This is a genomic window from Mycoplasma cottewii (assembly GCF_024918975.1).
In the GTDB taxonomy this organism is placed as follows: Bacteria; Bacillota_I; Bacilli_A; order Mycoplasmatales; family Mycoplasmataceae; genus Mycoplasma; species Mycoplasma cottewii.
In genome coordinates this window covers 461,372-519,042 of record NZ_CP103424.1, presented here as the reverse complement: position 1 = coordinate 519,042, position 57,671 = coordinate 461,372, and the positions used below count along the sequence as shown (strand labels likewise).

Genomic DNA, 57,671 nt, shown 5'->3' with positions numbered 1-57,671 from the left:
ATCAACCTTTTTATTTCAAAGTTTTGATTTTACAATCACAGATACAAGATTAGATCTAACAGGAAGAACAGAGAGAAGTTATGATGAAATTAAACCTTCTGCATGAAAAAGTCCTAACAAAAATTCACTTAGTCAAAGGCATTTTTCATTCAATTTAAATGATTTAAATTCAACTCAAACATTACCGGAATTGATGATAACAAACCCTGATTGAAAAGATAATGAGGCACCTGATTTTCCAAAATTTAAACTTCATTCAACTTTATCATGAAAATTAGAAAATGAAATAATCAACTTTTATTTAGAACAATCTATTGATTGAAAATCAGATATACCTTTTATTAGTTCTTTTAAAAGTGAAACACCAACTCACAATGGTCACTATTATTTTGAAAATTTCAAGATTTTCAACTACCTAACCTCAACACTAATTGAACCCATCAGTATAACTTCAGAATTTGCTGATAAAGATGAAGTTAATCAAATCAACAAGAATTTAAACTCATTAAGAAACTTTAAAATTGATATGACTAACCAAGATACTCATACTGACATATCAAACAATAACATTAAAAACACAAACCCCAGAACACCATCTAAATATAAAGATAAAACAAATAAAGAATATCTTGAATCAGAAGCTGAAAATATAATTAAAAAAGCATTCACAGTTAATAATGTTGATTTGTGAGAATCTAAATACAAACACAAAATGAAGTATGATATTGAATTCCAACCAACTGCTCAAAGAATTAAAATCTTTTTCAAAGATTTAAATCCTGAAGTTGAACCAATCATATCTCGTTTTTATAACAATCTTTTGATTTCAATTAACTTGTCATTTCATCCTGAATTCTTTCAAAAAGATATTCAAAATAGAATTACAATCACTCCATCTAGAATTCTTGACCCAAAGACAAACCAATTAGTTTTAGATCAACCTGAAGTAGAAGTGATTAAACAAAATGGTCAAGTCAAAGGTCAAATCTTTTGATACCACAACACTGTTAAAGTTGAATTCCGTGCTGTTGATGGAACTGAACAACTACTTGTTGAAAACAAACCAACTGAAGTTTACAACAATGTTTATTATAAAACTTTGGTTGATAAACGTTTTTTAAAATCAGAATCAAACACAACTCAAGCAAAATCACTTGATGAAATTAAAAAAGGTTTAATCTGAAACATCTCAGTAAATCAAGAAGATAAACTTAATCCAATTGATATCAAAATTGGTGTTAGATCAATTTCTCCAAACCTTTCATTTAAATGAAAAGGTTGAAATCCTGAAAATGATCCATCTAAACCTGAAAACTATCAACAATACAAACTTATTACTCCTAATATTGACAACAAACAAAACCCTGAATATGACCCAACAATCAATCCTACAACTGGAACTAGAAAAGAAATCATATGAGTAAATACCGAGTCAAAAGTCAATAACTTTTATCAAGACCCATATGATAAAAATGATAATTTAAATCAATTAGGTGATTTAGCTAATTTTGGTTATATTGCTGAAGCTAGTGTTGTTAACTCAGGAGCAAATTATATATTTAATAACAGTGAACCATCAAGTTTTAACTCTATTAAATCTGCTGTTAATGATTTAAATAAATCAATTGGTCAAATCCAAATAAAAAAATATAATGATAATTTCACTAACTCTGAAAATTTATTAAACAATGATAAAAATAATGCTTTACATAGTTTTGCTGTATCATTACCTGGAATTTATCACTATAATGTACCAATTAAAGATTATGTTTCAATCAAAGATACATTTGATCCTAAAAAAATCCAACCAGAAGACATCAATTCTGAAGTTGGCTCAAGTTTACATAAATATTTAATTGTAAATAACAATAAAGATAAATATCAAAGCTTTTTAAAAATCTATAGTGATATAAATGCTAAAAAACCTGTTGGTCAAAAAATTCCTACAATTCAAAGTTTTTGATCTTCACCTGCAGGTCAACATTTAAAATTCTTTTTAATACATAATCAACTTATTAAATCAACAAATGAAGTTAATAAATACTCTTATGAAGAAATTGTTTCATTATGAAACTATTATGTATCAACTGTTAAACAAGGAACTGTTGTTTTACCACATGGTGTTGCTAGAATTAAACCACTTTATAATGTTAATTTTCATTCAATTAAAATAACAGCAACAACAAAAGTTCAAGCAGTTAATTTAATCAAACAATCAGCTTTAAAACAAATTCAACAACAATTGAAAAGCGATCAAATTAGTTTAGATGATTTTGAAATAGTTGATGAAAATACAAAAAACTGAAATGATTTTTTAGATATCAACAACGATAATAAAGAAATGATTGTTAAATTCAAAGCAAATCCTACTAGCTTACACTTAAGTGACACATCATTAAATGTTTCAATTTTAAATTCTAAGAATTTTTTATTTAAAACAAATGATTTATCTCAAATGAATTTTCAAAATATAACTGCAAATTTTAGTGATTATTTAAAAAGAGACAATACTAGTGAAGAAACTGGTCAAGAAATGTTTGTAAATAACTATGTTACTCAACACATATACAACACAATTAGAACACACAGACAAAATGAAAGTGACCTAACTTTACAAAATATTGACTATGAAATATATATAAATAATCAAAAACTAACTCAATTCCAATTTAAATTTAATTTAAAAAATCAGCAAACAATTGACAAAGTAATTAAAGAATTCTTTGAAAATGTTAAAACTAAACACTTTGCTCAATTATTAATAGAAATTAAATCAACTGAAACAACTTTTAAATTAAAAGGTTCTAAAGCTTATTTAATAACTCATAGTTCAAATGCTAACACAGCTCCTGAATTACCTACTCCTTTCAATTGACCTGAAGAACAAAACACACCAAGTGATAACTCAAATCCAGAAATACTAAAATACTTTGATTTATTGTTACTAAAAACAGGAGATTGAATTGGTGATTTTTCTAAATGAACTATAAAAGATTTTGAAGAAAAAGTTATAAACAACATTATTAAACAATTAACTGAACAATCTAAAAAACCTGTTGAATTAAATAAAGACTTTATAATTCGTATAAATGACAACATTTACAATCAAAAAGTTATTGAAGACTTCTTTAAATCTAAAGGTAAATTAAAAATAACAATTCAAGCAATTATTGAACCAATTAATAGAGAAAAAGTTCTTATCAACTCTAGAGATATTTTCTTACATAACACTTTAGATGGAAAAACACCTGAACAATTAACTCCAACAACTCCTGATTCACCTGATAACAATAATAACAATGAAAATAACTCAGACAACCCATCAAATCAAGACAAACCAAACCAAGGTAGAAAAAATAAATGAACAATCCTTGCTTATGTTGGTGGAGCAATTCTTGCTATTACTGGTGGTTATTTTGGAATTGTTAGATGAAGATCAAGAAAACTATTATAGCTTGTTAAAAAGTTATATAACTTATATACCTTATATACCCCAGAAAGGACTAAATAACTATAAACAACCTAAAACCTTACAAAAAAGCAATCTACAACTCAGATAAAACAGAATGTTTAGAAATTGGTTACTTCACAAATTCTATAATTGAAGTTGTTTTTTTGTATTTCTATAACAATTTGCAAATTTACACTTGACCGTTTTTTTTTTTTTTATAATTTGTATTTGAAAGGACAGTGAAAAAAATATGAATACATTATTAGTTACTGCTGAAATACTTGGAAAAGATATAAAACCTGTAGCTATTATTGCTTTACTTTTATCTTTACTAGTTTTTGGTATTTTTTCATTTTTAGTTTATAAAAACAAAGCAAAAATTGGAGAACAAAAAAGCATAGTTACTGTAGCAATAAATTACATCATCGTTTTAATAGCATTAATTTTAGCTTCTGTTGCTATATCAAAATACAATAGTCCTGGATTTGGAGATTTATTATCAAACAATCTTCCAGCAACACTTAGAGGTTTAGCTTATTCGGGTCTAGTTTTCTCACTAATTGGATCAGGAATGACAATTTATTTAAACTCAAAATGAAAATAGTAAAAATGTTCTAATAGGAAACCGGGACAAAATTATTAGACTAAATAGTTATGTTTATTATACACACCTCATAGTTCTTGAGGTGTTTTTCATTTGAATTTTTTAATATTCTTTCATTGTTATATCACTCAATGAAATTTTTAATACATTCTTTTAGTTCACTAAAAGTCATTTCTTTTACTTTCTTTTCAAAGTTATAAAACATTTCTGATTTTAAAATTGAAAAGAAATATTCAGCTTCTCTATTGTCTAGAGAGTTACCTATTCTTGACATTGACACCACTCCACCTCGTTGCTTTATATACTCAAGATATTCATTCGATGAATATGTTACACCATGGTCTGTGTGAATAATAAAGTTTTTAGGAAATTTTGTTTTTCTAATGTGAGTCATAATTAAATTAGTGTCATTATATATGGATAAATTATAACTAACAATTTTCTTTGTTTTGTGATGAATTACGATAGATAAATAAACATGTCTTCCATCTACATCTATTGGAGCAGGAATGTAACTAACATCACTTGCATAAATATCGTTTTGTAGTCCATTATAATCTCTATTAGCAATATTTGGATAATACACGTTAGTATTTTTTGATTCACGCTTTTTCTTGCGCGTTGTTCTTACGTGACAGAAAAGACCTAATTTATTCATTGCTCTTCCTAGTGTTCTAGGGTTAATAATAATGCCATATGTCTTGAAAATATATGCTGATAGCCTTTCTCTACCATATCTTCCGTTTTGTTTTGCAAAAGCTTCTCTAATTATTTCTGCGTGTTCTATAACAGCTTCTTTCTTATCTTTTGATTGTTTCTTGATTTTGTAGTAAAAAGTTGATTTAGGTATTCCAAGAATTTTCATTATTTCCTTGTTAGAAATATTTTCTCCAAATTTTTTCTTAATTTTTTCTATCAGTTCATCTAGATTGTCAACCTTATTTTTCTTTAAAATATCTTCTTTAAAAAGGTCTGTTATTAACCATTCTAAAACTTCGCGATCAATCTCTTTAATCACTTCGTTTCTTTGTTTATCATATTCTTCTTTGTTCTTTCTAGGTCTACCTGATCCTTTACCTTTTTAGGTGCTTTTCCTGTTTGTGATTCTTTTAGTTCCATACCTAAATTATAATCTTTATATTTTCTAGATAAATATCAGAAGGCTTCTTCTGAAAGTAAATAATTTTCAGAATTTCTAATTTTGCTATAAATATAACAAAATTCTTTTTAGTAATATTTTGAGATAAATATTCTTTGTAGTGCTTAAATACTTCTAACCACTCACTTACACTTAGTTGCTTTCCTCTTTTCATAAATACTCCTTTTTTGAAAAAAATAGACCCCCTAGGGGGTCTATCCCTTAGGGAGTCTAATAACTTTGTCCTACTCTCTAGAACATTTTTTCTTTTTATAATCTATAGTTTTATAAAAGGACAGATATTTAATTTGATTAAGCAAAGTTGAGTTAATGTTATATAATTAATATTGAATAAGGGTGCTGTAAAAGGCTGAGATTATACCTATTAGCAGATCATGGTAATTCATGCGTGGCTAGATACTTTCAAAAAGGTTGATCTTTTGTTTTTTGCATTGGATCAACTTTTTATTTAACCCTTATAACAAGGAGGAAATATGAAAACAAACAAATTAAAAATGATGTTAGCTATGACAGGAGCAATAACTGCTGGATCAATTGTTCCTTTCGCTGTTTCATGTACTAAAAAATCAACATGACAAGAAATAATTACAATTAAAAATGCGTGAGTTAACGAAGGATTTTTAAATACAAATTTAGAAAAAACTTTTCTTCAAACTTTAGAAGATAAATTCGAAAGTTTTAAAAATAAAGATGATTCACTTAAAAATTTTAAAAAAGTAAAATTTAAAATAGGTGTAGATGGTGATAAAAAAGGTTATCTAAGTAAATTAGAAAAAGATACTGAAGGCGATGATGTATTTATTACTAACTATTCATATTATTTAAATGGATTATTTATTCAAGATACAAATGAAGTTAAATCTGATTTACCTTTCCAATTAGTTTCTCAAGCAAGTACATTAAGATTTACTTGACAAGATAATGTAAATGAAATGTATAACAAAGCTAATGGAAATAAAAATGACAAAATACTAGCAGATGCTGTTAAAAATAATCAAAAATGAATTGATGAAACAGGAAAAGAATATCCTGAATGAAATACAATTGAAAAAACAAAAACTAATCCAAATGGTACTTTAGATTTTGATGGTTCTAAATATACTAATTTCTATGAAAAAGATAAACTTTCATATGTATATCGTGGAGCAATTCTAATTTCAGGAAAAAAAGCAGAACGTGATCAAATCACTAAACAATGAAATGATAAAGATTTTGATAATTTTATAGCAAACGGTATTGTTTATGAAAAAGATTCAAGCGCAGGAAGCTTTAAATATCAAGCTGCTTTAATAGCACGTCATTTTGATAAAGATTTAAAAGAAGTTACCAAAATTTTAAAAGGTGAAGTTGAAAAATACAAAAAACACATTTTTAAAGGAGTAGGTGCTGCAAAACAATTAGGTAAAGAAGTAACAGTTGGTTCTGACAAAATAATTCCAAGAATTGGTTTTGATGATGAAGGAGCTTACAACTGAACTCAATCAAATCCTAAAAAATCAAAATATCAACCAAAAGGATTTGAGTTTGGAAAAGACAAAGACTATGATAATGATGTTATAAGAACATTAACATTTACAAATCCGGCTGGATATGATGTTGTTTTAGCTAGAAAAGGATTAATGACTAAACAAGTTGAACTTCTATCTAAAGCATTAACTTCATTATCATTAGATGAAAACACATACGGAATTTACACAGGTTACAACAAATTCCAAAACTTAACAAAAGAAATGTTTAATAATTTTATTAAATTACAGGCTCAAGCAGAAACAACAAAAGATTTAGTAACTAAAATTGATGAAGCTAAACTTTAAAAGTGAATAAGATAATTGATTTAAAAAATATAACTGTATGTTATAACAATAACAAAGAACCGGTTTTAGATAACATAAATTTAGAAATTAATAAAAAAGAGTTTATTGCAATAATTGGTCCTAGTGGAGTCGGAAAAAGTACTTTATTTAAAGTTATTATTAACTCGTTAAAACCATTTAAAGGAAATGCTAAAGTTTTAAACCAAGACTTATTAAAATTAAATAAAAACAAAAAACCAAATGTTATCAAAAATTGGTTTTTAACGCAAAAGCCTAATTTGATAAATACTGAAAATGTTTACAACAACATAACAAGATCAATATCTCAATATAAAAACATTTTTATAGAATTTTTAATATCCTTACTAAAGAACAAAAATAAATATTTTTACTAAACTAGATGAGTTGAAAATACTTGATAAAGCTTTTATAAAGTAAGTGAATTAAGTGGTGGACAACAACAACGTGTTGAAATAGCTAAATTATTAGTTAAAAATGTAGAACTTATTTTAGCTGATGAACCTACTTCTAATTTAGATCATCAGACAAGTTTAGAAGTAATAACATTATTAAAACAAATAGCTAAAGAAAAAACGGTTTTAGTAAATATTCATGATTTAAGTTTAATTAAAAATAACTTTGATAGAGTTATTGCAATCATTAATAAAACTATAGTTTTAGATAAAAAAACAGAAGAGATACAAGAATGAGAACTAAAAGAGATAATAAAAAACAAACAGTAGTAAAGCAATCAAATTTCTTTAAATATAGGTATATAAATTTTGATACTAATACAACTACTTCATGAAAATTTCATAGTATTTATTATCATATTTTCGCTTTCATTTTAATAGCTATTGTAGCATGAGCTTTTTATACTCATTCAAGTGGTATTAGATTTTATAATTTTAATAAAACTTTTAAACAAATATTAAATATACTTTCTTTTGGTAACAAAAACTTTGAAAGTGCTGGCCGAGCTAGTGGTGAGTATACAAATTTATTTGTTGACTCATTAAAATATTTATGAATAACAATTAAGTTTGCTTTAGTTGGAACTTTTATAGGATTTCTATTCGCTTTAGTTACTGCATATTTTTCATTTGCAAAAACAACTAATAAAATAACATCAACGTTATTAAGTTTTATAATTTTATTTTTAAGATCTATTCCTGAACTAGTATTTATTAAACTAATTACAGGTTCAGTTAGAAATGAATTTAGTTTATTGTTTGTTTATATTTGATTTACTTGGTTGTGGCTTCACAAGTATTATTTTGAAATGCTAAATTCAATAGATCTAGAATGATACATAAATTCTATAAATCATGGAAATAGTAAAACTAGAGCATTTTTTAAAGAAATTTATCCTAGAATAAAAAATAGAATTGTTGCTTTATTTATATTTTCATTTGAATCAAATATTAGATGAGCTTCAATATTAGGTGCACTTTCACTACCAGGAATAGGAAAATTAATTTATTATGCTTCTCAAACAGCAGCTAATTTTGATCAACTAGCAGTACCTCTAACAGTTTTAATGGTATTTATTTTAATATTAGAACTTTTAAATTACCTATTTAAAAAACATTTAGTTGAAGCAAAAACAAAAGTTATTAAACAAAGAAATGAAACAAAAATACAATATTACAATCGTCTAACAAAAAAAGTTAATTTCAATAAGTGAATAATCGTATCAATATTTTTATTTGTATTTATTGTTTCAATTTATACATTATCAACAACTCAACTTTCTTTATTTGATTTAAGTTCATTAAAAGAGTTTTTAAGAGATTTTTTCAATCCAGATTTCTCTAAATTTAGTTTCTTAACAAAAGATGCTAATTTCAATCCAATATTATTATTTTGAAATTCATTTTCATTTAGTTTAGCTTGTATAAGTTTATGTTTTATACTAACTCTATTTTTAATAAGAGTTCAGTGTTTATCATTAAATAATAGAGCAAAAGTAATACTATTTAGATCAATAAACGTTTTTATCAGATTAATTCCTACAATTGTTTATTATTATGTATTTTTATTTATTTTTGAAAATGATTTAACTTTACTTATAATAGCTATAGTGTTACATCAATCTTCAAGTCAAACAAAACAATTAGTTGAAGTTATAGATAATTTAGATCAAGAAATAATAAAGAATTTGAAAATGCAAGGTTATAGCAATAATCAAATATTTATTAGATATGTTCTACCTTCTATTAAAGTTGAATATATTTCATTATTAACATTTTATTTTGAATTAATTTTTAGAAGCTCTATAACTTATTCAATACTAACTCAAGGACGATTATTAATTGGATCAAATATAGATCATTATTTAGATCCAAGATTTAACAATGGTATTAGAATAGCTTTAGCTTATGTATGATTAAGTACATTTTATATAATCTTTATAAATTTAATTTCTAAATTAATTATTAAAACAATTAAAAATAAGATTAAACAAATCATTTATGATTTGTTTTTTGTTTATATAAGACAATATCTTTTAATCTATATTTGAGATAAAATAATAAGAGATTAAAGAGGTGCTTTAATGAAAACTAAACCTATTTCTAGAAATGAAATATTTGCTAAAGAAATTGCTTTAATAAATCAAGAAACTAAACAAGCAGGTCACGAAGGTAAATATACTGATTATATAGAAGAAGTTATTAGTAAATTAAAAGAAATTGATAAACAGTTTTTTACTAATGTTTTATCAATGACTAATAAAGAGTTTGAAGAAAGTAAATTTTATCTAGGTAAAAGTGCAATTGATGAAGCGATTAATCAAGAAATTATTGAAAATATTAAATCTCAATTATATCTTTTAAAACAATTAAATATTCAAGAAGCTATTGATAAAAAACAAAAAGTTCAAACTAATTTTTTAGATGATGATAAATATTATTTTTCTAATTTACAAGATCTTCATCATAATACTTATTTAAAATTAGAAAAAAACACTAATAAATATAAAAATCTAGAACTAGTAGAAAATAACTTTTCAAAAATAGCTAAAGCATCAATGAAAAAAGTTGTTAATAAAACAAGTGATGATATTTCTAAAAAATCAATTAATGAACTAGTTAAAGAATGTAAAGAAATGAACTTAAAAAAATTAAGTGATTTAGATAGAAAAAAACAAATCTATCAAATAAAATTTAGATGATTTTCAATATTATCACCACTTTTTGTATTGATTATGGTGATTTCAATTATTCTACCTATTTATGTTTAGAAAGGAATTAATATGAAGAAATTAATTGTTGCTGTTGATGGAACTAGTGGAAGCGGTAAATCAGTTACATTTAAAAAGATAGCTGATATTGTTGATTATCAATTTATTGACACTGGTTTAATGTATCGTGCTTTAACTTGATTTTGTTTAGATCAAAAAATAGATCATACCGATCCAAATCAAGTTATAAAATTATTAGATAAATTTGATTATAAAGTAGATAAAGATGATGTTTTTGTAAATAATATTAATGTAACAAATTCACTTCAAAATAATGAAATAATTAATATTATAAATTACATAACTCCAATTAAAGAAGTTAGAGAATTTATGGTTGAAAAACAACGTGATATGGTTAAAAATGGTGGATATATTGAAATAGGACGAGATATCACAAGTGTAGTTTTACCTAATGCTGATTTAAAAATATATTTAGATTCATCAATTGAATCAAGAGCTCAACGTCGATATCATCAAAACATAAAAAATAATATTATTGGTAAAACATATGATGAAATTAAAAGTGATTTAGAAAAAAGAGATCACACTGATAAAACTAGATTAACTGGACCATTGGTTTTAGTTGATGATGCTTGATATATAGATAATTCAAATCTAACTATTGATCAAGTTGTAGATTTAGTAGTAAATAAAATTAAACAATTAGAAAGAGAAAAATAATGAAAAAAGGAATTGTAGCAATTGTAGGAAGACCAAATGTTGGTAAATCTAGTTTATTTAATAGAATAATTAGAGAAAAAAAATCTATTGTTGAAGACACACCAGGTGTAACAAGAGATAGAATTTATGGTAATGCTGAATGATTAACTAGAGAATTTATAGTTATTGATACTGGAGGTATTACTTTAAAAGACGAACAATTTACAAGAGAAATTAAAGTTCAAGCTGAAATTGCAATGCAAGAAGCTGATGTAATTGTTTTTGTTTTAGACTCTCAACAAGGTATTACTAATGAAGATAAAATCGTAGCTAAAATGTTATACAAAACTAAAAAACCTGTTGTTTTAGTTGCTAATAAATATGATAAAAAACAAACTGGAGTTGAAAGCTATGAATATTTAAGTTTAGGTTTTGATCAAGCTGTAATGGTGTCATCAACTCATGGAATTGGAATTGGAGATTTATTAGATAGAGTAATTAATCTAATGCCTAAAAATGAATCAAATATTAAAGATGATTCAACTAGAATTGCAATTATAGGACGTCCTAATGTAGGAAAATCTAGTTTAGTTAACTCACTAGTTGGTGAAGAAAGAATGATTGTAAGTGATATTGCAGGAACAACACTTGATGCAGTTGATACTAAATTTAAATATCACCATAAAGAATATACTTTAATTGATACTGCTGGAATTAGAAGAAAATCTAAAATATATGAAGGTATTGAAAAATATAGTTATTTAAGATCTTTATCAACTATTAATAATAGTGATGTTGTTTTATTAATGATCGATGCATCAAAAAGCATAACTGATCAAGATACAAATATTGGTGGATTAGCTTTTGAAGAAAAAAAACCAATTATTATTGTTGCTAACAAATGAGATCTAGTTAAAAATAAAGAAGAACAATTATTAAAAAAAGAAGAAGAAATCAGAGCTTATTTTAAATACTTACAATATGCTAAAATCATTTTCATTTCAGCATTAGATAAAACTAGAATCAATAAAATTATTGATTCAATTGAAGAAATTAAAGAATCATTGTCAACTAAAATTAAAACTCATGTTTTAAATGAAGTTTTAAATAGAGCTCAATTAATTAATCCAGCTCCTGAACATAACGGTGGAAGATTAAAAATTTATTATGCTAATCAAGTTGATGCTTATCTACCTACTTTTGTTTTATTTGTTAATAATCCAAGCTTTGTTCATTTTTCATATAAACGTTTTATAGAAAATCAAATAAGATTACAATTTGGTTTTGAAGGTGTACCAATTAATATAATTTTTAGAGAAAGAAAATAATTATGAGTAAAAATATAACTATCATTGGATGTGATGATTATGCAACTAGTTTAGCTAATGTTTTAGCTGATAATCATCATAAAGTGATAATTTATACAAATGATGAAGATATTGCTGATCAAATTAACTATGAACATAAAAATTCAAAGTTTTTAAATGATTTAAAAATCAATCAAAACATAAAAGCTACAGATTGCATAGTAGCTAGTTTAGAAAATTGTGAAGTTTTAGTTTTAGCTAGTAAAAAAGATCAGAATTTAATTCAAGAAATTATCAATTATGCTAAAAGAAAAATGATAATAGTTGATGCTTATCCTAGTTTAAAAGATGATTTAACTTCATTTTCAACTGATATTATAAATATTTTTAAAACTAATGATATTTTAAAAGATTATGCAGTTATTTTTGGAGCTAATAAAGCAAGTGAAATAGTAAAAAAACAACCTACTTGTTTTAATGTGTGTTCAACTGATATTAAATCAGCTAAAAGTGTAGCTAATATTTTTGATAACGAGTATTTTAATTGTTTAATTTCACAGAATATCTTAAGTTGTGAAATTGCAAATAGTTTTAGTAAAGTTTTTGCATTATGTGGTGGAATTTTAACTGGATTAGAATGTAGTATAAATACTTGTTCAAGTTTGTTTACTATAATAGTTGAATCAATTGATCAAGTTATGAAAAACTTTAATAATTATTCAAAAGATAGTTTTTTAAATTTTGCAACACTTTCAAGTTTTTTAAAAAGTTATTATGATAATGAATCTTTAGAATTTAAATTAGGTTTAATGATATCAAAACTTAATGATACACAAAAAGCTATAGAAGAATTGAACTACAACATAGAAAATTTAAATATATTAATAAATGTTGAAAAAATGTGTAAAACCATCAAAAAACCCCTTATTTTCTTTATATTGATAAATAAAATTTTATATAATAATAACAGGCCGATATCACTTTTAAATAAAGTTTTTACAGCCTTTAAACTATAAAAAATGTTTAATTTAAATAGAAAGAATGGATTGATAATATGACAAAAAAAGATTTAATTGATGAAATTATTATTAATGAAAACATTTCAAAAGTAGATGCTGAAAAAGTTGTTAATAGACTATTTGAAGCAATTTCAAATCACTTAGCAAGTGGAGAAGAAGTTTCGGTTGCTGGATTTGGTAAATTCTCAATTTCTGAAAGAACAGAACGTGAAGGAATTAACCCATCAACAGGAGAAAAAATTAAAATCTCTGCTTCAAAATCAGCTAAATTTAAACCAGCTAAACAATTAAAAGAATCATTAAACGCATAAAATAAAAAAATAATTTAAAAACGGTTGGAAATCTCAGCCGTTTTTATTAAACTCTATTTTATAAGAGGTGAGATAATGATTGAACAACTACTAGAAAAAGGTATAGTTTCTAAGAAAAAACTTTTATTAGAGTACTATAAAAAAATCAACTTAACAGATAATCAGTTGTTAATCGTTTTAATGATCATGCATATAAATGATCAAACTAGAAAAATGGTAACACCTACTCTTTTAAGTCAATATATGAATATGAATGTTGATGATATAGAAAACGAATTACAAGGTCTTGTTGATAATGATCTAATTGATATAAAACCTAGATATATTGATTTTAGTAAGTTGTTTGAAAAATTATCAAATGCTTCAGCTAACTTTTATAAAATTCAAGATAATAAAGAATTTTTAGATTCAGTAGATCAAAAACTTAACTTTAAACTTAATGAAGAAGAAAAACTAAATATTTTATCTTTAACTAGTCAAGATATTACAAAAAACAGTTATTAGAAATTGTTAGCAAAAATGAATTTAATGATTTTGAATCACTAATAAAAGAAATTAATGCATTTATAAATTCATATTCATTAATTACTAATGAACTTAGCAAATTTGATTGATTAGATGATTAAAATGTTTTACATAATCTAGTTTTAATGAACTAGTTAAAAACAATTCTATACAATTTTCAACAATTCATTGTCTTGGAATTGTTTTTTATATTTTGTTGTATAGTCTTTTAACTGTTTGTAAGTAATTAAATAAAAATCATCATAATATGAAAAATATAAAATAATAAAAGCTAAACCTTTTTGTTGTTCAACTAGTTCTAGCTTATTTTGTTGATTTTTTCTTAAAGCATTAAAATTAAATGAATCTTTAGAAGTTTCTTTGGCATCAAATTCAAAATAAACTGAATTATAAACTCCAATATAATCACAGTTAAAATTATCTTTAAAAGTAGCGTTTGTAATCATTTTATTTTTAATATTGATTAAATTAATATTTGTTGGAATTTTTGTAACAACACAAATTTGTTCATTTAAATACTTTTGATTAGTTATATTTAATATAGTTTCTAGATATTGTCCCTTATTTTTTAATGGATACATATTTTTCACCTCTATTAAAGTATTAGGAAATGATACAATAAATTTATTAGGGAGAATAAAAATGTCGAAAAAATTTACTATTAGTCAAATTCAAAACAAAAAATTTAATATAGTTTATAAAGGTTATAAAGCTGAAGAAGTTAATGATTTTTTAGATGAAATAATTTCAGATTATATGTATTTTGAACAAAAGATTCACGATTTAAAAAATGAATTAGATGCAGCTAATGAAAAATTAGAAAATATTTCAAATAAAAATGATGCTATTTTAGTTGAAATTCAAGAATATCGTAAACAAAACTGAGATTTAATGAAAAACACTTTTGGGGACGCAGATATTATTAAAAGAATTTCAAGAATTGAAAATAACTTAGTTGAAAATGAACAAAGACTTAAAAAGATAGATGAAATCTATACTTTATTGGCTAATAAAAAGTAAAGTTGAATATATTTTTACATCTCAAAACCTTTTATAAGGTTTAATTTTTTTATGTTAAAAGGAGGATAAAAATGAAATTATTGAGTTGTTTGTTATTAGTGTTTTTATCAACACCTAGTTTAAAACTAACAACAAAAGTAAATAATTCAAATATAACAACACAAAATCCATCAATTGTAATAGAAGAAAAAGAACATAAATATGATGAAAATGATCCAACAAAATGTATTGAAATTGGATATTTTAAAAATCACGATGGTGAATGACAAATAAAACAATTTAACAAATCAGTAAAAGAAGTTCCTGAAATACTTCCAAATCACATAAAAAGTTTAAAAGACGCGTTTTATCAAAATAAAAACGAAATTATAAAAGGTATTGAAAAATGAAATACCTCAAATGTAACTGATATGAGTAGAATGTTTTCGAGTGCTGAAAAATTCAATCAAAATATAAGTAATTGAGATACTTCAAATGTAACAAGAATGGAATATATGTTTTCTAGTGCTAAAAACTTCAATCAACCAATTGGAAATTGAAATATTTCAAATGTAACAGAAATAAGAGAAATGTTTTACGGTTGCGAAAAATTTAATCAAGACATATCACAATGAGACATTTCTAAAATAACTAGTATGATACGTATGTTCGCTGGAGCAGAAGCATTTAATCAAGACATATCAAATTGAAACACTTCAAATGTAACTGATATGAGTTTTGTGTTTGTTAGAGCAAAAAAATTTAATCAAGATATATCTACTTGAGACACCTCAAATGTAACTACTATTAGAAATATTTTTACTGCAGCAGAAAGTTTCAACCAAGACATATCAAATTGAAACACCTCAAATGTAATAGATATGCGAGGAGCGTTTTGAAAAGCATCAAAATTCAACAAACCATTAACTAATTGAGATACTTCAAAAGTAACAAGAATGGATTATATGTTTTCAGATACTTCTGAGTTTAATCAATCAATTTCTCATTTTAACACTTCAAATGTAACTAATATGCAACATATGTTTGAAGATGCTAAGTCTTTTAACAAAGATATTTCAAATTGAAATACTTCTAAAGTTACAGATATGAATTCTATGTTTGCTGGTACAGAATCTTTCAACCAGAACATTTCAAAATGAGATGTTTCAAAAGTAACAGATATGAACTCAATGTTTGCTGAATCAAGATCATTTAACCAAAACATAAGTAAATGAAATACTTCAAATGTAACTAATATGAGTTATATGTTTGCTGAAGCAACAAAATTTAACCAAGATTTATCTAATCTTAATATTGAACAGGTAGAAGAATTTGAATTTTTTGGTAACCCTGACAAGTTTACATTACCAAATTTTCCGAATTTTCGTCCTAATAAACTTAGAGATATTATAGAACAATCTCTAAATATTAGGATTCCTGGTGGTGCTCATATAGGTAAAAAATTTAGGTTTAAAGATGATGTTTTTTACTTTTTTTATAACCTTTATAATGATCGCGATCTTATTGTAAAACCTAACATTGAAAAAGACGGAGTTGTTCTAGAACTTGATGGTAAGAAAATCACAAATAAAGATGAACAAAACTATCAATGAAAAATAGATAATAAAAATAATGCATTAAGACTTAATTTCACTTATAATGAATCAGAAGATAAATCTCATAAAGTTGTGTTTTACATAACAAGACATAATCATGTAAGACAATTTGATGAATTTTTCCAAGAAATAAGACAACCTGAACAAAATTCTAATCTTGGGTTAATATTAGCAAGTTCAATAGGAACAACTACAACAGTTGTTTCAATTGCTTCAGCAACTATTTTAGTTAAGAAAAGACGTAAAAATAACAAGTAATTATAAAAAGTTTTAAGAAATTGAATATATATTTTAAATCTCAAATTGTTGTTGTACAATAAATTTGAGATTTTATTTGTCAATCGCTGTATTTGAAAGATAATATAGAGGAAACTCCACGCTTGCACAGCCTGTGATGGTTGTAGTGATTATGCTAGACGAATAAATAAGTCTAGGCAGTAGATTTTACTGACGGCATAACTAAGCTAAGGCAAAAGCTATGCAACGGTTATGAAGTGCCACAGAGACGAGTATAGGGAAACCTTGAAATGGAACGCGGTAAACCCCATAAGCAAGAAACTCAAATTTTGGTAGAGGAATCTAGTTAAGAGAAACAGAATCAAAACTAGAAGCAACAATGCTAGATAGATGGTTGACACTAGTAATAGTACAGAACGTGGGTTATAAATGAAGTCTCATCATATTTTTAATGTTTTATAATATTTGAAGTTTTAACAAATAGGTTATTAAAAATATGATTCGATCAAAAACAAGCTAGTCACGTTTTATAGTTAGTTTTAATTATAAAAAGTGCAGAAGCTAATTTTGATCAATTTTTTATATAGTTAGGAGATTAATATGTATATAGACCAATTAAGACGTTATCTTATAGAAAATAATTTAACAATTTCTGTATGTGAGACTTTTACAGCGGGAAATTTTATATCTATGTTAACTAAAAATATGAAAAACCCTTCAGAAATTTTAAGATATTCTTGTCTAGGGTTTTCTAATAAATTTAAAATAAAACATATGAATGTTAATAAAAATCTAATTAGAAGACACGGGCCACATTCAGTAGAATGTGCAAAAGAAATTGGTTATAACTTAAAAGAAGAGTCAAAAGCTGATATTGCTATATGTTTTATAGGAAATCCTTTTCCTGCAAATCAAGAAAATGAAAATGTTAGTACATATGGTTTAATAATGACTCAACAAGTATCACCAAAAACTTGTTATGCCGTTGTTGTCTTTCCTGATGATGAATGAGATTGATTTGAAATTAATTTTAATAATTATTGACAATATAACATCGACAATATGAGGCGAGATGCTGTTGAATATGTTACAAGAGAAATTTTAAACGACTTATAATACAAATAATTTATTTTTTCCTAATACTATATTGGAGGGAAAAATATGAATGAAATAACTAATATAGAAAAGAAAAATGAAATGAATAAAGTAAACGATATTAAAATATGAGATTCTAAAGAATTAAAAGAAACAATAAAAGAAATTGAAAAAACTTTTGGTCGTGGATCTATTGTAGTTTTAGGTGACAATAATAATTTAAACATCGAAACTTTTTCATCAGGTTCTTTTATACTTGATAATGCATTAGGAATCGGTGGATATCCAAAAGGTAGAATTATTGAAATTTTTGGTCCTGAATCTTCAGGTAAAACAACTTTATCATTACATGCAATAAGTGAAGTTCAAAAAAGTGGAGGAATTGTTGCTTTTATTGATGCTGAACATTCTTTAGATCCTAAATATTGTAAGAATTTAGGTATTGACACTAATAAAATGTTAGTTAGTCAACCTGATAGTGGTGAGCAAGCTTTAGATATTTTAGAAATGTTAGTTAAATCAAATAGCGTTGATTTAATTGTTGTTGATTCAGTAGCTGCTTTAGTTCCAAAAACCGAACTAGATGGTGAGATGTCAGATCAATCTATAGGATTACAAGCAAGAATGATGTCAAAAGCATTAAGAAAATTAAATGGATTAATATCAAAAACTAATACAACTGTTATTTTTATTAATCAATTAAGAGAAAAAATAGGTGTAATTTTTGGTAACCCAGAAACTACAACAGGTGGTAAAGCATTAAAATTCTTTTCTTCAGTAAGACTTGAAGTAAGAAAAGGTGAAACAATCACAGCAAATTCTGAAATTATTGGAAATAAAATTAAAGCAAAAGTTGTTAAAAATAAAACAGCTATGCCATTTAAAAGTGTTGTTTTATCATTAATATACAATAAAGGTATTGATAAAATTGGTGAGATAGTTGATTTATTAGTTAGTTATGAAATTATTACAAAATCTGGTGTTTGGTATTCTTATAAAGATCAAAAAATTGGTCAAGGAAAACAAAGTGTTATTCAATGACTAAATGAAGATGAAGCTAGAAAAGAAGATTTCATAAATCAAATTAGAGAAAAAATGAATCAGGACAAATAATGCATTAAAAAAGCTCTTTAGGAGCTTTTGTTATTTTTTAGGGTTTAATTTAACTGTATTAAAATTATCTAATTGTAACTTTTTGATTAATTCAGATATTAAATTTATACCATTCTCACTAGAACTTTGCATTAAATTAATTCCATTTGTAGTTTTACCACTTGCTTCGTCTTTAGATAATGAATAGTTAATTCCTATTAAATTAAATGATGAATCAATTGCCATAGATCCAGATGATCCTCCAGGTAAACCTTGTTGATCATTTTGTATATTTGAATATAATGTTGAATGTTGATTTCAAATGTTTAATTTCATACCGTGTTCATTTTCAATAAATGAATTTTCATATTTTTTATAGTTCTCATTTAATGAGTTACTGTCTTCATTTAAATCTTTGTTGTATTTAACTCATAAACTTCTTAGATTGATTGGGTTATAAGCTCTTTGTTGAGTGCTTATTACTCCTCCTTGTGATTTTATTCCTCTAAAGTTTATATCTTCTGTTTCATCTTTTTGTTTTTCTAAAGGATAACCTGCATAAAATCATGATTTAATTGGAGAAAATTTTTCTGTTTTATAGTTAATATAAAAATCTCTTTCTTGTTCTGTTCCAATAACTGAGTCTAGTTTAGGTAATATATTTTTTAGGTTGCTTTTTGGTATTTTAACTTTTAATACTAAAAAATCTGCACCAGCATTATTAGTTGAGTATAGCTGATTAGTGCCTTTTGAACCAAAAAAGTTTTCAGGATCATCATTTCTTTTAGCACTTATTCCAGATACACTATGTCTTGAATAAAAATACGGAGCTTCTAAATATTGATTGTAAATATCAAAAACCGGATCTAATTGTTTAGTATTAATAGATTTAAAATCAATGTTTATATTTTTATCTATTCCTCTTGAACCTTTTATAAATACATTTTTTCTTTCTGATTTACTTTCTCTTGAATTTTCTCAAAATCCAGGAAGTTTATCATTTCAATTATCTAATACATGTTTTTCTTTTTTACCAAAATCAAAAATAGATTTATCAAATGTTTTACTTAAATCAAAAACGTGAATATTTGTTGCTACTAGTAATTCTCAATTCTTTTCATCTTGATCATTTACAACTCTATCTAAAACTCAAAATGTTCCTGAGTTTTGAAGATTTTTAAGTCTATAACCAGTTGTTCTTGCTAGAGAATCTTTATCTGCATCTCATGTTTTTGTTCTGATTGATAAAGTAAAGCTTCTATCATAAATATATTGGTAAAAATCAATATCACGTTTTAATTGATTTGATTTTTGATAATCTGTTTTAAAGTAATATCTATTAGAGTTTTTAGCATAAATTAGTAATTCAAATTTTCCGTTTTTATCATCAAAATTTGATTTAATTTCGGTTATTTGTTCATTTAGATTAAATTGTTTTTGTAACGAATCGAAATTTGAATAATAAAATAATTGACTTAGGTTTGAAGGTAAAAATCCAAAAGGATTTTTTTCAATAATTTTATTAATATCATTTATTTGTATTTCTTTATTATCTACAAGCTCGTCATCTTTAAAATTAGATAAATATTTAGGTTTTGTCATCGCTTCTAATGGAACTTTAGGATAATAAAATTCTGTTTTTTGTTTTTCACTATCTCCATAATTTCCATATTCACCAATTTCTTTTATAAATTCAAAAAAATCATTATTAACTTTTTCATCAGAAGAACTAAAAGTAAAATCAATAGCATTACCATGATTTCCGTTTTTAAATCATTGTTTTAAGTTGTGTTCTGTTGTTTTTAATTTAGGTGTTTTAAATATGATATCTCTTGCTGATAGAGAAAATAGTTCATCTAAATTAAATAAGTGTTTTTCAGCAAAATAAAGAGGATGTTCTTTTTGATTATAAGTAACATTATCTCTATATTCTAACTTATTAATATTTATTGAAGGATATAATGGTTTAGCTGGTTCATTAGTTTCATCAGGTTTATTATCATTTGAATTGTCAGGTTTAGTTTCATCTGGTGAATTATTTGATTCATCGCGTTCATCATCATTCGAATCACTAGGTTTATTATTAGTTTCATCAGGTTTATTATTACTTGAATCATCAGGTGTGTTATTTGGTTCATTATTATTAGGAGCATCATTTTTATCATCTTTTTTATCTTCATGTTTAACAGCACAACTAGACACAAATAAAGGTGTTGTTGTTGTTAATAATAATCCTAATAAGAAATTTACTTTTAAAATTTTTCTTGCCATAAAATCACTTCTAATCCTTTTAATTATTTTATTATAAATCAGTTTAGATAAATTAATATCAATAATAAAAACGCCATTTGGCGTTTAATTACAATTATTTAAAACTTTGATAACGGGTTTATAACTTTTTCTATGAACATTGTCAATAGCTCCATATTGTTGTAGAGCTTGTAAATGTAATTTAGTTCCATAACCTTTATGTTTTTCAAAACCATACATAGGATATTTTAAAGACAACTCATCTAAAATTCTATCACGTGTAACTTTAGCTAAAATACTAGCACAACTAATAGAAAAACTTTTATCATCACCTTTAACTATACAAATTGAATTATAATCTTTTAAATCAATATTTTTATTTCCATCAATTAAAGCTAATTCTGGTTTTATTTTTAATCTTTTAACAGAATTTTTAAACCCTAATAAACTAGCTTGTAATGGATTTAGTTGATCAACTTGATTTGCTGAGATAATTTCAATTTCATAGCATAAGCAATTTTGAATAATTTCATCAAATAATTGTTCTCTTAGTTTTTGAGATAGCAATTTTGAATCTTTAATTTTAGCATTAAAATAATCATCTTTTAAAATAACACTAGCTACAACTAAAGGACCAGCAATACAACCTCGTCCAACTTCATCACTTCCAGAAATTATTTTAACTTTATGTTCTTGTTTTAAATTATCATCAAATTGTTTTCTATCTATCATAATGCACTAATATCATCAACTTCTTCTTCTTTTTTATAACTAACAGCTTTTTCAATTTCTTCAGGAACAACGTCTAATACTCTTTCAAGAGAAATTTTACCTATTCTTCCTAGTGAAACATCTTTTAAAAATAATGAAAGAATTCTTTGCATATCTAACATATTATCAGTTATATATCAGCGTCTTTCTTTTCCTATTTTTTCAAATATTTTGTATGTATAAACCGTTTCAACAGGTCTTTGAAGATTAGTACTAATTTTATAGTATTTTTCAATATAACCTTCATAGTGATTAAAAATATATCTCATTAAACGTGCAGCAACACGTTCTTTTGGAAAAACACTATCTTTAACAGAATTAATCGCACAAATATTTGTTGCAACAGTTTCAGATTCTAATTTAGAAGGTAAAACTCCAGGAGTATCTAAAAGGTTGATAAATTGATTTAAATGAATAACTTGAATACCTCTAGTAATTCCTGGTTTATTACCAACTTTAACGTTTTTACCTTTAATAACTCTATTAATAAAAGTAGATTTTCCAACATTAGGAATACCTATAACTAAAGCATTAATTAAAGAATTTTTTATTCCATTTTTCTTATCTTTTTCACGTTTAGCTTCAGTAGCTTGATTAATTGCATTAATTAATTCATTAACAACATCTAATTTTCTATTGTTATTTAAAACTATCACTTTAACTTTATCTTTTTTAGAATAATATTTAACTCATTCATCAGTAACAGTTGGATCAGCTAGATCTGCTTTTGAAAAAACATAAATTATAGGTTTATTCTTTAAAAGTTTTTTAAAAGTTAAATTTTGTGATGAGTAAGGAGCTCTGGCATCAATTACTTCTACAACAACATCAACTATTTTTATTTTATCTTCGATTTCTTTTAATGTTTTGTTCATATGACCAGGAAATCAGTTAAACTCAGCACTCATAAACTCACATCTTTCTAATATCTAATATAAATTATACTAATATAAAATATAAAAAACATCACAATGTAGTTGATACTAATTGTGATGCAATTAATTTAGTATTATTTTTTTTCTTTAGTTGGCATAATTTCTTTAATTCTTGCAGATTTACCTGAAAGTTTTCTAATGTAGTAAATTCTTGCTCTACGTACACGTCCACGTTTAATTAAAGTTACTGAATCAATAATTGGTGAGTGTAATGGGAAAGTTCTTTCAACAAATACACCGTTTGACATTTTTCTAACAACAACTGAATAAGTAATTCCTGATCCTTGAGTTTTAATTACTAAACCTTCAAATGATTGAATACGGAATTTATCCCCCTCTTTAATTTTTACATCAACTCTAATAGTATCTCCTGATGTAAAATCTGGTAAGTCATTACGTAATTGGTTGTTTACAATATCATATTTTGATTTCATAGTTTTTGTAGCTTTTGAACTCATATTATTGTTCTCCTTTCATTTTTTTGTATAGTTCTAATTGAATTTTATTTAATTTTGATTCATCAATTAAATCTGGTCTTTTTTTAAAAGTATTAATTATTTGTTGTTCATCTCTTCATTTTGAAATATTTGCATGATGACCACTTAATAGAACATCTGGAACTTTTTTTCCTCTAAAATCATAAGGTTTAGTATAAACAGGATGATCTAATAAATTGTTTTCAAAACTTTCATTTTGATGAGATTCAGTTGCAATTACATTAGGTAAAATTCTTGAAATTGAATCAAGCATAATTAATGCAGGTAATTCTCCTCCTGTTAAAACATAATCTCCAATTGAAATTTCAACATCAACATAATCTAAAATTCTTTCATCAAAACCTTCATAATGACCACAAACTATAATTATATGTTCATAGTTATTTGCATATTGTTTTGATAAATTTTGATTTCAAGTTTTTCCTTGTGGAGTTGTTAATATTACTATTGAATCATCAGTTTTAACTGATTCAATTGCACTAACAACTGGCTGAGGCATTAAAACCATTCCTTTTCCACCACCATATTGATAATCATCAACTTGGTTATGACTTAGATTAGTAAAATCTCTAATATCTAAAATCTCAACTTCAATTGCATTTTTTTGAATGGCTTTTTTAATAATTGATTCAGATATATAAGATTTAATCATTTGTGGAAATAATGTAATAATTGTAAACTTCATCTATTTTAAACCTTCAATGTCTTTAGCTATGATAACTTCGTTTTCTCAGTCTATTGAATCTATATAAACATCAACAATAGGAACTCAAAACTGTTTATCATCAGATTTTATTTTAACTAGTTCTTGAGCTGAATTACTCATATAATCAACTACAATTCCATTTGTTTTTAAACTTTTAAATTCAAAACCAATTAAGCTTTTTACTTTCAAAATGTTGTTATCTTCATTTGAACAATAAGCTCTGATATTTTTAAATTTTACAACTTGATTTATATTGTCTAAATTTAAGAACTTAACAAGTAAAAAGTTTTTATTTTGAACTTGTTCTATATTTTCAACTCTTAAAACTTGAAAAGTATTTTGAATTTTAACGAATATGACATTAATTTTTTTAATATCATCAATAGTAATATCTGAATCTATAACAATTTTTACAAACCCTTTGATACCGAACGTATTTACTATAGTACCAAACTCAATTAATTTGTCATTCATCAAATACTCCTTATATGTTTAATTTAAATTATTTAGCTTTATTTGCTTGTTTAGCTTCGTGTAAAGCTTTTAAGATACCTTGTTGTGATAATAAAGTTCTAACTGTATCAGTTGGTTGAGCTCCATTTTGTAATCATTTTAAAGTTAATTCTTTATCAATTTTAACTTCATTGTTTAATGGGTTGAATGTACCAACTAATTCAATATATTTACCATTACGATTAACACGTGAATCTGCAGCAACTATTCTGTAGAATGGTGCTTGTTTTTTACCGATTCTTTTTAGTCTTAATTTAACCATTTTCTTCCTCCTATAATTTATTTATTTTAGACCTTAATTATCATATCAATATAAATAAAAGGTGTCAAGTATTTTTACTTAACACCTACAAATTTTTATTTATGATATTTTTCATTATTAATAATTTTAAATGAGCGATATATTTGTTCTATTAAAACTACTCTAAACAATTGATGAGGTAAAGTGATTTTTGCTAAAGAAATCTTATTATTAAACATAGATTTAAATTGATCAGTATATCCATCACTAGGTCCAATAACAAAAAGTAATTTACCTGATTTAAAGTCTTTATTATTTTGTATTTTTAAAGCTAATTCTTCAGATGAAACTAATTTAGAATTAACATCTAAAATAATTTTTTCATAATCTTTATAATTATTAATTTTATTTATTAATAGTTGAGAATTAATTTCTTTTACTTTATTTAATTCTCCATTAAATTCTTCTTTAAGCTCAATAACTTCTAAATCACAAAATTTATTAACTCTAGATAAATAGTCATCAAATGCTTGAATAAAAACTTTTTATCTAATTTTCCAAAACAAATTATTTTAATTTTCATAAATTAGAATTTAAATCCACCTTTATTAAAGTTTGGCATTCTTCCGCTTTTTAACATTTTAGTCATTTCCATAACTTGTTTTTTACCTTTTTCAAATGAATTAATTAACTCATTAAATTCTTTTTCAGTTCTACCTGACCCTTTAATAATTCTATTTTTACGGCTAATTGCTTTTAAAACTCTAGGATCACGTCTTTCTTTTAAAGTCATAGAATCCATTAAAACTGAAAAAACAGCTAATTTTCTTTGTGCGTCTTCAATTTGAGAATCACTTATTTTATTTGTTGGAAGCATTTTCATTAATTTATTTAAACTACCCATTTTACCAACTTGAGCTAATTGATTTCTTAGATCTTCTAAATCAAATTGACCCATAAACATACGTGTCATTGTTTTTTGCATTGAACGTTCATCGATATTTTCAACAGCTTTTTCAAACAGTGTTTCAATATCTCCCATACCCATTAATCTATCAGCCATTCTTTTTGGATAGAATGCATTTAGTGAACTAACTCCTTCACCTTCTCCGATAAATTTAATTGGAAGTTTAGTTAGATATGTAATTGATAGAGTAGCTCCCCCTCTAGCATCACCATCTAATTTAGTTACAATAACTCCAGATAATTTTAATTGTTTATTAAATTCATTTGTAACGTTAATGATTTCTTGACCAACCATTCCATCAACTACTAATAAAATTTCACTTGGTGAAGTTATTTTACGTAAATTATCTAATTCATCCATTAAAACTTGATCGATTTGTAATCTACCTGCTGTATCTAAAATAACAACATCATAATTATTTTCTTGTGCATATTCTAATGCTTGTTTTGCTGTAATTGTTGGATCTTGTTTTTGTTTTTCAAATACATCAATATTATTTTTCTCACCTAGTTGTACTAATTGTTCAATAGCTCCTGGTCTATAAATATCTAATCCAACCATTAAAACTTTTTTCTTTTGTTTTTTTGTTAAATAATAAGCTAATTTACAAGTTGAAGTAGTTTTACCACTACCTTGTAATCCTGCCATCATAATTACAGTAGGTTTTTTAGAAAGTTCTAAAGGAGAATTTATTTTTCCAAGAATTTCAACTAATTCACTATGAACAATTTTTACCATTTGTTGATGAGCGTTTGCTCCATCTTGAATATAATCACCTAAAGCTTTTTCTTTTACTTTACTAATAATTTCTTTTACTGCTTCAACATTAACGTCAGCTTCTAATAAAGCTAATCTTATTTCTTTTAAAGTATCTTTAATATTTTCTTCAGTTAAAGTTGATTTTTTCATATTTTTTTCAATGCTTTTTTGCATTCTTTTTGATAAAAAATCACCAAATCCCATGTTTATTTCTCCTTTTTCAATCTTAATTATTATATCAAAAGTTAGTAAAATTCATTCCTACTAAATTTATTAAGAAATTAATTTTAAGATAAGAAAAAGAAGTTATTTTAATACTTGAACTTCTTTTCTTTCTCTTATGACTGTAATTGTAATTTCACCAGGTACAATTACATGTTTTTTAATTGCTTCACTCATTTGATGCAATACTTGGTTTAATTCTAAATCTGAAACAACAACAGGATCAACTATCAATCTTATTTGTCGACCTGATTGTAAAGCATAAGTTTTAGCAACACCTGGAATTTGATTACCTATTTTTTCAATCTCATGCATTCTTAGTATAAATTCACCAATACCATTATTTCTAGCACCAGGACGCGATGCTGAAACTGAATCTGCTATTGCAACTATTGCTGAAATTTCATTTGTTTTTTCAACATCTTCGTGATGAGATTCAATAGCATTAACTATAATTTCATCTTCACCATATTTTCTAGCTATTTCAGCTCCTAAAACAACGTGACTTCCTTCATTTTCAAAATCAACTGCTTTACCAATATCGTGTAATAAACCAGCTCTAACCGCTTTTTTAACATCTAATCCTAGCTCAGCAGCAATTGATCCACTTAACTTAGCAACTTCAATTGAGTGAGTTAAAACATTTTGACCATAACTTGTTCTAAAGTGTAATTTACCAAGTAATTTGACTAATTCAAAATCAAGATCATTAATATCTAATTCTTCAATGACTTTAATTCCATATTCTTCAATAATCTGGTTAACTTCTTGTTCTTGTTTTTTTAGTTCTTGTTCAATTTTAACCGGTTGAATTCTTCCATCATTAATTAAAGTTTCTAATGCTCTTGAAGCAATTTCTCTTCTTATAGGGTTGAAACATGAAACAGTAATTGTATTGGGTGTTTCATCAATAACAATATCAACTCCACCAACTTGTTCAAATGTTTTCATATTTCTTCCATCTTTTCCAATAATACGACCTTTCATATCATCATTTGGAAGTTTTATAATATTAGAAGTTTTTTGATTAGCTACATCAACTTTAATTCTTTCCATAGCTGAAACAATAATATTAGCAGCTAATAATTTTGATTTACTATAAGCTTCAGTTTCTGCATTTTTTAAAATAGCTAATAAATCTTTTTGATTTCTTTCTTCTATTTTTTTAATTAATAATTCTTTTGCTTGAGATTTAGTGAAATTTGAAATTTCTTCTAAACTTGAAATAATTTCATCTTCTCGGTTGTCTAATTGTTGTTTTCTTTTATCAAGATCAGATAGTCTTAATTCTAATCTTTGAGCTTTAGCTTCGTTTAATTTTTTATCTGCTTCTATGTTAGATTGTTGTAAATTTAAATTATTTTTAAGTTCTTGCAGTTCTGCTTTTTGAATTTCAACTTCTTTTTCAAAAATTCTTTTTGCATCATTTATATCTTTATAACCTTCTGCAACAATTTTCTTTCTTTCTAGTTTAGCTTCTTTTATACGTTCTGCAATGATTTTTTTTCTAGTTTTAGATCATATTAGATATCAAATAATAACAGCTTGTGTTAGTAAAATAATTAATGCTGTACCTGCGGTAATAATCAGATATATTTCTCAAATATCCATTTTAATATCTAGTCCTTTCTTCTTACGAAAATAGGAATGTTCTTTATACTTAATTAATTATAACACTATTAAAAAGATAATATAAAAGAGAAAATTACTTAACAAAATTTTAATGTTTATTCATAAATAAGGAATCTTTCAATCATTATATAAATTAAACAAAAAACAACTCCTTTAAAGAAGTTGTTTTTAGCTCTATGTCTTTTCGTTTTCACTGTATGTCTGCTAGGACTTGTTAGATAAACGTCTATATAATTAAGATGAAACTTAATTGCTTATATAAAAAGTAATCTTAGAAGCGCTCACATTTTTAATTAATAGGTTCTAACAATTACCAGATGGTCTTATATAAACAAGAACATTTGTTCTAGAGTCAAATTGTCCACTATTTTGAGTGAATCTATTATGAATTACTGTTGGTAAATTAGAATCTCAATAAAATTGTGTTCAATTTCCAGAATTTGGGGTTACAAAGTTAAGTGTATTAACTCTGCATAAATCTCAATGCCCAATATTTTGTCTAAAACTTTGAGCACCAGCAAACATACGATTAACATCTTCGACATTCGAAACATCTCAATTTGATATGTCTTGGTTAAAAAATCTTGTACGTTCAAAGGCACTTGACATATCTTTTATATTTGAAGTATCTCATTTTTCCATATTTTTTATTTCTACAGTTTTCTGATTCAAGCGAAGCATATCTCTTAAGCTAGTAATAAACCAAGGTAGTTTTTCTGGAACGGTGTGTATAGAATCATCGAATACAATTCTTATATATGATTTACCATTTAGGCTTTCTTTTACATAACCGAATTTTTTTAGTTCACCATTTTCTATAACTGGATTACGTCTCTCTTCTGGATGTAATTCTCCTGCTTCTAAAGTTAGTCTTAAGACAGTTTTATCATTTTGTTCAACGTCAAAAATTAAAGATTGAGTTTGCGAAACTTTTCTATCTAAAGCTGGGATATTAGTTAGTTTAAATTTTAAATCTTTATTATTTACTACTTTATTAAAACGGTTTACTACACTTTCAAATGTTTCTCCAGCTCAAATAGTATCTTTCATGTTATTATTTCAAATTTCAGTAATAGTTGGTATAATTCATCTATTTACTAAAGCGTTGTTTCGGTTTTGTTCTGCATCATTGGCAGAAATTCAAGGTTTAATTTCTGCTTCTAACTTTATTCTTTCACTATCTAATATACCTATTCGTGAATTAACTTCTCTCATAATTTTATCCGTAGACTTCATATTAGATACTATTTGATCAATTTTCATTTTTTTCTGATCTATTTGTTGTTTAATAGTTTCTGCTTGTCGAATATGAGAATTTATTTTACCTTGGATATCTTGTTGAATATTAACTAACTCTTGATGACGAGTTCTTAATGAATCTAAATCTCTTTGTAATTCATCTTTTTCAGATTTCAATGCTGTTAATTGAGAAGATAGGCGTGAATATTCTTCTTCAATTCGTTCTTTTTCTTCTTTTAATTTATCAATTAGTTGTTGTATTGATGATATATCTTTATCTAATTGATTTTTTCAGCGTTCTAATATAAATTTTCTTCATTTCAAACTCGCATCATGTGTATTCAACGATTCAATTGATGCATTCAACATATCTCTTTCTAATTTAATGTCAGTAATTTGTTGTTCTAAACTAGATATATTTTGTTTTTGATCTGATAATTTTGTTAAAAGTTTTTTGCTTTCTTTTTCAATTTCTTTTACTTTTGAACCGATACTAGTTATTAATCTATTAAAAGTATTAATCTTTTCAGTGATTGTTTGATTAGAATCTTGTTTTAAATAAGTAAAAGAACTTATAGTTGGTATGAAAATCGATGAGGGTATAAAAATTGTACTTAAAGCAATTAATTTATATCATTTCATAAAACTATCCTCCTTATTAATTTAGCAAGTTAAATGATCACTAGAGATCTACATCTAGTATTCATTCTAGATTACCTCCACCATCTGAACCATCCTCATGTCTTAATCGGTCAAGACCACCAGGTGTTGTGTCTCGAATATATCTATTTCGAATAGTTTCTGGCAGATTATTGCTTCAATAAGGTTCATTTCAATTACCTGATTTAATAGTTACAAAAGCAAAAGTTTTTACATGTTTTCGAATATTTCATTTTGAGATATTTCGTTTAAAACCTTGTGCACCTGCAAAAGTTCTACGCATAAATCTCACATTTGAAACGTTTCAATTACCAATCGGATGATTAAATTTTGTAGCAAGTCTAAATGTATAGTTCATAACTATTATGTTTGAAACATCTCATTTTTCCAGATTTTTATAGAAGAGAATTTATTTCTAAAAATGCAGAATCTAAAGATTGAATAAACCAAGGTAAATACTCAGGCACTTCATTTACATCAATTAATGGTTCATATATAGAAATTAAATCTTGGCCGCTGGAAGTCCCTCTGTACTACTGCCAATTCCATTTTGTAAAAATTTTTTCTATAACCTATTTCAACTAATTTATTACCTTCTATCTTATGAGGTCTACTTTCAGGGTAAATAAAATCTATATCTAAATCTATAGTGATTGATTGAAGGAAAAAATTTCATTCGATACTACTTGAAATTTTCCGCGACTAACTTTTTTGTCAGATTGATTTCTATCTCTCAATTCGAAATCTCTAATTTACAAGTATTTATTTTTTCATCGTTAAAACGGGATAGGATAGAAGCATAAGTATCAAGTGCTCAAATAGTTTTTTTAGTAGTTTTTCTCAAACATCACTTATCATTTTTGAAATAAGACTAACATAATTTTTATTATCTTCTTGTTTTTGAGCATGATCTCTTTTAAGTTGTCAAGTATTCTTTGTAAATTAGATACTTGCATTTCTAATCCTTCTTTTATTTTTGTTCTTCCTCCTAAGATATTTTGTAAATTAGATTGTTCGTCTTGCTGATTTTGAAGATCACTTTCAACACCTTGTAATTCACGTTGAATTGCTTCAAGTTTTATAAATGCTTCAGGTTCTTCTGTTCTCTCTTTGTCTAGGTTACTATTATGTAAATTAATATTTGCTTGTTCTTGAACAGATATAACACCCCTTAGGTTTGCCGATTCTTTCATTGTTGCATCTATTTGTCGTTTTATTTCATTAATAAGTTTTCTGCTTTCTTCGTTTTCTTTACTAAGTGTTCATGTTCTTTCATTAAGATCTTTAATTCGAGATTCTAAATCATTTATTTGCGTTCTAAATGTTAGTAAAGCTCTATCTTTACTAGGTTTTCTTGCTCTAATTTTTCTAAAGTTTGTTTCAATGAATCTCTTTGAGTTTTAAGTTGTGTAAGTGATTGATCAAATTCATTAATTTTAGCTTTATTATCTTGATACTGTCGAGTTAATGATTCTGTTTTTTCTTTAAGAGTATTTATTTTTTCTTTTACTTGTGAAATGCTTGTTTCTAATTGTTGTGTAATACCTTGTGGATTTTGATTATTTGATAATTCATGATTTTTTATTAATTTAGAAGTAGCAATAATTGGTACTGTAACAAAACTTCCTATTAAAATAACAGATAAAGAAAATCATTTAAATAGTTTCATATTTATTTATCCTTTCTTTACTTAAAAATACAATTACTTTCATAGAAATTGTACTTGCAAAAAAAAAAAAGACTTGAAAAGAGTATCAAGTATGCTGATTAAACATTAAAATTAAATTAATATAGGTGATTAATATGAGTTTAAAAACTATTTTTCATATAGATATGGACGCTTTTTTGCAAGTTGTATGCAAGCTAAATATCCTATTTATAAAAATAAAGCTATTGTAATATCAAATAATAATGATAAATCAATCATTACAACTGCTAGTTATCAAGCAAGAAAATATCATATAAAAGCAGGAATGGCGTTATTTGAAGCTAAAAACTATATCCTAAAATCATTAGTGTTAAACCTGATATGAACTATATTAATAATATTTCTGATCAAATATGAACTTATATTAAAACTAATATTACTAATAAAATAGAAATTGCTTCAATTGATGAAGCTTATTTAGATGTAACTGATCTTGTTGTAAAAACTGATGTAATTAAATTAGCTAAAAAAATTCAAAAAAATATTTTAGATGAGTTTGATATAAGTTGTTCAATTGGAATAGGATTTAATAAATTTGTTGCTAAAATGTCAACAAGTTTAAATAAACCGTTTGGTATTAGTTTAACTAGTAAAGATAATTTAAAAACTAATATTTGAAATATAGATATTAAAGATATGCATGGTGTTGGTCCATCAACAGTTAAATTATTAGAAAATACTAATATTAAAACAATCGCTGATCTAGCAAATACTAGTGATCAAGATATTTATTATTTACTACATAATAAAGGTTTAATTTTAAAAAAACAAGCTAATGGATTGTCTAGTGATTATGTTGATTATCTATCTAGTGAATATAAATCTATTTCAAAAGAAACAACATTATTGAGTGCAATTTATCAATATGATGAAATAGAAAATATTATTTTAAATTTATCTAAACAAGTATCAAATAAATTAATTGAAAATAACTTATTTTGTAAAACAGTTGAAATTAAACTAAAATATAAAACTTCATCTAAACAATATATTACAAGACATAAACAAATTACTTTAAATAAATATATAAATGATTATCAGTTAATTTATAATAATGCATTAACTTGTTTTTATGAATTAATTGAAGATAATAAAGCTGTGATTTTAATTGGAGTTGGAGTTAGTAAACTAATTAGCAATAATCAAAACTGAGTTCAGTTAACTATTGATAAAGATCAAAATATAGATAATAAACAAGTTGAACAATCTTTATTAATAGAAGATTTAATTTTTGATATAAATAAAAAATTTAATAAAAATATTATTAAAAAAGCAAAAGACGTTAAAAAAACTAGTATCTAGTTTTTAATTTATAACATGCATATTTTAATTTCTAATACAAACTAGCTAGTTAACCTACTAATTTGTTTATCAATTTCTTGAACTTCAAAATTTAATAATAAAATTTCTTTTTCTTTATTTGTAATTCTTGTTTCTAATTCTTTGATTTTAGTTTTTGAATCTATAATAGCAGTATTAATTAAGTTTAAAATAGTGTTATTTAAATTTGGTTTTGATTCAAATTTTTGTTTTTCAATATTTAAGTCGTTTAATGAGTTTTTGATAGATTGTTTTTCTATTTTTAATTCTTTAGCTTTAGTTTTTAGTGTTTTAGAAGTTAGTTTTTTTGTTTCTATTAATGTTTGTAATTCTTTTAGTTTTAAGTTAAGTCTTTCAAGTGATTCTGAAAATTGAACTTGATCAGAAAATGTTCTTTTGTTTATGTCATTATTAATGTTTTTCATCTTTCTTTTAAATAATTTAGAAGTTGAATAAGGTGCTAATATTAATCCAAAAATTGATAATAAATTCTTTTTCATATCTTTCTCCTTTCATACATTACATTACTTAAGATTATATAGATATAAAATTTTTATTTATTTAATTTACAGAAAAGGTTTTTATTTGTAATAAAAAAACAGAGATTAATCTCTGTTAAAACTTTAAAGATCCACCTTTGGGATATAGGTAGTGGGACACCTTCTTCAATCGGCCACCTTCGGGATATAGGTAGTGGGGACACCTTCTTCAATCGGCCACCTTTGGGATATAGGTAGTGGGGACACCTTCTTTACATTAGAATAATAATACATTTTTATAATAATTTCAAATATTTTGTTGGAAGTTCTGGAAGTTGAAATGTTTACTATTTTATTTCTTTAATCCTTTAATTCTTGAAGTATAATAAAAAGCTTCACTTAATGTAGGATGAGTATAAATTGATTTTTGTAGTGTATCAAAAGTTAGTTTTTGTTGCATAAATAAAGCAATATGATTAATTAAAATATTAGCTTGATCAATCATCATAAAACATCCTAAAATTTGTTTAGTTGTTGTTGAAATTAAAAATTTAATAAAAGAATAATCTTTAACAGTACCTTCAGCGTGAGCTTTAGGCAGATATTGTGAATTGATAATAACTATTTCAAATGGAGTATCTCTTTCTATTAATTCTTGTTGAGTTAAACCGATTCCAGCAATTTCGGGATTTAAATAAATTGTTCAAGGAACTAAGTTTAGATCTAATTTTTCTGACTTTTTAAAATTTAAAATATCTTTTGCTACAGTATCAGCTGTTTTATAAGCTACTGAAGAAAGTAATCTTAACCCTGTAATATCTCCAATTGCATAAATATTATCAAAATTAGTTTTCATATTTTCATCTACTATAACAAATCCGTTTTGATCTTTTTTAATATCGATATTTTTAAATGATTCATTATTAGCGGTTCTTCCTACTGCTAAAAGTATTTTTTCTGCTTGAATAAAAGTGTTATCATAATAAACTTTGTTATCTTTAATTTCACTAATATTTACATTATCTATAACTTTTATATTCTTTTCTTTAAAGTATTGTTTAACGCTTTGTTGAATATCAATATCGAATTTTGATAGAAAATCATTATTAGTTAAAATAGTTATTTTTGTATTTAAAGTATTGTATAAATAACTAAATTCTAAACTAACAGGACCATCTCCAATAATAACTAATGATTTAGGTACATCTTTTAAAGTTAAAGCTTGATTTGAATCAATTAAATAACCATCTTTTTTAGCTTGTTCTAAACCTTTTAAATTGATCATTTTAGATCTAGAACCAGTTGCTAGAACTAGTTTATCAAAACTAATGATTTGATCATTTATTTTAATAGTATTTTGATCTAAAACTTCACCATAACCTTTGAATAAAGTTACATTATTTCAATTTAAATTATTTTCCATATTTTTGTTAAAATAGTTTTTATTATCAATTCTTCTTTGTTGCATTTTTGAAAAATCATATCTTACATTATCAGAAAAAACTCCATAATTTTGACTATTTTTAACTAATTCATATACTCTAGCAGATTTAATTAATGTTTTAGTTGGAACACAACCTTTATTTATACAACCTCCACCAAGATCTTCAGCTTCTATTAAAGCTACTTTTAATTTATTAGAACCTAAAATGTTTGCTAATCCATTACCGCCAGGACCAGCACCTAAAATAACTACATCAAATTTTTGCATAATACTCCTTTTTTGTTTTTTAATATCTTAATATAAATAAAATTAGAACTTAGAATTTTTCACTAAAATTTACAGAAAATAAAAAAACACAACCTTTGAGGTTGGAGAGTAGGACAAAGTTATTAGACTCCCTAAGGGATAGACCCCCTAGGGGGTCTATTTTTTTTAAAAAAGGAGTATTTATGAAAAGAGGAAAGCAACTAAGTGTAAGTGAGTGGTTAGAAGTATTTAAGCACTACAAAGAATATTTATCTCAAAATATTACTAAAAAGAATTTTGTTATATTTATAGCAAAATTAGAAATTCTGAAAATTATTTACTTTCAGAAGAAGCCTTCTGATATTTATCTAGAAAATATAAAGATTATAATTTAGGTATGGAACTAAAAGAATCACAAACAGGAAAAGCACCTAAAAAGGTAAAGGATCAGGTAGACCTAGAAAGAACAAAGAAGAATATGATAAACAAAGAAACGAAGTGATTAAAGAGATTGATCGCGAAGTTTTAGAATGGTTAATAACAGACCTTTTTAAAGAAGATATTTTAAAGAAAAATAAGGTTGACAATCTAGATGAACTGATAGAAAAAATTAAGAAAAAATTTGGAGAAAATATTTCTAACAAGGAAATAATGAAAATTCTTGGAATACCTAAATCAACTTTTACTACAAAATCAAGAAACAATCAAAAGATAAGAAAGAAGCTGTTATAGAACACGCAGAAATAATTAGAGAAGCTTTGCAAAACAAAACGGAAGATATGGTAGAGAAAGGCTATCAGCATATATTTTCAAGACATATGGCATTATTATTAACCCTAGAACACTAGGAAGAGCAATGAATAAATTAGGTCTTTTCTGTCACGTAAGAACAACGTGCAAGAAAAAGCGTGAATCAAAAAATACTAACGTGTATTATCCAAATATTGCTAATAGAGATTATAATGGACTACAAAACGATATTTATGCAAGTGATGTTAGTTACATTCCTGCTCCAATAGATGTAGAAGGAAGACATGTTTATTTATCTATCGTAATTCATCACAAAACAAAGAAAATTGTTAGTTATAATTTATCCATATATAATGACACTAATTTAATTATGACTCACATTAGAAAAACAAAATTTCCTAAAAACTTTATTATTCACACAGACCATGGTGTAACATATTCATCGAATGAATATCTTGAGTATATAAAGCAACGAGGTGGAGTGGTGTCAATGTCAAGAATAGGTAACTCTCTAGACAATAGAGAAGCTGAATATTTCTTTTCAATTTTAAAATCAGAAATGTTTTATAACTTTGAAAAGAAAGTAAAAGAAATGACTTTTAGTGAACTAAAAGAATGTATTAAAAATTTCATTGAGTGATATAACAATGAAAGAATATTAAAAAAATTCAAATGAAAAACACCTCAAGAACTATGAGGTGTGTATAATAAACATAACTATTTAGTCTAATAATTTTGTCCCGGTTTCTTGTGTGGTCTATTTATTTCGGGTTTCACGCAATGTCGGCCCGGGTCCAGTTGACCTTCTTCCCAATCAACAATTAAGTAATAACTTAACTAATTTAATAATATCAAACTAAACTAACGAATTCAAACTAAACTAACGAATTCAATATATTTTTTTATTATTCGTCATCTTCTTCAAATAGATCATCAAAATCTAATTGTTTTTTACTTTTATCTGAATTTAAGTTAGATAAAACTGAACTAATATCATCTAAATAAGAACTTAGATCAGTTCCTTTTATTTGATTAGCTTTATCTGTTGCTTTTTGTTTAATTTCTTTTGATACAAATATTTTAGAACTTACTTTATTTTGTTTTAATTGTTTTTCGGCTTTAGAAGTATAATTTTGTTCATCACTATTTAATATAGCTGGATTATCATAAGCTGTTGTTCTGATTAATTGCTTAATACTTACAAATTCAATATCATTTATTTCACTAGTTGTTGATGATGAATCGATTGAAACTTTTTTAATAGAATTTGAATTTATATCAGTAATTTGATCTTGATTATCTAAGATTTGAATGATTGAATCATCATTAATTGCATAACTAAATAAAATACTTTCTTTATTACGTTTTTTTTCTAATAAAATTTTAACTCCACGTTTAGGTCTTATATAAATTGGAATTTGATTTTGATCAATTTTTTTATAAGTATTTTTATCTGTAAAACAAATAATATCATTTTTAGCATCTAAACTAATTGCACTAATAATACTGTCATCTTTTAAATTAGCTGCTTTAACACCTTTTGAACTAGTTAATTGAACTGGAATATCTTCAATGTTATATCTAACAGCATAAGCATTTTTAGTAATAATTGCACAATATCTTGTTTTTGAAGTTACTAATTCAGCACTTACTAATTGATCATCATCACTTAATTTCATAATCTTAAATGATCTATTAAAAGTTTTAGTTTTTAAATCAACAATTGGAGTTCTTTTAATTAAACCATTTTTTGAAACCATCATAATTTGTTGAGTTGTATTATCAAAATCTTTAACTACAAATGCATTAATAATAGTTTCACTACCACTCATTGTTGCAACTGTATTGATATGAACACCCATATCTTTTCATTTACTCATACTTATTTTATATAAAGGAATTGAATAATAATTTGCTTTATCTGAAACTAAAATTAAATGTTCTAAATTAGAAACAACTCCTGTTGAAATTCACATATCATTTGGTTTTTTTTCAAAAGTATCTAGCTCATTTTTAGATAAAACATTATTATCAATAGCTTTAATATATCCATCTTTAGATACTCATAGATTAAATTCTTTTCAACTAAAACTTCTTTTGATTAACTTCTAGATTTTCAACTATTTCACTAACTTGAGATTTTCTATCAACAGCAAAAGTTTTTTAACTTCTTTTAATCTATTAATAATTTCTTGATCTAAAATTTCTTTATTATTTAAAATATCTTGTAAATGTTTGATAGTTATATTTAAAGTATCTTTTTCTTGATTTAGTTTTTCAACATCAGTTGAAGTTAATCTATATAATCTCATATCAACAATAGCTGTTGCTTGATTTTTAGTGAATTTAAATTTATTAATTAAGTTTTCAATAGCTTGATTTCTATTTTCTGATTTTCTAATTAATTCTATAATTTGATCTAAAATTGATAAAGCTTTAATTAAACCTAAAACTATTTCTAATCTATTATTAGCTTTATTTAAATTAAATTGTGTTCTTTTAGTAAATACTTGTTTGTAGTGAGTAATATAAGCTTTAATAATATCAATTAAACCTAATTGTTTAGGTTGTTTATCAACAATTACAATATTGTTGTAGTTATAACTAACTGATAGTGGAGTGTTTTTAAATAAGTATTTTCTAACAGTTTCAAGATTAGCTTTTTCGTTTAATTGAATTACTATTCTTAAACCTTTTCTATCAGTTTCATCTCTAACTTCTTTAATACCTAATCCAGAATTAGAATCAATTACATCTCCTATTTTTCTAACTAGATCTTGTTTAACAACTTCATAAGGAATTTCATCAATTACAATATCATTATTTTCTTGATGTCATTTACTACTAATAATAACTTTTCCTTTACCAGTTAAAAAAGCATCTTTAATACCTTCTTTATTTTGAATAACTCCACCAGTTGGAAAATCAGGACCTTTAACTATATCTAAAATAGTATCTAATCTAGTATTTTCATTTTTAATAATTTTAATTGTTGCATCAATAATTTCACCTAAATTATGAGGTGGCATATTTGTAGCATATCCAGCTGCAATTCCAGTTGCTCCATTTACTAAAATATTTGGAAAATAACCAGGCAATACTGTAGGTTCAGTTTCACTATCATCAAAGTTAGGAGCCATTAAAACAGTTTCTTTATCTAAATCTTCAAGTAATAGATTTGAAATTTTTGCTAATCTTGCTTCAGTATAACGCATCGCTGCAGCACTATCTCCATCAATTGATCCGTTATTTCCTTGCATATCAACTAAACAATTATTTAACTTTCAATCTTGACTCATTCTCACCATAGCTTCATAAATAGATGAATCTCCGTGAGGGTGATACTTACCAATAACTTCTCCAACAACTCTAGCTGATTTTTTATAAGGTTTATCAAATGTTAAGTTTAATTCGTTCATTGCAAATAAAATACGACGTTGAACTGGTTTTAATCCATCTCTTACATCAGGTAGTGCACGTTCTTGAATAATATATTTAGCATAACGTCCAAATCTATCACCTAAAACTTGTTCTAATGGATATGAAATTATACCTTTATTGTTTTGGCTCATATTTTCTCCTACAATTCTATATCTTTATCATTTAAATTAATTTGATCATCTTCTAAAGTGAACTTAACATTTTCATTGATTCAATCTTTACGTTTTTCAACATCATCACCCATTAATGTTTTAAACATTTTTTCAGCTAATAAACCATCTTCAATTGTTACTTGAATAATTTTTCTTTTATCTGGATTCATTGTTGTTTGTCACAATTGATCAGCATTCATTTCTCCAAGTCCTTTATAACGTTGGATTTCATATTTTTTATTAGAGTTTTTACTAAATTCTTTTAACTCATCTTCATCTCATAAATAGATAAAACTTTTATCAGTAAAAGTTAATTTATATAAAGGAGGTAAAGCAATATATACTTTCTTTTCAATAATTAAATCTTTCATATGTCTGAAAAAGAAAGTTAATAATAATGTTTGAATATGAGCTCCATCAGTATCAGCATCAGTCATGATAATTATTTTTCCATAATTTGAATCTTTAATATCAAAATCTTTTCCAACTCCAGCTCCAATTGCATTAATAATTGTTTGAATTTCTTCATTTTTTAATAAATCTACAAGTTTAGCTTTTTCAGAGTTGATAATTTTACCTCTTAAAGGAAGAATAGCTTGAAACATTCTATCACGACCTGATTTAGCACTACCACCAGCTGAATCTCCTTCGACTAAAAATAACTCATTATTTTCTTTTTTTCTTCCTTGAGCTGGAGTTAGTTTACCTAACATCATTCTAGTAACATTTTTCTTACCTTTAACATTTTTAATTGCTTGACGTGCTTTTCTAGCTTCTTCTCTAGCTTTTTGATTAATTAATGCATTTTCAATAATTTTTTGAGCAGCTATTTTATTTTCAATTAATCAATAACTCATAAATTCATAAACAGCATTTTCAACTGCAGGTTTAGCATCAGGTGTTCCTAATTTAGATTTAGTTTGTCCTTCATATTCAATTAATTCTTCAGGAATTTTAACTGTTACAACAGCAACCAATCCTTCTCTTAGATCGTTTGAATCTAATTTAGATTTATCTTTTAATAATTTTTGACTTCTAGCATAATCATTAATTGCTCTAACTAGTCCTGTTTTAAAACCTGTAATATGACTTCCTCCATCAGGAGTTTTAACATTATTTGCAAATCCTAAAATAATTTCATTATCTTCATCAGTGTATTGTAAACAAATTTCACTAATAATTTTTCTAGAATCACCAGTTATATTAATAATGTCTGTTACAACTTTTCGATCATCAACTAGTTCTTTAACAAATTCTTCTAATCCATTTTCAAATTTATATTCAACTGATTTATGATTAATTTCATCAGTTAAAGTAATTTTTAATCCTGAGTTTAATAATGCTGATTCTTTAACTCTTTGACTAATTGTAGAAAAACTAAAATTAATAGTACTAAAAATAGTATTATCAGGTAAAAAATTAATTGTAGTTCCAGTTTTATAAGTTGATCCAATTTCAGTTAAAGGCTTTGATACTTTACCACCATTTTTAAATTCGATTTCATGAATTTTTTTATCTCTGTAAATTGTGGCTTTAAATCTTTTAGATAAAGCATTAGTTACACTTGATCCAACTCCGTGTAATCCACCACTTGTTTTATATGCTCCTGTATCAAATTTACCTCCAGCGTGAAGTACTGAAAAAATAACTTCAGGAGTTGATTTACCCGTTTTATGCATTCCTGTTGGAATACCTCTTCCATTATCTTTAACAGTGATTGATCCATCTTTTTCAATTGTAATATTAATTTCATCACAAAATCCAGCTAAAGCTTCATCAATTGAGTTATCAACTATTTCTCAAACTAAATGATGTAATCCTCGACTGTCAGTTGATCCGATATACATTCCTGGACGTTTTCTAACTGCTTCTAATCCTTCTAAAACCTGAATAGCAGATTCATCATAATTTGTAGTTTTTGCCATAAAAAACTCCGTTCTATAAGTGTTTACATAATTTAATTATAGTTTAATATATCAATGCTAATTTATATAAAACACACTTAACTTTAAAAATATTGATAATTTTTATAAAAAATTAATATATTTCAACTAATAACTTAAATAATACAAGTGATAATAAAAACTATCATATTCAAAAAACTCAATAAATAACTAGAAACAAATTGATAAATTAGACTTTTATTATCAATAAAAAACATAGTAAATGATCTTATATATTCTAACAATATTGCTCTTTCTATCTTGATTCTAAAAAAAAAAAAAAATAGAATAAGTGTTGTGCAGGGGGGAAATATGAAGAAATTATTATGAATTTTAGGTTCAGTTGGTTCAATATCTGCAATTGGTGTTGGAGTAGCTGTACCAGTTTTAAAAAATCAACAAACTAATCTATCAACAATAATAGAAAAAACAGATTTAGGGGTAATAAAACAACAAGATATAACTAAAGAAAAGATAACAAATAAAATAATTGAGTTAAATTCTAAATTAAAAAAATATATTTCAAAAGTTTCAATAGAAATTAGTGATTATAGCGTAAGAATTAAACCGCTAGATAAAAGCTCAAAAATTAAAGGAGAAATAACACTTAGTTTTATACCAGTAGATAATAATTCATCAAATGATAATCTATATCATAAAGCTGTTTATAAGAATGATAAAAATGATATTTGTGAAAAAATAGGATATTTTAAAAATGGAGATGGTGTTTGACAAATTGAAAAGTTTGATACAAAAACAAGTATTGTTCCAGAAAAATTACCTTCATTTATCAAAAGTTTAGATAGTGCATTTGAAAATAATGAAAATGAAACCATAACAAATTTTGATAAATGAGATACATCTAATGTTATTGATATGAAAAGAATGTTTTATGGAGCTAAAAAGTTTAATCAAAATTTAGGTAAAAAATTCATCACTTCAAATGTAACTAATATGAGTGGTATGTTTTTTAATGCTGAAAACTTCAACAAATCTTTAGGAGATAAATTCGATACTTCAAAAGTTACTGATATGTGAAGTATGTTTGCAAGAGCAAAATCATTTAACCAAAGTTTAGGAAATAAATTTGATACTTCTAATGTTATTGATATGTCAAAAATGTTTTATGATGCCGAGTCTTTCGATCAATCTTTAGGAGATAAGTTTGATACCAGAAATGTTACTAATATAAGTTGAATGTTTAGCGGTGCTAAGAAATTTAATAAATCTTTAGGAGATAAATTCGATACTTCAAAAGTTACAAATATGAGTTTTATGTTTTTTGGTGCTGAAAGTTTTGATCAATCCTTAGGAGATAAATTCAACACTTCTAATGTAACAGATATGAATAATATGTTTAGTGGTGCTGAAAACTTTAATCAATCACTAGGAAATAATTTTAATACTTCTAGTGTAACTAATATGAGTGGTATGTTTAATCGTGCAAAAAGTTTTAATGCATCTTTAGGAAGTAACTTTAACACTTTCAATGTAACTAATATGAGCAATATGTTTGCTGGTGCTGAAAGTTTTAATCAATCTTTAGGAGATAAATTCAACACTTCAAATGCAACTGATATGAGTCGTATGTTTTTTAGTGCTAAAAACTTCAATCAATCATTAGGTGATAAATTTGATACTTCTAAAGTAACTAGCATGAATTCAATGTTCAAAAACGCACATAATTTCAACCAATCTTTAGGAGATAATTTCGATACTTCTAATGTTAATAATATGTATAGTATGTTTAGCGGTGTTAAAAAATTTAACAGCAGTTTAGGAAACAAATTTGATACTTCAAAAGTAACAGACATGAGCAATATGTTTGCAGGAGCTGAGTCCTTCAATCAATCATTAGGTGATAAATTTGATACTTCTAAAGTAACTAGCATGAATTCAATGTTCAAAAACGCACATAATTTCAACCAATCTTTAGGAGATAATTTCGATACTTCTAATGTAACTAACATGAGATCTATGTTTGAAAATGCAAAAAACTTCAATGGCAATTTAGGAAATAAATTCAACACTTCTAAAGTAACTGACATGAGTCGTATGTTTTATGGTGCTAAAAGCTTTAATCAAGATATTTCAAATTGAGATGTTACAAAAGTTATTCAATATGAAGACTTTGTATCAAAAGATCCGAATGAAATTGATAATCAATGAACAAAACGTCCTGAATTTAAATCTAAGAAATAAATTAATTAAAATAGGATTATTGTCCTATTTTTTTATTTTATTGAGTAACTTTTAATATGAAAAAGAGATTAATAAACAACTTATATTTTTAAGAATCAATTTTAAAAAAATGATAGTCAGAAATGGTAAGCACTTGAATTTAAAAAAAAAAAAAAAAAGAATCAAGTTGCACGGAGGTAAAAATGAATAAATTATTAAAACATTTGACAGCTATTTTGTCATTAGGTTCATCATCAATTCTAGCAACAAGCGTTGTTAGTTGTACTGTTTCGAATAATCAAAAAGTAAATGATGAAAATAAAATTGACGATCAAAACAACGAAGCTGATTCAAAAGAAGAAAATGAACAAGACGAAGAGATAGTAATTCAAAAATTTGATTTATCAGAAATAATAAAAAATAATAATCTAGGAACAATTGAAGAAGAAAATTTAACTGAAGAAAAAATATTAAAAAAAATAAAATGAAATATAGAAATTAAAGATGAAGATTTAAAAAGTTTATCTGTGAAAAAATCAAAGTTTTCAGCAAAAATTGTAGCAACACCAGAGAGTAGAAAATTTATTGGTGAAATTGAAGTTAAATTTATACCTGTGTTTTTTATCGGTAGAGAGGAAAGAAAACCAGCAGTTTATAATGAAGATAAAACGGTTTGTTTACAAATTGGTTACCGTAAAAATAGATTAGGTGGTTGAACTATTGAACGTTTTGAACAAACTACAAATACTGTTCCAGAAGAATTACCCTGATTTATCAATAGTTTGAGTGATGCGTTCTATAGAAATAAAAATACAAGTATAAAAGGTCTTGATAAATGAGACACTTCTAATGTAGTTTATATGAGTTCTATGTTTAATGGAGCTAAAAACTTTAATCAAGATATAAGTAACTGAGACACTTCAAATGCAGAAAGTATGAGTAACATGTTCTACCAAGCTAGAAATTTTAACCAAGACATAGGAAATTGAGATACTTCAAAAGTAACTAATATGTATAGTATGTTTACTACTGCAACAAATTTTAACCAAGACATATCTACAAAAGAAGTTACAAGAAGTGATGGAACAAGATATATGGCTTGAGATACTTCAAATGTAAAAGATATGAGTTTCATGTTTGCAAATGCAGATAGTTTTGATCAAGATATATCAAATTGAAATGTTGAAAATGTTAAACAATTTGGTGGTTTTGATGGAAGTGTTAATGGAAACAGAAGAAAATCATTTTATAAACGTCCTAGATTTAATTATGGTAGAAATTGACATTTCTATGATTAAAATAAAGTATTAATAAAAAACTAAAAAAGCACATTTATGTGCTTTTTTAAGTTATTTTAAACTCTCTAATTTAGTTTTTATTGAATCAAATTGTTCTTTATATGATTTGTATTTTTCTTGTTCAGTTTGAATTTTTTCAGGTTTAGCTTTTGAGGTGAAATTAGGATTGTTTAACATATTTTCACTTCTATTAATTTCTTTTTGTAATTGATCTAATTTATTTTCTAACTGAGTAATTAATTCTTGTTTATCAATAAAAAGATCATTAGATATTTCTAAGAAGTATTCATCAATTGATAAACTAGTTTTATTATCTGAATCTAGATCTTTAATTATTTTAGTATTTACAAATGTTTGTAATAAGTTATTAATTTGATCATTATATTTATTAAATAATTGATCGTGAGTGTTGTTAGTATTAGATATTTTTGCTTCTAAAACTAGTGATTTATTAATTTTATTTGTATTTCTAAATTCACGTAATGCTGTAATCATTTTAATTACATCATTAATATAACTAGTATCAAAACTTAAGTTTAAATTAGTTCATTGTTCTAACATAATAGAATCTTTTAATTCCATAGTTTGATAAATTTCTTCAGTTACAAAAGGAATGTAAGGATGAAGCATAATTAATATTTCTTTTAATACATAAAATAAAGTTTGTTGAGTATTAGCTTTAGTTTGATTATTATTTAAATTAATTTTTGCAAATTCAATATATCAAGAACAATATTTATCCCATACAAATTCAAATAAACTAGATCCAGCTAATCCAAATTCATATTTATTCATTTTTTCAAATACGTAATTTTGAACTTTAGCTAATTCAGTTAGAATTCATTTATCAGTAACATCTAAATTTTCTTGTTTATAGAAATTAGGATCAAATTTAAAATCATCATCTAAATTCATAAACACATATCTAGAAGCATTTCATAATTTATTAATAAAGTTTCAACAAGCTGATACTTTAGAATTTGAATATCTAATATCTTGACCAGGAGTTGAGTTAGTTAATAAGAATAATCTTAATGCATCAGCACCATTTTCTTGAATTACATCCATAGGATCAATTCCATTCCCTAAAGATTTACTCATTTTTCTTCCTTGTTCATCTCTTACTAAACCGTGAATTAAAACATCATTAAATGGTATTTGTTTAGTATATTCTAAAGTTTGAAAAATCATACGAGCAACTCAGAAAAAGATAATATCATAACCTGTGACTAACACACTTGTTGGGAAATATGCTTTGAAATGTTTACTTTCAAAACCTTGACCGTTCATTAAAGTTGAAAATGCTCATAAACCAGATGAAAATCAAGTATCTAACACATCTTCATCTCTAGTTCAGTTTTCAATATCAACTGGAGGAGTTTTTGATACATGTAACTCGTTTGTATGTTTATTGTATCAACAAGGAATTTGATGACCTCATCATAATTGTCTAGAAATACATCAATCATGAGCATTTTCCATTCATCTTATTAAAACATCATTAAAACGTTCTGGAAAGAAATTGATTTTATTATTTGATGCTTGTAAATCTAAAATCATTTTGTTGAATTTTTCCATTCTAACAAATCATTGATCTGAAAGATAAGGTTCAACTACAGCATTAGATCTTTCACTAAATCCAACTTGATGAGTGATATCTTCTATTTTTACTAATAAATCATTTTCTTTTAAAACTTCAATAATTTTTGCTCTAGCTTCAAATCTATCTAATCCAGAATATAATTCTCCAGCTACACCATTAACAGATCCATCAACATTTAAACAAACAACCATATCTAAGTTGTATTTTTTACCTAAAATAAAATCGTTAGCATCATGAGCTGGTGTACATTTCATAACTCCAGTTCCAAATTCAACATCAACATACTCATCAGCGATAACTGGAATAATTTGATTATTAACAGGATTAATCACATTTTTACCAATATATTTTTGATATCTTTGATCATTTGGATTAACAACAACACATTGATCAGCAAACATTGTTTCAGGACGAGTTGTAGCAACAGTTAAATACTCATTAGAATTTTCTAACATATATTTAAAGTGATACATTTTACCTTCAACTTGTTTATAAATAACTTCGATATTCGAAATTGCAGTTTTTTGCATTGGATCTCAGTTAACTATTTGTTTATCTTTATAAATAATATTATCGTTATAAAATTTTACAAAAATCTCATTAACAACATCATTAACATCACTATCTAAAGTAAATTTTTCAATTGAATAATCTAAACTCAATCCTAATTTAGCTCATTGACTTCTAATAATTGATGCATATTCTTCTTTTCATTTTCAAGCTTCTTTTAAAAAATTTTCTCTTCCTAATTTATATTTATCTATATTTTGTTGTCTTAATTTTTCTTCTACTTTAACTTGTGTACTAATTCCAGAATGATCCATACCAGGTAAAAATAAAGTATCATAACCAGTTGTTTTTTTAAATCTAATAATCGCATCTTGTAAACTAGTATCTCAAGCATGACCAATATGAAGTTTACCTGTAACATTTGGTGGAGGTAGAATAATTGAAAACTTAGGTTTTTGCGAATCAACATCAGCTTTAAAAAGATCTTTTTTAACTCAATTTTCGTATTTGTTTTGTTCAACTAAATGATGATTGTATTTCGAATCTAACTGTTTTTTCATACAAATTTCCTTTCAATCAATATAAATATTTTACATTATAAAACACTGTAACTATAGTTATATTTAATAAATAATTCACATGATATGTTAAAGATATATTCTAAGTCTTTTATTTATAATTGACAAGTCTTTTATTTATAATTGACAAGTTTAAGTTATTACAATAATATTAATTTGTAAATATCAAATCTAATATTTACTATCTGGGGTTTGGTTCTTTTCCAGCACTGCTGACCTTGAGGATGCTAAATAACAAAAAGAACAATTGATAAGCTTAGAAATAAGCTTATTTTTTTATAAAAAAACAGACAAATAGTCTGTTAAGAAGAAAAACATAAATTTATTTCTTTCTATTATTAAAATATAAATAAAAATAATTACCTATTAATGCTTCTATTATTTTATTAGGATCTCTACACTCTTCACCATTTATTAATACTCGATTATCATCATCTTCATCATTTATTAATACTCGATTATCATCATCTTCATCTAATAAATAAATAGAGTTATGTAAATTAAATTTGTTAATAAAATATCAATTTTTTTCTAAATAATTTAAAAAATAAATAGCACATTTTAATTCACTTACATCTTTATTATAAAAAAATACTTTAATATCTAATTGTGACGTTTTTAGTTTGTCAGTTTCCTTACCTTTGAAGTTTGAGGCAAATTTCACTTTTATTTCTCTATATTCACTATTAGAATATAAAGTTTTTCATTTTTCTCAGTGCTCTAATAATATTTTATTTTCAGATTTAGTTGGTAAAAGTTTTATAAAAGCATACACAGCTAAAACAATACAACTTAAAATAAATAAAAATAATAGTATGAAAAATGGATTTTTAAAAGCTTGAATATCTAAAGAAACCTTAAAAAGAAAAAATAATAGATAAAATATAACACTAGCTCGACCGCTTCTTGAAAATTTAAAATCAAAGATAAATACACCTGTTGAAAGACATACATTTATAAACATTAATACAACGATACATATAAATAAATACAGTCAAAGTTTAAATGTTAATCTAAAAACTCTTTTTCTAACTTTACTTAGATCTAAATAATCTTCAAAAAAATCTACACATAAATCATGAAAACCTTTTCTATCAATATTTTTTTTAATAACATGATACAACACAAATAATGTTATACAATAGACTGGAATTAATATAATGTAATTTAAAATTGTAAAAAACAAAGATGAATCTGCCTCACTTTCTAGTATTAATCAATTATAATGAATCAATTAATTTTTCAAATATTTTTTGATCTCTATAGTTTTGCATTGAACTTATTACATCTAAAATTGATGTAGCTATGGTTAAGGCCAAATCAATTGCCGGATTCACATACTTTGTTATCCAACCTCTACTATGAAAAAGAGTAAGTGTCTTGAAAAGCTTTTTATTTGTTTTCTCTAGCATATAGATAGAACTTGATAAAGCAAAACTAAATTTTTCCATTCTAGAAAGACCAGATATACCAAAAAGATCTTTCACAAGTTTGATAAAGTTATCTGTATGAATTATTTTTTTTAAATATAAATATTTTATTGCTCCTTTGTATTTCAATTTAATAGTTTCTCAAATCGTTTTCGAAATATCTTTTCCAAGATTTTGTAGATTATTAGAAAGAATTTCGCTCGTAACATTTATTAAAAAATTCAATTCTTCTTGGTGGACAAGTTTTTCTAATTTGTCCCTTTCTTTTTTTAGCTCGTCTATCTCTCTTTTAGTTTTAACAGATGCCACTGTCATGAAACTAGCTTGAACAGTAGTCATTGCCGCACTTACAAATCTCCAACAAGCAGCATATGATGCTGCTAATGCTCATGTCGCTGCAGTTAAACCTACATTTGTTCAAAAAAAAGCATCATTTCTTTTTATATATTTATCTAAAAATTTCTTGAAATTACTTAAATTTTGTAAGGATTCTAAGTCTTTTTTACTAATTTTAATTTCTTCATTAGAATTTGATGTTTTTTGAATTTTATAAAAATTTAAATTATTTGAATTAAATTGTTCGTTTAATAATGAAGTTTCAACATCATTATTATCATTTGTGATCTCTGTAAATCATTTTTCATCAAGTCATTCAATGTTATATAAAGATTTTGCTTTTAGATATTCATTGTGATTCTTATCGATCATTTTTTATAATTATCTAAAATATCTGATATTAGTATTTCACCTTTTATAATTTTGATATAGTTTTTTCTTATTTCATTTTTATTATTATTTATAAATTCAAAACCGTCATCCTTTAAATGAGTATTTTTAAAAAGATTTGCAGATTTAAAACTATAGCTTTTAATAAGGTTATCAAACTGATCGATCCTAGGGGCATCTTTAAATAATTCAACTTGTTTTTCTTTGTATAAGTTATTTTTGTAAAAAATTGATTCTTCTTCAATTTTTTTGATATCTTTTTTAATCATTTGCTGATTTGATACTACTTTTTGTACTTGTTGTTTTGTTAGTCCTGTGAAATTTATTAATGGACTAAGGACAAATATGGATAATGAAATAATTATTGAACTTTTAAATAATTTCATATTTATCACAACCTTTCTTATTAGTTATTTTATCAAATAACAAAGGGTAAAAAATCGTCTTTTATAGTGGTTTGGTTATTCAAAAGATAGTAAATTCAAAGAAGATCAAATTCTAATAGGAATGGCAACTGATGAAAACGGAATTCCATTACATTACAAAGTTTTTTCATGTAAATAGTGCTGATTCAAATACATTTATCCCTTTTATGCTAGAAATTGCCAACCCTTATGAAATAAACACAGTAACTATCATCGCTGATAAAGGTATAAGCATTAACAAAAACATTAGACTCTTAGAATCTAAAAACTGAAACTACATAATTTACTTATAGAATGAAAGCTGGTAGCAAACAATTTAATGAATCAATTATTTTTATGCTTAAAATGGGAAATCTCATCATCAAACAGGTTCAAAAGGAGATTTGTAATTTAAATAACGTTCAGCTTTTTCAAATATAGTTCTATCAACTGTTTTTTTATTATATAACAGAGCTAATGAATTCTCTAATAAAACTCCTTTAAATTCATCAAGACTTATAATTTTTGTACCTTTTTTATCTGTTATTTCAATTTTAAAATTATTAGCTTTTCTATTAAATCTTCTAGTATATCTAAAAAATGATGATCAAATACTTAAATATTGATAAAACTCTTCTAAAAAGTGGTCATCCATACATTCTTGAGGATAGGTATTATTAAATATAGTATTAAAGTCAGTAAAGCTCTTTTTACCTTTTTCTTCAGTTATTAACGTTAAATTTTTATCTTTTCTTGTTAGGTTTTGTCCTTCATAAAATATTTTGTATTCATGTATTTTAGATCTAAGATCATACATTTTAATAGCTCAATTTGTTTTATTTTTAAATGTGATTTTAAAACTCTTATAACTAAAAGGTTTATATACAAACTTTAACCTATTAAGTTCATAATATTGAGTTCTTTCAAACTTATCAATGCGTAATTTAGAATTAATTGTCATTTGAATAAAAAGGTGGGTTAATGAAATTAATATATAAACAAAACTAGAAACAAATACAAAAACCCCATACCCTTCTAATGAAAAAATAAGTTGAGAAAAATAAGAAGGAATTTGAAGTAAAAAACAAATAAAAGATATTCCTATCATATGTTCTGAAGTTCTATAATCATTAGAACTTATTTTTGTAAAATCAATCTGTTTATTAAACTCTTTTTTAATTTTATTATTAGGAAATATATTCATTAATGAGAATATTATTAATTGAATAACTATAAAAGATGTTTGATATATTATTAAAGATAAAACAAAATTATTAGTAATTCATGAATTATTATTTGTTAATACAAAAGGTAAAGCGTTCATAAAACACCTCCAAAAGTTATTGATCTTTTTAATTATTGAAATTAAAAATTATGATAGTTTTATTTTTAAATGTTTTAATTAATTATTATTTTACAATTATAGTAACTAGATTTAAATATAAAAATTGACAAGTTCAAATTATTACAATAATATTATTTTGTAAATATCAAATCTGATATTTACTATCTGGGGTTAAGTTCTTTTCCAGCACTGCTTTTCGTTGAAAAGCTAAATAACAAAAAGAACAATTGATAAGCTTAGAAATAAGTTTATTTTTATTTTATTAGCTAATAAATATGTTAATTTTATTTACAGAATAAAAAAGAATTGATAATATATTAGTGTAAGACGCAGAACAACCTCAGTAAACTTAAGCGTATATGTCGATTTAGATGTGAAGTACGCGGGATCCTGTGCAGGAGAGACGAATCTCTCTTTTTTTATGGAGTGATTTATTAATGAAACGTTATATTCATTTTTTTATAGATGAAAGTGGAAATGCGACAAGTGATTTTTTTGTAGTTGGTGGTTTTTATCTAGAAAGTAATAATGCTCAAGAAATTGAAAAAATAAAACATAAAATTAGTTCAAACATTAATAAAACAGAAAAATCAATCAAACAATATAGGTTCTTATATGAAAAAGATCTTACAAGCTATTATGTTAATAAAACTTCTTCATCTCGTTATGATAAAGAAGTTAAATGAAGCAATATGAGTTATAAAAATAAAAAATACTTAATTGATAAACTAAAAAATCATAATCAACATAATTTTGTAATAGTTTCTAATCTTAAAAAATGACAAGCAGATTCTATAAATATTAATGCAATTTATAATATGATGGTGTTTTTATCAATAGAAAGAATTTTACAAAAACTTGAAAAAACTAAAAAACTTTCATTAAAAGATGAAATAACAATCAAGCTTTATATAGATCAGAGAAAAGATATACCTAAAGATAAAAATTCAAATAAAATGTTCAAGCTTAGTGGTTTAGAAGATTATCTAAATACTATATTTTACACTCAAACTAAGTTTAAGAATTTAGATATTACAGTTAATCAATTAAACTCTGTTTCAAGTGCAACAATAAGATATTGTGATTATTTTGTAGGTTGTGTTTCATCAACTTTTAATTTATTAAATGGTTCAACAAAAGAATGGTTTTTAAATTCTGATTATTTATTAAACAATTTTGTTAGAAAAATTGATTCTATATGTTTTAGTACAATTAAAAAACAACAAAAAGTATGAAAAAGGTTTTGAAATATTTAAAAGAAATAATATGACAGTGTAATTTTTAATAAAACTCAAATTATCAAATTACAAGATCTAACAAAACAACTTCTTAATGAAGTTGTTTTTTTATTATTTTTAAACAATTATTGTAATTCTATAATTTACTAGGTATATATGTATATGATTTTTAATAATTTATTAACTAATATATAATTGTTTTAAGGTGATAATATGAAAGTAATAATTTTAAATAACGATCAACAAATTGCAAATAAAGCTAGTGAAATCATAGCAAATCAAATAAAACAAAAACCTAATAGCATATTAGGTTTAGCAACTGGATCTAGTCCTGTTAAAACTTATCAAAAATTAATTGATATGTATAAAAATAAAGAAATTTCATTTAAAGATATAACAGTATTTAATTTAGATGAATATAAAAATATAGATCCAAATAATGATCAATCTTATAGTTATTTTATGAAACAACAACTATTCAATCATATAGATATTAATTTAGATAATTGTTTTATACCTAATATTGAATTTAACAATGATCCAAAAAAATATGATGAATTAATTAAAAGTAAAGGTCAAATTGATCTACAACTATTAGGATTAGGAGTTAATGGTCATATTGGATTTAATGAACCTTATACTAGTTTTGATTCATTAACTCATATTGTTGATTTAACTCAATCAACTATACAAGCAAATTCTAGATTTTTTGATGATATTAATTTAGTGCCTAAACAAGCTATTACAATGGGATTAGAAAGTATTATGAATGCTAAAAAAATCGTTTTAATAGCAACTGGAGTTAATAAAGCTGAAGCTATTAAAAATTTAATAGAAGGTAATATATCAGAAAAATGACCTTGTTCAATACTACAAAATCATAAAGATGTAACAATTATAATTGACAAAGATGCATCTATTAAATTAGAAAGATTTTATGAGTTAATTTAAATTAACTCTTTTTATTAATACTTAAAAATTAAGAAAAATGAAAATAAAAAGGCCAGGGTGACGTACACTTACCCGACATGATCCTTAATTAAATAATATCACGATTTTTAGTTTTTTAAAATATAAATTTGTAGCTTTCTAAAATATTAACTCTTTCTAAAAAAGACACAGCAGAGTTAATATATTCAAAATAAAAAAGGCCAGTGTGACGTACACTTTCCTGGCGTTGGGTTGCCGGAGTGACGAACACTCTCCCGACACGATCCTTACTTATATATTATCATACTATTTATCTTTTGCAAGTATAGACTCGTAAATTCTCTGGAATATCAAAAAAACTGTATTAAAAATAAAAAAAGGCCAGGGTGACGTACACTTTCCTGGCGTTGGGTTGCCGGAGTGACGTACACTCTCCCGACATGATCCTTAATTAAATAGTACCATAATAATTATTTAATTACAATTTAATAAAATCTTTAATATTTATTCCCATTTCATTTAATATTTCATCAAATGTTATTATTTTAAATTTTTCTTTAAATCTATCGAAAAGATCTAATAACTCTTTTTTTAAGGATGAAAAATTCTTTGAAGTTAAAGTGATTTTTAAGAACATAAATATTATTATTAATCTTAATTCACCGCAAATTTTATATTTTATAGCGTTTGATATGTCATTTACTGCCATCCTTTTAAAAGTGATATTATAAATTCTTTCTTCGTGAGCACAGACGTTTCTTGCTATGTGTAATATTTTTATCCCTGATTTAAAACTTGGGGTTTTTAATTTAATAGAATTAGTTTTTATACCATACTCTTTTAAATATCTTTTTAAATAAAAGAGAGCTATATAGTTTTTGTCACTATCTTTAAGGATTTTAAACATAAAAGACATATTACCAAAAGACAATATATTAACAACTACTCATAACGGAACATGACCATATTGTTGAATATAATGTTTTATATATGGTGTTTTTGGACTTTTAGAAATAATAATATTATTAACAGTAGAAATAAAATTTAATACATCAACATAATCATCTCTATAATTTTGAGGATATAAATATGAATCGGCTCTATTTTCTGTATTATATTTTTGACTAAAATTATATGACATTATTGTTTTAAAATCTCTTTCAAAAAGTAGTATGTATTTTAAAATAATACTTCTTAATTCTCTATCAAAAAGAAATAAAGAATAGATCTCATCAAAAGTTGTGCCATTTTTAAAACACTCTTTGTCATTTTTATTGTCATCTAAAAATAAATCTTTATATCCATTTATTATGTTGTAATAATTTTCTTGTTTTAATATTTCTATTACTTGTTGATCATCTTCTATTACTAATCCTCTAGATTTGAGTATTTCTATTTGTTGTTCAAAAGTTTTAAATTCTTTAGTTAAACTCATCATTTTTCCTTTCTAGTTAAATTGCAATAATACAATTTTTTAATAAAAATTAAAACAATCTGAACTCTATATAGTATTAGAAAAAAACTCACAAAATTGTGAGTTTTTATTATTAAATTAAATATTATTTTTTAATTTTATCTAATCAATACTTTGTTATTAATTGAGGTCTTGTAATAGCACTTCCAACAACAACAGCATGAATTCCTAAATCTAAAATTTCTTTAGCTTGTTGAGGTTCTCAAATACCACCTTCAGCAATAATTGGTTTTGTAATTACTTTTTGTAATTGTTTTAAAAATTTATAATTATTTTCAATATTACTATGATTTTTAGTTTCTTTAGTATAACCTCTTAAAGTTGTTCCAATTAAATCAAATCCTAGATTTTGAGCATTAATTGCATCATTAAGTGTAGAACAATCGGCCATTAATAATTGATCTGGATAATGTTTTTTAATAGTTTTAACTAATTGTTCTAAATCTTGATCTGGACGAGCTCTAAGTGTTGCATCAATTGCAATAACATCAACTTTTAAATTAACTAATTGTTCAACTTCTTTAAATGTTGGAGTAATAACAACTTCACTATTATCATAATGTTTTTTAATTAATCCTATAATTGGAACATTAACAACTTTTTTAATTGCACTTATATGTTCAACTTGACTTAATCTTAATATTTCAGCTCCACCTAAAACTGTTGCATAAGCCATTTTTTGCATAACTAAAGCATCATTTAAAGGTTCATCATCAACTGCTTGACATGAAACTATTAATTTATTTTTAATTTTATTTATAAAAGAATCTTTCAAGGTATTTAAACCTCCCTTCACAACTATTATAACTTAGTAAGCTTTTAACATATATCTCAATAATATAAAAATAACTTAAATAATTATTAAGATATTAATTTATCAAGCATATCTTAGACGATAAAAAAAGACTTGCTCTAAAAAAAAAAAAAAAGTAAAATAATCTTGAGTTCATATCCATGAATAATTTTTAGATATCAATTGATATATCAACTATATAACTAATAGAAAAAGTTTTTAAAAGAGAAGTAAAATTTCAAGGAGGTTTTATGATTTCAAGAAAAAAACTAAGTAGTTTATTTATTGCTCTATCATTGAGTTTATCAGCTATTGTTCCAACAAGTACTATTTTAATTAATAATCATATAACTAGACTTAGTTTGTCAAAAGATCAAACTGATGCTGAAGCTTTAGTTAATAATTTAAATGGTCAAATTACAAATTTAAAAAGGGCAATACAAAGAATTGGTAAAGAAATAGATCATAAAAGTTCAGAATTACAAAAGTTAAAAAGTGAGAATGATGCATTAGAAAACCAATTTAATGAAATTGAAACTAAAATAACTGTTTTTACTGATTTTTTACCTAAAATAAAATCAATATTAGCTGAGCATAAACTTATCATTAATTTTGATGATGAAACATTTGAAGATGTTGAAGTAGAAGACGTACTACCATTTTTAAACAAACTTCTTGTGTATTATGATGCTAATAAAAAATGATTTGAATCTGAAATATTAGAAAGTGAAAATACAATTAAAGAACTTATAAAAGGTGAAAATGATAAAATTATAGATTTAAATCTTCTTATTAATCAATTAAAAAATGTAAATAGTTCATTACAAATCCAAACAGCTCAATTAGCACCAGTTTTAAATTCTAAAAAAATAAAATTAGCAAGAGAAAGAAAAAGAGAAAAAAGTTTAAAAGATTATGTTGAATGTTTAATAAAAGAAAGAGATGAACAGGAAACTCAACTTGAAACTCTAACAAATCAGTTTAATGGTATAAATTCAGTTTTTAATGCTATATTTAATAAAATTTGAGAAGAAGAATTTAAAGACCATTTATTAAATAGTGAAACTTATAGTGAAATTAAACAACAATTTGAGAATAGAATTAATCAAACTACTCAACAAAAAATTAATTTCCAACTAGAAAGTAAACAACA

General features: G+C 24.8%; 43 protein-coding genes, 1 other RNA gene and 7 pseudogenes (2 of these 51 running past the window's edge). 24 read left to right on the top strand and 27 right to left on the bottom strand.

Features of this window, described 5'->3' with window-relative positions; translation table 4 throughout:
- Both NX779_RS02265 and NX779_RS02260 read left to right on the top strand, forming a co-directional pair.
- Nucleotides 1-3,454, top strand: partial view of an Mbov_0399 family ICE element protein gene (locus tag NX779_RS02265; RefSeq protein ID WP_259429810.1) — the 3' portion only. It extends 458 nt beyond the left edge of the window; only the last 3,454 of its 3,912 coding nucleotides appear in the window; its start codon lies off the left edge, out of view; its stop codon occupies nt 3,452-3,454.
- 247 nt (nt 3,455-3,701) lie between these two features.
- Nucleotides 3,702-4,055, top strand: coding sequence for a TIGR04554 family membrane protein (locus NX779_RS02260; protein ID WP_259429809.1), 354 nt, complete (start codon nt 3,702-3,704; stop codon nt 4,053-4,055).
- Between the two features lie 35 nt (nt 4,056-4,090).
- On the opposite strand, the pseudogene NX779_RS02255 reads toward NX779_RS02260, so the two are convergent.
- A pseudogene (locus tag NX779_RS02255) lies at nt 4,091-5,368 on the bottom strand (IS3 family transposase).
- 319 nt (nt 5,369-5,687) lie between these two features.
- Between NX779_RS02255 and cypl the strand changes: the two are divergent.
- The 9 genes and pseudogenes from cypl (at nt 5,688) to NX779_RS02210 (ending at nt 14,073) form a co-directional block, all read left to right on the top strand.
- Nucleotides 5,688-7,028, top strand: coding sequence for an ABC transporter thiamine pyrophosphate-binding lipoprotein p37/Cypl (cypl, locus tag NX779_RS02250; RefSeq protein ID WP_259429808.1), 1,341 nt, complete (start codon nt 5,688-5,690; stop codon nt 7,026-7,028).
- A 2-nt stretch (nt 7,029-7,030) separates the two neighbouring features.
- Nucleotides 7,031-7,771 (top strand): annotated as a pseudogene (locus tag NX779_RS02245) (ATP-binding cassette domain-containing protein).
- Entirely contained in the window at nt 7,735-9,573 is a 1,839-nt protein-coding gene (locus NX779_RS02240; protein ID WP_259429807.1) for a PhnE/PtxC family ABC transporter permease, read from the top strand. The pseudogene NX779_RS02245 and the gene NX779_RS02240 overlap by 37 nt, the downstream one beginning before the upstream one ends.
- Nucleotides 9,574-9,585: 12 nt before the next feature.
- Nucleotides 9,586-10,272 carry a hypothetical protein gene (locus NX779_RS02235; protein ID WP_259429805.1) on the top strand — a complete coding sequence of 229 codons (687 nt, stop codon included), beginning with the start codon at nt 9,586-9,588 and terminating at the stop codon, nt 10,270-10,272.
- Between the two features lie 12 nt (nt 10,273-10,284).
- Nucleotides 10,285-10,953: a (d)CMP kinase gene (gene cmk, locus NX779_RS02230; protein WP_259430568.1), complete on the top strand. Its 669-nt coding sequence runs from the start codon at nt 10,285-10,287 to the stop codon at nt 10,951-10,953.
- Nucleotides 10,953-12,260 (top strand): ribosome biogenesis GTPase Der, encoded by a 1,308-nt coding sequence (der, locus tag NX779_RS02225; RefSeq protein WP_259430567.1) that lies wholly within the window; start codon nt 10,953-10,955, stop codon nt 12,258-12,260. Before cmk ends, der begins: the two co-directional genes overlap by 1 nt.
- 2 nt (nt 12,261-12,262) lie before the next feature.
- Nucleotides 12,263-13,255, top strand: coding sequence for a glycerol-3-phosphate dehydrogenase (locus NX779_RS02220; protein ID WP_259430566.1), 993 nt, complete (start codon nt 12,263-12,265; stop codon nt 13,253-13,255).
- A gap of 38 nt (nt 13,256-13,293) precedes the next feature.
- Nucleotides 13,294-13,569, top strand: coding sequence for an HU family DNA-binding protein (locus NX779_RS02215; protein WP_259430565.1), 276 nt, complete (start codon nt 13,294-13,296; stop codon nt 13,567-13,569).
- Between the two features lie 75 nt (nt 13,570-13,644).
- Nucleotides 13,645-14,073, top strand: coding sequence for a DnaD family protein (locus NX779_RS02210; RefSeq protein ID WP_259430564.1), 429 nt, complete (start codon nt 13,645-13,647; stop codon nt 14,071-14,073).
- Between the two features lie 93 nt (nt 14,074-14,166).
- On the opposite strand, the pseudogene NX779_RS02205 reads toward NX779_RS02210, so the two are convergent.
- Nucleotides 14,167-14,675: pseudogene (locus NX779_RS02205) on the bottom strand (Holliday junction resolvase RecU).
- Between the two features lie 61 nt (nt 14,676-14,736).
- Here NX779_RS02205 and NX779_RS02200 point away from each other — a divergent pair.
- From NX779_RS02200 to recA, 5 genes are all read left to right on the top strand, one after another.
- Complete coding sequence (locus NX779_RS02200; RefSeq protein WP_042733302.1) at nt 14,737-15,114, top strand: DivIVA domain-containing protein; 378 nt, start codon at nt 14,737-14,739, stop codon at nt 15,112-15,114.
- Nucleotides 15,115-15,185: 71 nt separating this feature from the next.
- Nucleotides 15,186-16,967, top strand: coding sequence for a BspA family leucine-rich repeat surface protein (locus tag NX779_RS02195; protein ID WP_259430562.1), 1,782 nt, complete (start codon nt 15,186-15,188; stop codon nt 16,965-16,967).
- Between the two features lie 71 nt (nt 16,968-17,038).
- An RNA gene (gene rnpB / locus NX779_RS02190) (RNase P RNA component class B) lies at nt 17,039-17,377 on the top strand.
- A gap of 169 nt (nt 17,378-17,546) precedes the next feature.
- Nucleotides 17,547-18,062, top strand: a complete 516-nt coding sequence (locus tag NX779_RS02185; RefSeq protein ID WP_259430561.1) for a CinA family protein — start codon at nt 17,547-17,549, stop codon at nt 18,060-18,062.
- A gap of 81 nt (nt 18,063-18,143) precedes the next feature.
- Entirely contained in the window at nt 18,144-19,154 is a 1,011-nt protein-coding gene (gene recA, locus NX779_RS02180; protein WP_375162447.1) for a recombinase RecA, read from the top strand.
- A gap of 30 nt (nt 19,155-19,184) precedes the next feature.
- Here the strand turns inward: recA and NX779_RS02175 are convergent, their stop codons facing one another.
- The 14 genes from NX779_RS02175 to NX779_RS02110 all read right to left on the bottom strand — a co-directional run bounded on the left by NX779_RS02175 (nt 19,185) and on the right by NX779_RS02110 (nt 32,194).
- Nucleotides 19,185-21,404, bottom strand: a complete 2,220-nt coding sequence (locus NX779_RS02175; RefSeq protein ID WP_259430560.1) for an MAG2960 family serine endopeptidase lipoprotein — start codon at nt 21,402-21,404, stop codon at nt 19,185-19,187.
- A gap of 84 nt (nt 21,405-21,488) precedes the next feature.
- Nucleotides 21,489-22,115 carry a ribonuclease HII gene (rnhB, locus tag NX779_RS02170; RefSeq protein WP_259430559.1) on the bottom strand — a complete coding sequence of 209 codons (627 nt, stop codon included), beginning with the start codon at nt 22,113-22,115 and terminating at the stop codon, nt 21,489-21,491.
- Entirely contained in the window at nt 22,109-23,062 is a 954-nt protein-coding gene (gene ylqF, locus NX779_RS02165; RefSeq protein WP_004426814.1) for a ribosome biogenesis GTPase YlqF, read from the bottom strand. The genes rnhB and ylqF overlap by 7 nt, the downstream gene beginning before the upstream one ends.
- Before the next feature lie 101 nt (nt 23,063-23,163).
- The gene (rplS, locus tag NX779_RS02160; protein ID WP_004426816.1) at nt 23,164-23,547 is read right to left on the bottom strand and encodes a 50S ribosomal protein L19; all 384 of its coding nucleotides are present in this window, start codon (nt 23,545-23,547) and stop codon (nt 23,164-23,166) included.
- 1 nt (nt 23,548) lies between these two features.
- The gene (gene trmD, locus NX779_RS02155; RefSeq protein WP_259430558.1) at nt 23,549-24,271 is read right to left on the bottom strand and encodes a tRNA (guanosine(37)-N1)-methyltransferase TrmD; all 723 of its coding nucleotides are present in this window, start codon (nt 24,269-24,271) and stop codon (nt 23,549-23,551) included.
- Nucleotides 24,272-24,766 carry a ribosome maturation factor RimM gene (locus NX779_RS02150; protein WP_259430557.1) on the bottom strand — a complete coding sequence of 165 codons (495 nt, stop codon included), beginning with the start codon at nt 24,764-24,766 and terminating at the stop codon, nt 24,272-24,274.
- Nucleotides 24,767-24,794: 28 nt separating this feature from the next.
- Complete coding sequence (rpsP, locus tag NX779_RS02145; protein WP_004426822.1) at nt 24,795-25,067, bottom strand: 30S ribosomal protein S16; 273 nt, start codon at nt 25,065-25,067, stop codon at nt 24,795-24,797.
- 95 nt (nt 25,068-25,162) lie between these two features.
- Complete coding sequence (locus tag NX779_RS02140; protein WP_259430574.1) at nt 25,163-25,525, bottom strand: 23S rRNA (pseudouridine(1915)-N(3))-methyltransferase RlmH; 363 nt, start codon at nt 25,523-25,525, stop codon at nt 25,163-25,165.
- Between the two features lie 107 nt (nt 25,526-25,632).
- Nucleotides 25,633-26,976: a signal recognition particle protein gene (ffh, locus tag NX779_RS02135; RefSeq protein ID WP_259430556.1), complete on the bottom strand. Its 1,344-nt coding sequence runs from the start codon at nt 26,974-26,976 to the stop codon at nt 25,633-25,635.
- Between the two features lie 102 nt (nt 26,977-27,078).
- Complete coding sequence (gene rny, locus NX779_RS02130) at nt 27,079-28,605, bottom strand: ribonuclease Y (protein WP_259430555.1); 1,527 nt, start codon at nt 28,603-28,605, stop codon at nt 27,079-27,081.
- Between the two features lie 324 nt (nt 28,606-28,929).
- Complete coding sequence (locus NX779_RS02125) at nt 28,930-30,507, bottom strand: BspA family leucine-rich repeat surface protein (RefSeq protein ID WP_259430554.1); 1,578 nt, start codon at nt 30,505-30,507, stop codon at nt 28,930-28,932.
- Nucleotides 30,508-30,547: 40 nt separating this feature from the next.
- Nucleotides 30,548-30,892, bottom strand: coding sequence for a BspA family leucine-rich repeat surface protein (locus NX779_RS02120; RefSeq protein ID WP_375162446.1), 345 nt, complete (start codon nt 30,890-30,892; stop codon nt 30,548-30,550).
- A gap of 484 nt (nt 30,893-31,376) precedes the next feature.
- Nucleotides 31,377-31,718, bottom strand: coding sequence for a hypothetical protein (locus NX779_RS02115; RefSeq protein ID WP_259430552.1), 342 nt, complete (start codon nt 31,716-31,718; stop codon nt 31,377-31,379).
- A gap of 131 nt (nt 31,719-31,849) precedes the next feature.
- On the bottom strand, nt 31,850-32,194 hold the full coding sequence (locus tag NX779_RS02110; protein ID WP_259430551.1) for a coiled-coil domain-containing protein: 345 nt from the start codon (nt 32,192-32,194) through the stop codon (nt 31,850-31,852).
- A gap of 134 nt (nt 32,195-32,328) precedes the next feature.
- Here NX779_RS02110 and NX779_RS02105 point away from each other — a divergent pair.
- A pseudogene (locus tag NX779_RS02105) lies at nt 32,329-33,535 on the top strand (Y-family DNA polymerase).
- Nucleotides 33,536-33,576: 41 nt separating this feature from the next.
- Here NX779_RS02105 and NX779_RS02100 read toward each other — a convergent pair.
- Nucleotides 33,577-34,053 (bottom strand): hypothetical protein, encoded by a 477-nt coding sequence (locus NX779_RS02100; RefSeq protein ID WP_259430550.1) that lies wholly within the window; start codon nt 34,051-34,053, stop codon nt 33,577-33,579.
- A gap of 331 nt (nt 34,054-34,384) precedes the next feature.
- Nucleotides 34,385-35,743, bottom strand: coding sequence for a dihydrolipoyl dehydrogenase (locus NX779_RS02095; protein WP_259430549.1), 1,359 nt, complete (start codon nt 35,741-35,743; stop codon nt 34,385-34,387).
- Nucleotides 35,744-35,925: 182 nt separating this feature from the next.
- On the opposite strand from NX779_RS02095, the pseudogene NX779_RS02090 reads away from it, so the two are divergent.
- Nucleotides 35,926-37,202 (top strand): annotated as a pseudogene (locus NX779_RS02090) (IS3 family transposase).
- Nucleotides 37,203-37,377: 175 nt separating this feature from the next.
- Here NX779_RS02090 and parC read toward each other — a convergent pair.
- Nucleotides 37,378-40,044: pseudogene (gene parC / locus NX779_RS04505) on the bottom strand (DNA topoisomerase IV subunit A).
- An 8-nt stretch (nt 40,045-40,052) separates the two neighbouring features.
- Nucleotides 40,053-41,990, bottom strand: coding sequence for a DNA topoisomerase IV subunit B (gene parE, locus NX779_RS02075; RefSeq protein ID WP_259430546.1), 1,938 nt, complete (start codon nt 41,988-41,990; stop codon nt 40,053-40,055).
- 330 nt (nt 41,991-42,320) lie between these two features.
- Here parE and NX779_RS02070 point away from each other — a divergent pair, with 330 nt between their 5' ends.
- Both NX779_RS02070 and NX779_RS02065 read left to right on the top strand, forming a co-directional pair.
- On the top strand, nt 42,321-44,210 hold the full coding sequence (locus NX779_RS02070) for a BspA family leucine-rich repeat surface protein (RefSeq protein WP_259430545.1): 1,890 nt from the start codon (nt 42,321-42,323) through the stop codon (nt 44,208-44,210).
- A gap of 182 nt (nt 44,211-44,392) precedes the next feature.
- Nucleotides 44,393-45,487, top strand: a complete 1,095-nt coding sequence (locus NX779_RS02065) for a BspA family leucine-rich repeat surface protein (protein ID WP_259430544.1) — start codon at nt 44,393-44,395, stop codon at nt 45,485-45,487.
- 51 nt (nt 45,488-45,538) lie between these two features.
- Here the strand turns inward: NX779_RS02065 and NX779_RS02060 are convergent, their stop codons facing one another.
- From NX779_RS02060 to NX779_RS02045, 4 genes are all read right to left on the bottom strand, one after another.
- Entirely contained in the window at nt 45,539-48,160 is a 2,622-nt protein-coding gene (locus NX779_RS02060; RefSeq protein ID WP_259430543.1) for a valine--tRNA ligase, read from the bottom strand.
- Nucleotides 48,161-48,500: 340 nt separating this feature from the next.
- The gene (locus tag NX779_RS02055; protein WP_259430542.1) at nt 48,501-49,304 is read right to left on the bottom strand and encodes a hypothetical protein; all 804 of its coding nucleotides are present in this window, start codon (nt 49,302-49,304) and stop codon (nt 48,501-48,503) included.
- A gap of 94 nt (nt 49,305-49,398) precedes the next feature.
- Nucleotides 49,399-50,316 (bottom strand): hypothetical protein, encoded by a 918-nt coding sequence (locus NX779_RS02050; protein WP_259430541.1) that lies wholly within the window; start codon nt 50,314-50,316, stop codon nt 49,399-49,401.
- On the bottom strand, nt 50,286-50,720 hold the full coding sequence (locus NX779_RS02045) for a hypothetical protein (protein WP_259430540.1): 435 nt from the start codon (nt 50,718-50,720) through the stop codon (nt 50,286-50,288). Before NX779_RS02045 ends, NX779_RS02050 begins: the two co-directional genes overlap by 31 nt.
- 73 nt (nt 50,721-50,793) lie before the next feature.
- Here NX779_RS02045 and NX779_RS02040 point away from each other — a divergent pair.
- Nucleotides 50,794-51,092 (top strand): annotated as a pseudogene (locus tag NX779_RS02040) (transposase); the annotation flags it as partial.
- 7 nt (nt 51,093-51,099) lie between these two features.
- Here the strand turns inward: NX779_RS02040 and NX779_RS02035 are convergent.
- Nucleotides 51,100-52,062 (bottom strand): hypothetical protein, encoded by a 963-nt coding sequence (locus NX779_RS02035; protein WP_259430539.1) that lies wholly within the window; start codon nt 52,060-52,062, stop codon nt 51,100-51,102.
- 458 nt (nt 52,063-52,520) lie between these two features.
- On the opposite strand from NX779_RS02035, the gene NX779_RS02030 reads away from it, so the two are divergent.
- Together NX779_RS02030 and nagB are read left to right on the top strand one after the other, a co-directional pair.
- Nucleotides 52,521-53,339 (top strand): DUF3800 domain-containing protein, encoded by an 819-nt coding sequence (locus NX779_RS02030; RefSeq protein WP_259430538.1) that lies wholly within the window; start codon nt 52,521-52,523, stop codon nt 53,337-53,339.
- A 195-nt stretch (nt 53,340-53,534) separates the two neighbouring features.
- A complete protein-coding gene (gene nagB, locus NX779_RS02025) occupies nt 53,535-54,272 on the top strand; it encodes a glucosamine-6-phosphate deaminase (RefSeq protein ID WP_259430537.1) in 738 nt (245 codons plus the stop codon).
- A gap of 457 nt (nt 54,273-54,729) precedes the next feature.
- Here nagB and NX779_RS02020 read toward each other — a convergent pair whose 3' ends face one another.
- Nucleotides 54,730-55,686 carry an Abi family protein gene (locus NX779_RS02020; RefSeq protein WP_259430536.1) on the bottom strand — a complete coding sequence of 319 codons (957 nt, stop codon included), beginning with the start codon at nt 55,684-55,686 and terminating at the stop codon, nt 54,730-54,732.
- A gap of 124 nt (nt 55,687-55,810) precedes the next feature.
- On the bottom strand, nt 55,811-56,500 hold the full coding sequence (locus tag NX779_RS02015) for an N-acetylmannosamine-6-phosphate 2-epimerase (RefSeq protein WP_259430535.1): 690 nt from the start codon (nt 56,498-56,500) through the stop codon (nt 55,811-55,813).
- Nucleotides 56,501-56,769: 269 nt separating this feature from the next.
- Here NX779_RS02015 and NX779_RS02010 point away from each other — a divergent pair, with 269 nt between their 5' ends.
- Nucleotides 56,770-57,671 carry the beginning of a BspA family leucine-rich repeat surface protein gene (locus NX779_RS02010; protein WP_259430534.1) on the top strand. The gene runs 1,810 nt beyond the window's last position, so the window shows 902 of its 2,712 coding nt (coding positions 1-902); it begins with the start codon at nt 56,770-56,772; its stop codon lies off the right edge, out of view.